Origin of the sequence: Streptomyces abyssomicinicus, from assembly GCF_008974245.1 — a bacterium.
GTDB classification, from domain to species: domain Bacteria; phylum Actinomycetota; class Actinomycetes; order Streptomycetales; family Streptomycetaceae; genus Streptomyces; species Streptomyces abyssomicinicus.
The window spans coordinates 847,172-904,842 of the sequence record NZ_BBZI01000005.1 but is presented as its reverse complement, the minus strand read 5'-3'; the positions used below and the strand labels follow the sequence as shown (position 1 = coordinate 904,842).

Sequence of the window (57,671 nt, the reverse complement as noted above, 5' to 3'; positions counted from 1 at the left end):
GAGGGTACCCGGCGGCACCGACGCCCTCACGGGAACCTCCGACCCCTCCGGCCCCTCTGGACCCTCCGGACGCGACGCCGTCGCGCGTGGCACACGGGCCGCTGCCGCACGGGAGTGCTGCCGACCGGGGTTCACTCAGGCTTCGGCGTCACGTCCTGAGGCGGTCGCCAGTCGGCGATGCCGTCGAAGGTGCGGAGGAAGAAGGCGGGGCCGGTGCGGGAGACGGCGGTGATCGCGGCGTTGCGCAGGGCGGCGGCCGGACGGTTGGTGAGCATGGCGAGCCGCGCCGTGCGGACCGCCTTGGTGACCAGTGCGGCGGTGCGGGGCAGCCGGGCGGCGGTGTAGGCGGGCAGGTCGCCGGCGTGGTGGGCGAGGACGACGGCGTCCTCGATCGCCTGGTTGCCGCCCTGTCCCAGGTTCGGCGGCATGGCGTGCGCCGCGTCGCCGACCAGGGCGACCCGGCCCCGGTGGTACGCGGGCAGCGCCGGGTGGACGTGGTGGACGTCGTGGCGCAGGACGTCCTCGGGGCGGACGGCGGCGAGGACGGACGGGACCGGTTCGTGCCAGTCGCCGAACAGGCGCAGCAGTTCGGCCCGTTCGTCGTCGGCCGCGCGCCCTCCGGCGGCGGTGACGGCCGCTCCGTACGCGTAGACCCGGCCGTCCGCGATCCGGTGCGTGCCCCACAGCCGCCCGGGTCCCCAGGTCTCGTGCGGGACGAACTCCGCGCCCGGCACCGGGACCATGACCCGCCAGGTGGTGAAGCCGGAGTACACGGCGCCGGGGTGGGCGGGGAAGAGGACGCCGCGGGCCCGGGAGTGGACGCCGTCCGCGGCCACCACCAGGCCGGCGGTGAGTTCCCCGTCCGGGGTGGTGACCCGGGCGGGGCGGGCGCCGTCCCCCGGGTCGGCGAGGACCGCGCGGCAGGACGTGCGCAGCGCGCCCGCGGGGAGGCGGGCGGCCAGGATGCCGGCCAGCGTGGCGCGGGGCAGCATCACCAGCGGGTCGCCGAAGCGCTCGGCGACGCCGGTCGCGTCGGTCCGGGCGAGCCACCGGCCGGAGGTGGTGCGCATGCCGCCCTCGGCCACCCGGGCGGCATGGGACCGGACCTCGTCGCCGACGCCGACGACGTCGAGGGCGCGCAGCGCGTTGGGCGCCAGCGAGATGGCGCTGCCCACCGGCTCCAGGGAGGGCGCGCGCTCCAGGACGACGACCTCCCGCCCGGCCCGGCTCAGCGCGACGGCCGCGGTCAGGCCGCCGATACCGCCGCCGACCACGACGACCCGCGAGGACTGGGGCATGGCTTCTCCTCCTCCGGAGACCGGCCACTACATCCGTAGTACCCGATGGCCAGGTTACTACAGGCGTAGTCGCGAGGGTAGGTTGGAGGCATGCCAGCACCGACGTCACGCGCCACCGTCGTCGCCGACGCCGCGCTCACCCTGCTCGCCGCGCGGGGCATGCGCGGGCTGACCCACCGGGCGGTCGACGACGTGGCCGGGCTGCCGCACGGCTCCACCTCCAACGTCGCCCGGACCCGCCTCGCGCTGCTGGAGCTGGCGGTGCTCCGGCTGGCCGAGCGGGAGGCCCGGGTGCTCGCCGTGGACGAGATGCCGGATCCGCACGGAGGTCCGGACCAGCTGGTCGACGCCCTCGCCCTCGCGGTCCACCGCTCGCTGACCGGCAACCGCGACCTGCTCGTCGCCCGGTACGAACTGGCCCTGGAGGCGACCCGCCGGCCCGAGCTGCGGGCGCACTTCGACGCGGCCGGCGCACGGTTCCGGGAGACGGTCACCGGGCTCGTCACGGGGCTGGGCTCACCCGACCCGGCCAGACACGCGCTGTCGCTGGTCGCATGGGCGGACGGCCTGATGTTCTCCTGCGCGGCGGGGTCGTACCACGCGGACCCCCCGGACCTGGACGCCCTGCGGCAGGGGCTGCGGGAGCTGTTCCGGGGCATGCTCGGCGACCGTCCGGCGGCCTGACCTCCGCGCCTCAGGCCTCACGGTGGCCCGGCACGCACCGCGTACCGAGTACCGCGTCATCGCGAAGCGGGCGCACGGGGTCGTACGAAGGGGCGTACGAGCAGGTCGGCATCCGTGCGGGTTCGTTCTCAGGACCGGGCGGCCACCGCGTCGTCGGGTACGGCACGGACACCGCGACGGAGTCAGCCGCCCGACGCGGCGTGGGCGGCGGCAAGGTGACGCCGGGTCAGCTCGGCCGCATGCCCTGGTACTCCTCGCCGCGCGGGCGTCGGGCTCCGGATCACGCAGCCGGACGGGGTGCCCGCCGCGGGCGGGGGCCTGTCCGCCGCGCGCCTTCGAGGCGTGCGGGTGCGGGAATCGCAGAGGCCCCGCCGACGCGGTGCCGACCGCCCCGGCGCGGTGGGCCGCGTCCACCGCGTACGTGGGCGGGCAGGTCCGCCGACGGCACCCCGCCGCCGCACGGCGGGGTGCCGTCGCGGCCGGGCGCCTACTCCGTGCGCAGGGCGACCGCCGTGCGGGTGCGCGCGGCCCAGCCCGCCGGCAGCAGCGCACCGGCGGCGGCGATGACCAGGCCGCCCAGCGCGAGCCCCAGCAGCTGCGGCGCGAGGTACACGTCCGTGACGGACTCCGGCAGGTTCAGGCCCGCGCTGTGCCCCATGGCGGGGACGACCAGGCCGTGCAGGGTGACGCCCAGCGGCACTCCGACGGCCCCGCCGACCAGTCCCGTCACACAGATCGAGGCGAGGACCATCGCGACGGTCTGCCGAGGGGTCATGCCGAGCGCCTTGTGGATGCCGAGTTCGCGGACGCGCTCGCGGGTGTCGAGCACGACGCCGTTGAGGACGCCCAGCGCCGCGACCGCCACGAGCATCAGGGTGAGCGTCGCCGACAGCGCGTTGAGGGTGAGGACCATGGAGCTCTGGCGGTCGTCACCGCCCGCCCGGGCGGTGACCCCCAGGGGCTCGAGCTTCTCGTTCAGCGCGGCGGCGTAGGCGGCCGCGTCGGTGCCGGGCTCGAGTGCGATGTGGTGCGTGGTGTCGCCGGCCACGGACGACGCGGATGCCTCCGGGGCCGCGTCCGGGAGGGTCGCGGCGTCGGTGAACACCTCCATGCCGTCGTTGCGGGTGTCGAGGACCTCGCCGACGATCCGCACCGTGACCGCGTCGCCGAGGCCGTGCAGCGTGACGGGGTCCCCGATCCGGGTCCCGGTGGCGCTCAGGAACCCGGTGGGCACCACGGCCTCACCCGGCCGCGCGATCCAGCGGCCGTCGGACATCGTGTAGCCGCCCCAGGAGGCGTCCCCGGTGAAGCTCACCACCTCGGTGACCCCGGCCACCCCCGCCACGGTCGCCCGTGCCGTCGCGCGGGCGTGGTGCCGTGCGGTGCCGGGCCGGGCGTCGATCACCGCGGCGATCTCCGCGGGGTCGGCGAGGGGCCCGGTACGGGGCAGGGGACCGTCCGGCCCCAGCTCGGGCGGCGGCGGCTCCACGGTGACGTCGGCGGCGTCGTGGGCCTTGGCCTCCATGACCTTGCCCAGGGTCGCCCCCAGCCCGACGGTGAAGGTGACCGCGGCGGCGCCGAACACGATGGCCGTGCCCGTGGCCAGCGCGCGGGCGGGCCGGGCGAACGGCCGGACCAGGCCCAGGCCGACCGGTCTCGGCAGCGGGAGCCGCCCGGCCAGACGTGCCGCCCGCCGTCCGCGGGCGGGCCGCGCGGCCCGCCCCACGGCGAGCGCGTCGACGGTGCGCAGCCGTCCGGCCCGCCACGCGCTCGCCCACGCCGTCGCCGCCACCAGGCCGAGCGCCCCGGCGACCACCACCGCGTCGATCCAGGGGGTGACCGCCAGGGCCGTCGACCCGTAGACCTCCTCCGTCTCGGCCAGCACGGGGACGGCGAGCAGGTGCCCGGTGAGGACCCCCAGCGCGGTGCCCGCCGCCGCGGGGACCAGCGCCTGGGCCACGTACGCCCGCACCACCTGGGCGGGCGTGAAGCCGACGGCCTTGAGGATGCCGATCCGCCGGGTCGCCGTGCCGACGGTGGCCGCGACCACGTTGCCGACGACGAGGACCGACATGACCAGGCCCAGCACCCCGAAGGCCAGGAGGAACGGCACGTACAGGGCGGTGTCGTGTTCGGCGGACTCCTTGACGGTGAGCCAGGACTGCTCACCGCTCACCGCGCCCGGCGGAACCGCCGCCGTCACCGCCTCCCGGCCCGCGGTGATCCGCGCCGCCGTGCCGGCCTCGGTGAAGCGGTAGTGCATCTGATACCCGCCGGCGCCGCCCGGCGCGGTGAGTGCCGCCATCTGGGCCGGGACGACCCAGGCGTCGGCGGTCCCGGTGACCGACCGGGCCACGCCGACCACCGTCAGCTCCGGCTCACCGGGCAGGCCGGGGAAGGTGAGCCGCTTGCCGAGGATGGGGAGCACCGCGGAACCGGCGGACAGCACGACCTCGCCGGGGCGGGCGGCCCACTTCCCGTCGGTCAGCGTGACGGCGTCGACCGCCCCGCCCGGCCGGGCGCGCCCCGCCACGGTCATCGGCCACGCGGGCACGCCCTCCCCCGCGTGCGGGGTGACCGTAGCCGTGCGGAACGGTCCCGATGCGGCGGCGACGCCCTCGGCGTGCACGGTCCCGGACAGCTGCCCGGGGCCGCCCGCGTCCGCGTCGAACTGCAGGGACAGGTGCGCGCCGCGCTGACGGGCGAAGGCGTCGTCGAAGGGCGCGCCGGAGGCCACGACCAGGGTGCCGCCGAGGAGGGACGCGGCCACCGCCATCAGGGTGGCCAGGCCGATCACGATGCCGGGCACTCTGCGGCGTCCCACGCCCGAGCGCACCACCCGGCCCGGAGCGCTCATCGGGCCCGCTCCGCGGCAGTGGCGCCCTCGGTGGCGCCGGAGCCGTCGGAGCCGTCGACGCCGCCCCCGGTGGCGCCCGAGCCGCCGGAGCCGTCGATGCCGTCGATGCCGTCGGAGGCCCGGTCGGCGGTGATCCGGCCGTCGACGAGGCGAATGGTGCGGGTGGTGCAGGACCGGGCCAGCGCCAGGTCGTGGGTGACCACGACGACGGTCTGGCCGTCGGCATTGAGCTCGGTGAGCAGCCGGGCGACGTCCCGTCCCGACGCCGTGTCCAGTGCCCCGGTCGGTTCGTCGGCCAGCAGCAGCGGGGGCCGGTTCATCAACGCCCGCGCCACCGCGACCCGCTGGCGTTCGCCGCCGGACAGCCGGGACGGGTGGGCCTCGGCGTGCCGGTCGACTCCGAGCACCTCCAGCAGCTCCTTCGCCCGCCGGGCGGCCTCCCGCCGTCCCATGCCCGCGAGCTGGGCGGGCAGGACGACGTTGTCGGTGACGTTCAGGTCGTCGAGCAGGTTGAAGAACTGGAAGACCATGCCGATCCTGGCCCGCCGGTGGCGGGCCGCCGCGGCCTCGCCGAGGCCGTCGACCCGCACGCCGTCGACGGTGACGCTTCCGCTGTCCGGCCGGTCCAGCCCCGCGACCAGGTTGAGCAGGGTGGACTTGCCGCTGCCGGACGGCCCGACGACCGCGACCGACTCCCCCGCGCGCACGGTGAGCGACACGTCGTCCAGGGCCGGTGGCCCGTCGTCGTACCTGCGGATCACATCGCGTAGTTCGATCACTGGCGCGGTCATGGCGGCTCCTTCGGTCCGAATCCGTGTCCCGCCGGACGCTAGGCGGGCCGGCGCGGCGGGCGCGTCGGCCCGCCGGGGCATGCGTGTGGCACGAGGGGACGACTTCCGGCCGCGTCGTCCCTGGGGTGTAGTCGTCAGGTGGACTCCGTGCGCCCGTGGTGGCCGGTGGGGAGGATGCCGCGGGGCCCGCGCGTGGGTGAGAATGCCCCGGTGACGAATGCCCCGGTGACGACTGCGTCGGCGGCAGACCGGCTGCGGGACGGGATCGGGTCGCTGTGGCGCCCGACCGGTCCGCTGCCCCGCCCTGCCCGGCGCGGTCTGCTCTTCGACGCGGCCCTGGTGCTGGTCTTCGGCACGGTGATGCTGAGCTGGGCGCTGACCACCGGGTCCCTCCTGGTGGCCGGGGCACCCGACGGCGTGGCGCCGCTGGTCCGGGCCACGGGGACGAGCGGGGCGACCGCCGCGGCGTCGCTGACCGTCGCCGCCTGGGCGCCGCTGGTGCTGCGCCGCCGGTATCCGCTGGCCACGCTGTGGGTGGTGACCGGTGTGGCCGTGCTGACGCCGCACGACGCGCGCCGGCTCGTCTTCTACGCCTGCGTCGTCGCCGCGTACAGCGCGGCGGCCTACAGCCCCTACCGGGTGCCCACGCTGGTGAGCCTGCCGGTGCTGGTGCTCGCCGTGGCCGGCGGCGCCGAGGGCGTGCGGGTGTCGCCGACCACCCCGGTCCCCGACCAGTACGTCCCGCTGCTGATCCTCGTCCCGCTCGTGATGGCGACCGTGGGGCTGCGCGGCTGGATGCTCAGGGCCGAGGAGAGCCGGGTGCGGATGTCCGTGCTGGAGCGGGACCGGGCCGAGGAACTGCGCCGCGCGGCGGAGCACGAACGCGCCCGCATCGCCCGCGAGCTGCACGACGTGGTCACCCACAACGTGAGCATGATGGTCATCCAGACGGGCGCGGCGCGTGCGGTGATGGACAAGGCACCCGGCCAGGCCCGTGAGGCGCTGCTCGCCGCCGAGGCCGGGGGCCGGGCTGCCATGACCGAACTGCGGCACGTCATGGGCCTGCTCACCATGGACACCGGCGACGGGGCCGCCACGGAGGCGGCCGGGGACCTGGCACCCCAGCCGGGTCTCGACCAGCTGGAGACGCTGGTCGCACGGGTCCGGCAGACCGGCGTCCCGGTGGCGCTGACCGTCACGGGCACTCCCCGCGAGGTTCCCGCCGGGGTCGGCCTGGCCGCCTACCGCGTCGTCCAGGAGGCGCTGACGAACACCGTCAAGCACGCCTCCGGCGCCGACGCGGCGGTGACCGTCGAACACGGCGCCGGGTTCCTCCGCGTGGAGGTCACCGACACCGGAGGTCCCCCGTCTCCGTCCGCCGCCACCGGCAACGGGCGGGGGCTGATCGGCCTGCGCGAGCGGCTCGCCCTGTACGGCGGTGGCCTGCGGGCCGGCCGCCGTCTCACCGGCGGCTACCGCGTGACCGCACTGATCCCCCTGGAGACAGCATGACCGCGCCACCACGGGTGGTGATCGCCGACGACCAGGCGCTGGTGCGCACCGGCTTCGGCATGATCCTCGCCGCCGACGGCGTCGACGTGGTCGCCGAGGCGGCGAACGGGGCCGAGGCCGTCGACGCGGTCCGGCGCACCCGGCCCGACGTGGTCCTGATGGACGTCCGGATGCCGGAGATGGACGGTCTCGAAGCCACCCGGCGGATCCTGGCCGGCGGCGCCTGCGACCCGCCCCGGGTGATCATCCTGACCACCTTCGACCTCGACGAGTTCGTGTACGCGGCCCTCTCGGCGGGAGCGAGCGGCTTCCTGCTGAAGGACGTCACCCCCGAGCACCTGGTCTCCGCGGTACGCCTGGTCCGCACCGGCGACGCGCTGCTGGCGCCTGCCATCACGCGTCGCCTCGTCGAGCGGTACGCGCGGCAGGCCGCGGGTCCCGGACCGGCCGCCGCGCGGGGCCAGGGCTCCGCGGCCGGTGAGCTCCACCGCGACCTCTCCGCGCTCACCCCCCGCGAGCTGGAGGTCCTGAGGCTGCTCGCGCGGGGCCTGAGCAACGCCGAGCTCGCCGCCCGCCTCCACCTGGCCGAGACCACCGTGAAGACCCATGTGGGCCGCGTCCTCGCCAAGCTCCAGCTCCGCGACAGGGTGCAGGCCGTCGTCGTCGCCTACGAGAGCGGGCTGGTCGGTCCCGCGCGCCGTACGGTGCCGCTCGGGGCCGACGGGGAACCGCTCACACCGTGAGACCCGGTGGGGAGCCACCGACTCCGGGCGCGGCGGCCCCACCTCCCGGTGGTGCCCCGTGGGGGTGCGCGGCGGGTCGGTGCGTGGAGGCGCCCGCGGCCGGGTAGGTCCCCACCGGCCTGTCGCCTCGCGGAACGAGGGGGATCCCCGTGCGTCTGCTCTTACCCGCATCCGTGTCCGAAGCCCGGGAGTGCCTGGCCCGGGGGGCCGTCCCGATAGGAGGCGCCACCCTGGTGTGGGCCGCCTGGCAGCAGGACGGCTTCCCGGAACTGGCCGTCTCCCTGCGCCACGTCCCGGAGGCCAACGTCGTCTCCCCCGAGTCGCTGGGCTCGGCGGTGATACTGGGGCAGATCGACGACCGGGTCCCCGGGGTCCTGCGCCGGGCGGCCGGCACGGTGGGGACCGGCGCGGTGCGCCGTACGGCCACGGTCGGCGGCAACATCGTCGGCAGCTCCCTGCGCTGCCTGCTCCCCGCCGCGCTGGCGCTCGACGCCCGTGCCACGGTGCTCGAGCCGGACGGTGTCTTCCGGACCGACCTGGCCGAGGTGGTCGCCAAACGCAAGGTGCTGCTGAGCCTGGAGTGGCGGAAGCCGGTCGCCGACGGGTACCGGAAGCTGCCCGCGGAGGCGGGGGGACCGCCGCCCTTCGTCGTCGCCGTCGCCGTGCACGCCGGGGAGGACGGCCACGGCCGTCGCCTCCGGGTCGCCGTCCGCGACGGCTACGAGGTGCACTGCGCGGACGTACCCTGCGGCACGGACGCGGAGCGGGTGCTCGCTGCCGTGGAGACCCAGGTGGCGGACGGGCTGGCCCCGGCGGCCCGGGAGGCCGTCCGCGAGCAGGTCACCGAGGTGCAGGCCCGCTCCGGCCGCTCCTGACCCGCCACCGTGCCCGGCGGGCTCCCCGGGCGTGACGCCGTCACGTCTCCGTCACGTCGCCGCCGGCGCGGCGGCGTCGCATCACCGCCGGCGCGCCCGCGTCGCGTCGTCGACGCGAAGCCGTCGGGCGATCAGCCCTGGGGGACCTGCTCGGCGAAGGCCGCGAACGCCTGCTCGTCGAACAGGACGAACCTGACCTCCTCGACCGCGGTCCCGGTCGCCCGCACCGTCTCCACCGCGATGCGCGCGGCGTCCTCCAGAGGCCACCCGTACGCGCCGGCCGAGACCGCGGGGAACGCCACCGTGCGGGCGCCCAGCTCGTCGGCGACCCGGAGCGACTCGCGGTAGCAGGAGGCGAGCAGCGACGGGTCGCCCGAGGAACCCTGGTACACCGGCCCCACCGTGTGGATGACCCACCGGGCGTCCAGACGCCCCGCGGTCGTCGCGACGGCCTGGCCGGTGGGCAGGCCGCGGCCGTAGTGGGAGGCGCGCAGGGCTCGGCACGCCTCGAGGATCTCCGGGCCGCCCCGGCGGTGGATGGCGCCGTCGACGCCTCCGCCGCCCAGCAGGGAGGAGTTGGCGGCGTTGACCACGGCGTCGACGGACTGCCGGGTGATGTCGCCCTGGACCAGGGTGATCCGGGTGGTGTCGCTCATCGGTGGTTCCCCCTCAGCTCGCGCCACACCGCCTTGGCCGCGTTGTGGCCGGACATGCCGTGGACGCCGGGCCCGGGCGGGGTCGCCGAGGAGCACAGGTAGACCGCCGAGTGCCGGGTCCGGTACGGGTGGAGTGTGATGCCGGGCCGCAGTATCAGGCTGAGACCCGAGGCGGCGCCGCAGGCGATGTCGCCGCCGACGTAGTTGGCGTTGCGGGCGGCGAGCTCGGCGGGGCCACTGATCGCGCGGGCGAGGACCCGGTCGCGGAACCCGGGGGCGAACCGCTCCAGCTGGCGTTCGATCGCGTCGGTGAGGTCGCCGGTCCAGCCGTTGGGGACGTGACCGTAGGCCCAGAAGACGTGCTTGCCCTCGGGCGCGCGGCTCGGGTCGGCGACGCTCGGCTGGGTGGTGATCAGGAAGGGGCGGTCCGGCGCCCGGCCCCCGCGGGAGGCCGCCTCCAGCGCGAGGCCGATCTCGGCCGCGCTGGCCCCCACCTGCACCGTGCCGGCCCGCCGGGCCTCGGGCGCGGTCCACGGCACGGGGCCGTCCAGCGCGTAGTCGATCTTGAAGGCGGCGGCGCCGTACCGGTAGCCCTGGTAGGCGTTGCCCAGTCCGGCGATGCGGGCCAGCGCGGTCGGCGAGGTGTCGAAGACGTAGGCGCGGGCGGGCGGCAGGTCGTCGAGGCGCTTGACCTCGTAGCCGGTGTGCACGATGCCGCCGAGGTCGGCGAGGTGGGCGGCGAGCGCGTCGGAGATCGCCTGCGAGCCGCCGCGGGCGAACGGCCAGCCGCGGGCGTGCGCGGCCAGCGCGAAGACCAGCCCCACCGCGCCGGTGGCGAACCCGCCCAGCGGGGCCATCACATGGGCCACCAGGCCGGCGAAGAGCGCCTTGAACCGCTCGTCGTGGAAGCGCCGCATCAGCCAGGTCGACGGCGGCAGCCCGGCGAGGCCGAACCGGGCCAGCGTGACCGGGTCCCGTGGCAGCGCGCTGAGCGGCAGTGACATGAAGTCGCGCACCAGCCCGTCCCAGTTGCGCAGCAGCGGCTCGGTCAGCCTCCGGTACGCGCCCGCGTCCCGGGGTCCGAACGAGGCCGCCGTCTCGGCGACGGACCGGGAGAGCACGGCGGCCGTGCCGTCCGGGAACGGGTGCGCCATCGGCAGCGGGGCGTGCACCCATTCAAGCCCGTACCGGTCCAGCGGCAGGGCGCGGAACGCGGGCGAGCTGATCCCCAGCGGATGGGCGGCGGCACAGGGGTCGTGCCGGAAACCGGGCAGCGTCAGCTCCTCGGTGCGCGCTCCCCCGCCCACTGTGTCCCGGGCCTCGAACACGGCGACCGAGAGCCCGCGCCGGGCCAGCTCGACGGCGGCCGTCAGCCCGTTCGGGCCCGCGCCCACCACGACCGCGTCGAGTATCGATGTCGACGGCACCTCGGACTCCTTCGTCGGCGGTGTCCTCCTGTGATCAGGATAGGCCGCCGCACCGACACGGGGTGGCGGCGGCCTCCGCTGACCGTCCGTCATCGCCGGCGGGGACCCTCGCCCTCCGGGGCGTCGGCGGTGCGTGCGCGGTGACCACCGCCGCCCCGCGGACCGGGCGCGCATTGTTGCTGTTATCTGATGATGGGCCGATCGTGCGCCCCGCGCCCCTGTCGGCTGCATCACCGCACGTGTCGGCGGCGTCACGGCGCCATGGGCGGCCACCGCACCGTATCCCGGTCACCGCGCCATGAGGCGGCGACCGCACCGTGCCCCGGTCACCGCCCCACCGCGTACCCCTGCATTCCGCGCGGGTTGGCGGCCGCGGACAGCACCCCGGTCCGCGGGTCGCGGGCGACGGCGCACATACGCCCCTCCGACCACGCGCCGCCCACCTCGACGTCGTGGCCGCGCCGCCTCAGCTCCTCCACCACGGCGGGGTCCGCGCGGGCCTCGACGACGACCCGGCCGGGGCGCATGCCGCGCGGGTAGAAGGAGCCGGGGAAGGACTCGTTGTGCCAGTTCGGGGCGTCGATGGCGCCCTGGAGGTCGAGGCCGCCGCGGACCTCGGCGCGTTCGGCGACGGCGAGGAAGAAGTGGAGCTGCCACTGGTCCTGCTGGTCCCCGCCCGGAGTACCGAAGGCCAGGACGGGGACGCCGTCGCGCAGGGCCAGCGACGGGGTGAGCGTGGTGCGGGGCCGGCGGCCGGGCGTGAGGGTGTTGGGCAGCCCTTCCTCCAGCCAGGTCATCTGGAGCCGGGTGCCGAGCGGGAAGCCCAGTTCGGGGACGACCGGATTGGACTGGAGCCAGCCGCCGCTGGGGGTGGCGGCGATCATGTTGCCCCAGCGGTCGACGATGTCGAGGTGGCAGGTGTCGCCACGGGTCGCGCCGTCCCGGGCGACGGTGGGTTCACCGACGCCCAGAGCGCTGAACTCCGGCGTGTCCTCGGATATCAGGTGAGCCTGGGCGGCCAGGCGCGGAGGCCGTCCCCCCGGGCTGCCGGGGCGCAGCTCGAGGGAGGCCCCGGCCGGGTCGATCAGCAGGCGGCGTTCGGCGTTGTAGCGGGCGGAGAGCAGGTCGGCGAGCGGCGCCGGAGCGGTGCCGGCGTCTCCGTACCAGGCCTCGCGGTCGGCCATCGCCAGCTTGCAGCCCTCGATCAGCAGGTGGACGTGGTCGGCCGATCCGTGGGGCGGCAACTCCTGGGGCAGCAGGGCGAGTTGCTGGAGAAAGGCAGGGCCCTGGCTCCAGGGGCCCGCCTTGCAGAGGGTCCAGCCACGCCAGTCGTAGGTCGCCGGCGCCTCGTAGCCGGCGGACCAGGAGGCCAGGTCCTCGGCGGTGAGGACGCCGGTGTGGTGCTCGCCGCTGGTGTCCAGGGTGGGCCGGGCGGACTGCCGGAGCAGGGCACGGGCGACGAACCCGGAACGCCACGTCTCACGGGCCCGTTCGATGCGGGCGATCCGGTCACCGCCGGGCGCGTCGGCCTCGGCGAGCAGTCGCCGCCAGGTGGCGGCGAGCGCCGGGTTGCGGAACAGGGTGCCGGGGCGCGGGAGTTCGCCGCCGGGGAGGTAGACCTCGGCGGAGGAGGTCCACTGCGTCTCGAACAGCTCCCGCACCGTCTCCACGGTCTGCGCCATCCGCTCCACGGGCGGGTGGCCGTCCTCGGCGTAGCCGACGGCGTACTGCAGGACGTCGGCGAGCTCCTTGGTGCCGTGGTCGCGCAAAAGCACCATCCAGGCGTCGAAGGCCCCGGGCACCGCCGCGGCCAACGGGCCTGTGCCGGGGACGAGTTCGAGGCCGAGGGCGCGGTAGTGGGCCGCCGTCGCCGCGGCGGGCGCGACGCCCTGGCCGCACAGCACCCGGACGTCTCCCCCGGCGGGCGCCAGGAGGATCGGCACCTCGCCGGCCGGGCCGTTGAGGTGCGGCTCGACGACGTGCAGCACGAACCCGGCCGCGACCGCCGCGTCGAAGGCGTTGCCGCCGTCCTCCAGCACCGCCATCGCCGACTGCGAGGCGAGCCAGTGGGTGGACGACACCATGCCGAAGGTGCCCTGCAGCGTGGGCCGGGTGGTGAACACCGCTGGCCCTCCCTCCTGTTCGGGACCGGGACCGGATCGAAGATCCTTGCGATGCCTACCCCGCCGGCTCGCCCGCCAGACGCCCTCCGGGGGCGGCGGGCCGGTCCTTGGGCCGTTCCATCTCCCGCCATTCCGGGCGGAGTCCGGCGAGGCTGGTGGTCAGGAAGTAGAGAACGCCGCCGATCAGCAGCGCCGGGGACAGACCGATCAGGCCCACCGCCGCTCCGGCCAGCAGTCCGCCGAACGGGATGCCCGCCCAGGCGAGCGAGTCGGCGAGCGCGTTGGCACGGCCGAGCATGGCGCGCGGGACCCGCTCCACGAAGACGGCGCCCAGCACGGGGTTGATGAAGCCCGCCCCGAGGCCGGCGATCACGAACACGGCCATGATCAGCGCAACGGGCAGGTCGCCCAGGAGGACCAGCCGCATCGGCGCGCCGACCAGGGTGAATCCGACGAGGACCACCAGCCGCCGGTTGAGCCGGTGGGCGAAGGCCGCGGCGAGCAGGCTGCCGACGACGGCGGCCGCGCTGAACACCGCCATCGCCGCGCCCAGCAGCGTGGCGTCGTGCCCGGACTCCTTCACCCAGACGGGCAGCAGCACGGAGAGCAGCGCGGCGTCCAGCAGGTTGGTGACGGCGATCATCAGCACGACGGTGAGGAGCAGGCCGTCGCGCCGGACCAGCGTGAAGCCGGCCCCGAAGCTGCGCCAGTAGCCCTCGCGTTCCTCCGTCCGGGCCTCGGGCCGCCCCACGGCGCGCGGCAGCGCCACCGCGACCAGCAGTGAACCCAGCGCGAAGCAGGCGGCGTTGACCAGCAGCACGGTGAGAGGGCCGAGCACCGCGACCAGCAGGCCGCCGACCGCCGGGCCGACGGTGGAGGCGAGCCGTTCGACGGTGCCGGAGAAGGCCATGGCCCGTTCCATCGGCACCCGGCTGCGGTCCGCCGCGTCCGGGACCATGACCTCCTTGGCCAGGTCGCCGGGCCCGCGGGCCGCGCCGATCAGCGCCACCAGCACCAGCAGGGCGGGCAGCGGGAGCCGGCCCACGGCGTGCAGGGCGGGCACCGCGAAGGCGGCCGCGCAGCTGACCAGGTCGGTGGTCCACGAGACGACGCGCGGGCCGGCCCGGTCCACCACCGGCCCGCTGAGCGCCTTCGCCGCCACGTAGGGCGCCATCTCGCAGAAGGCGACCAGGCCGGTCTGCGTGGCGCTGCCCGTGGTGACCAGGACGAACCACGGGACGGCCACCGCGGCCACCCGGGTTCCGGTCAGCGACACCGCCATCGCGGCCAGGACACCGGCCAGCGGCCTCATGTCCCGGCGTGCCGGCCGTGCTTCCCCCCTGCCGTCCTTCATGCGCCCTCTCCCCCGCGTATCCCGCTCGTGCCGCCGCTGTCGGCGTTGTCGGTGCTGTCGGCGTTGTCGCCACCGTCGCCGCGTTCGCCGTCCTGGCCGTCCTGTTCCTCCTGGCCGTCCGGGCCCTCGGGACCGCCACGGCCGTCCTGTCCGTGCTCGTCCCTCCCGTCGTCGTCCACGAGGTCGGGCAGCATGTGGAGGATCACGGAGACCGTCCGCGCCCCGGCCGGCGCGGACGCGGCGGCCTCGGTGGCCTCCTGCCGGTGCCGGTCGAGCACGGCGGTCAGCTCCTCCCGCAGGGCCACCGCCTCGCCGGGCGTGAGCCGCAGTCCCCAGTCGCTCATGTCGAAGGCCCCCCGCCACTCGGCCGGCATGGTCTCCACCTCGCCCAGCGCCTGCCGCGCCCGGAGGGCGTAGGTGTCGGCGACGGACTGAAGGTAGGCGCGGGTGGCGTCCGGCTCGCGGGCGGCCAGTTCCCGGTCGTCGAAACGGGTCATCCGGTGGGCCGACCGCCACCACCTCTCCCGCGCGTTGCCGCGGTCGGTGAGCTCCTCCACGAACCCGGCCTCGGCCAGCTGCCGCAGGTGGTAGCTGGCGCTGCCGGAGTTCACCCCGAGCCTCTGCGCCAGGCGGGTCGCCGTCGAGGGCCCGTGCCTGCGCAGCAGCCCGACGATCTGCACCCGCAGCGGATTGGCCATCGCGCGCAGACCTTTGGCGTCCAGGCGCACTTCGTCGCTCTTCCCCATGCGACGACCATAGACCGCCAAGAACTCTTTGCGAAGAGTTCTTGGCAAAGAGTTCTTGGCGGTTGTTCTCGCACGGGGAGGCGGAGGGGGTGTGTCACCCCGCGGCGGGAGGGGTCAGGCGCCCGGCGGGCCGCCGTTGCGCCGCCCCCGCCCGGTGCCGTCGTGCCAGTCCAGCACCAGCGCCGTGGCGTCGTCCCGCAGTTCTCCCCCGCACGCGTCGTACACGGCCAGGGTCATGGCCTGCACCGCCTCGCGGGGGTGCTCGCCGCCGGTGTCACGGACGACGGCGGGCAGGTCCACGGCCGCGGCGCCGCGCTCGATCATGCCGTCGGTGAGCAGCACCAGCCGGTCGCCCGGCTCCAGCTGGAGCCGCTGCACCTCGTAGGAGACCGGGGCCGGGACGCCGAACGGCAGGTCGACGTCGACGGACAGCTTCTCCACCCGCCCGCCGCGCAGGCGCAGCGGCCAGGGATGCCCGGCGTTGACCATCTCGCAGGCACCGTCGGCCAGGTCGACGCGCAGGAGCTGGCCGGTGGTCATGCCGCGGGCGTGGCGGGTGATCGCCTCGTGGGCGGCGCCGGCCTGTTCGAGGAGGCCGCGCCCCGCGCGGCGGGCTCCGCGCAGGGCGTTGACGGTCAGCGTGGCCAGCAGCGCGGAGGCGGTGTCGTGGCCCATGGCGTCGGTGATGGACAGGTGCAGGGTGTCCTGGTCGAGGGCGTAGTCGTAGGTGTCGCCGCCGATGTCGTCGGCCGGGACCAGGCCTCCGGCCAGGGTGAACTGGGGGGCCTCGCAGCAGGCGGCCGAGGGGAGCAACTGGTGCTGGATCTCCGCGGCCAGGGTCACCGGCGAGGTGCGCCACCCCCAGTGGTACAGGTCGGTGAAACGGCGGTCGGTGACGACGATGTACGCGAGCGCGTGCGCGGCCTGTGCCACCGCGTCGCGGATCGTGTCGTCCACCTCGGGCACGACGGCTTCCAGCACGCCGATGCGGTCGCCCCGGTTGGTGACGGGCGCGATCATCCGGGCGCCGCCCTCGCCGTCGCCCTTGACGTGCAGGCGCTGCGAGCGCAGGACCTCCTCGTAGGCGCTGCCCGCGAGCGCGCGCCTGTCCACGGCGCCGCGTGCCCGGCCGGCACCGCCGCCCCTGGGCAGCCGCACCGCTTCCCGCCCGAGCATGTCGACGAGGAGGAAGGACACCTCCCTGGCGGCGAACCTGCGCTCCAGGTTCCGTGCGACCACGTCCACCGACTCCACCGGCGCCGCCTGCTCGGCCGCCCTCAGCACCTCGTCCAGGCCCAGCCCCCGGTCATGGCCCTGTTCCCGGTCACGGCGCAGTCCCCGGTCACCGTCCACCTCGCACCTCCCGTACCCGTCCCTGCGGGTTCCCGGCCACGCGCCACGAATGCGCGGGCCGGGGAGCCGTGCCCCCTTTCCGGCCCGGCCGGGACTGCGCGTCCGGCCGCCGGGCAGGAGAATCGGAGCGCGACAAGAACATGTGCGCATCCGTTGCGTCCTCGAGCGCCGGGCTCCGGACACGCCGCGCACGGGAAGGGAGCGCAGCCGTGCACGGCGAGTACAAGGTGCCTGGCGGCAAGCTGGTCGTCGTCGATCTGGACGTCCACGAAGGGGTGCTGCGCGACGTGCGGGTCGCCGGGGACTTCTTCCTGGAGCCCGACGAGGCGATCCTCTCGATCAACCAGGCCCTGGAGGGCGCCCCCTCCTCGACGGACGCCACGGGGCTGGCGGCCCGGATCACGGCGGCCCTGCCGGAGTCGACGGTGATGCTGGGGCTGACCGCGGAGGGCGTCGGCATCGCCGTCCGGCGCGCGCTGGCCCGTGCGACCGAGTGGGCCGACTACGACTGGCAGCTGATCCACATGGGCCCTCAGGCCCCGGCCCTGCACATGGCGCTGGACGAGGTGATCACCGCCGAGGTGGCCGCCGGCCGGCGGCCGCCGACCCTGCGGGTGTGGGAGTGGGCCTCGCCCGCGGTGGTCATCGGCAGCTTCCAGTCGCTGCGCAACGAGGTGGATCCACAGGGCGCGGCCAGGCACGGCATCACGGTGGTGCGCCGGATCTCGGGCGGCGGCGCGATGTTCGTCGAGCCCATGAGCACGATCACCTACTCGCTGTCCGTCCCGGAGGCCCTGGTCTCCGGACTCTCCTTCGCCGACAGCTACGCCTACCTCGACGACTGGGTGCTGGGGGCCCTCGGCGACATGGGCATCAAGGCCTGGTACCAGCCGCTCAACGACATCGCCACCGAGGCCGGCAAGATCGCCGGCGCGGCGCAGAAGCGGGTGGTGGGCCCGGACGGCGGACCCGGCGCCGTGCTGCACCACGTGACGATGTCGTACGACATCGACGCCGACAAGATGCTCGAGGTGCTCCGCATCGGCAAGGAGAAGATGTCCGACAAGGGCACCAGGAGCGCCAGGAAGCGCGTGGATCCGCTGCGCCGGCAGACCGGGCTGGCGCGGGAGCAGGTCATCGAGAACATGATCACCTCCTTCCGTGACCGCCACGGACTGACGCCCGGCGAGGTCACGGCGGCCGAGATGGAGCGCGCCGAGGAGCTGGTGCGGACCAGGTTCGCCACCGAGGAGTGGACGGCGCGGGTGCCCTGACCCGGGGCGGACGGCGCGGCGGTGGCGCGGCGGGCCGGGGGGAGACACCGGGCGGGCGGGCCCTGTCGCGCCGCCTCACGCCAACGGTTGCCTGGCATGCACCTGCCCGTCGTCTCATCTTCTTGCTCACATCGCGAGACAGTTGCCCCCTACAGGCAATGCGCTCCGTATATTCGTCCGCATGTCCGCACCCGCCTCCTTGCTGTGCCTCGCGCTCTTCGCGACGTCGGCCTGGTGCGTCGACGACGCTCTCTGTCGCAGCTGACGCGCGCCTCGTCGTCCGCGCCCCACGCGCCGTCGACCGTTCCCGGCGCTCTCGGCTCCGTCCCCCCACGCGACCCCGGAGATCCTCCTTGACCACCGCGCCTCCCACCGAGGTGACGGCCGCGCCGCCGCGCGCCCGGACCGCCACCGCCCTGTTCTCCCCCGCCCACACCTCCCGTCCCGCTCCCCCGGCCCCGCCGCTGAAGCCGGTCCGCAAGGGGCCTCTGGCCGTCTCGGCGCTGCTCGCCGTCGCGCTCACCGCCTACGTCTGGGCGACGCACGGCGCCAAGCCGGGCGTCCTGCTCCTGCTCGGTCTCGGTCTGGGCGTCGGCCTGTTCCACTCGCGGTTCGGGTTCACCTCCGCCTGGCGGCAGCTGGTCGCTGTCGGCAACGGCACCGGCCTGCGCGCCCACGCCCTGCTGCTGGGCACGACGGCCACCCTGTTCGCCCTGGTCATCGGCACCGGCACGGGCCTGTTCGGCTCGGCTCCCGCGCCGTCCGCGGGCCCACTGGGGCTGGGCCTGCTGATCGGCTCGGTGCTGTTCGCCATCGGGATGCAGCTCGGCGGCGCCTGCGCCTCCGGCACCCTCTACGTGGTGGGCTCCGGCCAGTCCACGCTGGTGCTCACCCTGGGCGGGTTCATCGCCGGCGCGACGCTCGCCGCCTGGCAGTTCGACCTCTGGAAGGACCTGCCCGCGCTCGAGCCCGTGGTGCTGGCCGACCACATCGGCTGGTTCGGCTCCTGGGCCGTCACCGTCGCGGCGCTGGCGTTGATCGTGCTGGTCACCCGACGGGTCCAGGCACGGCGCAACCCGCCGCCGGTGGACGCCGTTCCCTCGGCGCGCGGCGCGCTGGCCCGCGCGGTGCGCGGCTCCTGGCCGCTGGCCGCCGGGGCCATGGTGCTGGCCGCGCTGGGCGCCGCCGTGCTGCTGGTGTCCGGCGGCGCCTGGGGCGTCACCAGCGCCTTCAGCCTGTGGGGTTCCGAACTGGTGGGCGCGCTGGGCGGGCATCCGGAGAACTGGACCTGGTGGCAGCGTCCCGGCAACGCGGAGATGCTCGCCGGCCCGGTGCTGGCCGACAAGACCAGCCTCACCGACATCGGCATCATGATCGGGGCCGCGGTCGCCGCCTCGCTCGGCGGCACCTGGGCCCTGCACCGGAACATCCCGTGGCGCACGGCGGTGGCGGCGGTCCTCGGCGGTGTGCTGATGGGCATCGGCGCGCGCCTGGCCGGAGGGTGCAACATCGGCGCCTACCTGGCGGGGATCGCCTCGGGCAGCCTGCACGGCTGGCTGTGGGGGGCGTTCGCGCTCGGCGGGACGTGGATCGGCCTGAAGCTGCGTCCGCTGTTCGGCCTGGGCAACCCCAAGCCGGGCGACGGCGTCTGCTGAGCCCCGCGGCCCGCTCGCTCCGTGGAGGCACCGGTTCCGCCCCGTCCGGGTTGTGATCGTCCGGCCACGGAGCGAGTTCAGGCTTCCGTACCGACAGAAACACATGTTTGACTGGCGTTCGCCTGCCTCGGCAGGCTCCGCCGTCGTCTCCCAGAGAAGTGCGCCGTGCCTTTTTCCCTGCCGCTCGCTCTCACTGTGCGCCTGATGCCGGTCGTCGTCCTCGCCACGGCCGGCTGGGCGATGTCCGCCGGTCCGCTCGCCGACCCGCCGGAGGCGGCCGCGAGCAGCGAGAAGTCCGGTTCCTCCGGCGACTCCCCGGAGTCCGGCGGCGAGGACGGCGGGGCCGGGAAGGACGCGGGGGACGGCAAGGGCTCCTCCGGCGGGTCCGACGAGCAGGAGAAGACGTACGAGAAGGCGCCGGACCCCTGCAAGGCGGTCTCCAAGAAGACCGTCACCTCCCTGGTGCCGGGGAAGCTGACCACCGGCGAACTCGCGTCCACCGACAAGGACGTGCGCAGGATGTGTCAGTGGCACGCGCTCAAGGGCTACTCCTACCGCTGGCTGGACGTCTCCTACGAGATACGCCGGTCCAACGAGGACGCGCAGAAGGCCTTCGACCGCGTCGTCGCCGACGGCAAGGGCGGGCCGTTCGAGGGACTCGGCGACGAGGCGTACTCGCTGAGCGCCAAGACCAGCGACAAGGGCAACAAGGTCCAGGAGACCGAGCTGACGGTCCGTTCGGGCAACGCCCTGGTCGTGGTCACCTACAACGGCGGCGACTTCGTCGAGAAGACGACGCCGAGCGCCGACAAGATCCGCGACGGTGCGGCGAAGGCGGCCGGCGAGGCGCTGGCCGCGCTGGAGAAGCCGGCCGGCTGACCCGGCCGCGCGTCCGTCCGGCGCCCCTCCGCCCGGCCGCGCGTCCGCCGGTCCCCCTGCCGCTCCGCCAGGGCCTCAGTGGCCGTCACCGCCCCCGCCACCACGGCGGTGCACCCCGAGCGGCAGCATCAGCAGGACGTAGAGGACCAGCGACGTCCCGAGCCCGACCGCCCAGCCGTAGTCGGCGAGGCCGGACAGGGCCGGGACGGGGCGGCCGTCCACCAGCGGCGCGAAGTCCGCGCCGCCGACCGCGAGGACTCCGCCGGTCAGGAACGCCACCACCGCCCGCCAGTTCCAGCCGCCGGCGTACCAGTAGGGCCCGTCCGCGCGGTAGAGCGCCGGCAGGTCGAGCCGGGTGCGGCGCAGGATCCAGTAGTCGGCGATCAGGATGCCGGCGACGGTGCCCAGCAGCCCGGCCACCAGTCCCAGCCAGGTGAAGATGTAGCCCTGCGGGTCCTGGTAGAGCTTCCACGGCATGATCAGCACCGCGATCACCGCCGTGGCCAGCGCCCCGGTGCGGAAGCTGATCCGCCGTGGCGCGATGTTGGAGAAGTCGAAGGACGGCGAGACCAGGTTGGCCGCGATGTTCACCGAGAGCGTCGCCACCAGCACCGTCACCAGGGCGAACACCAGCCCCACGGCGTTGTCCGTCTTCGCCGCGAGCTGCACCGGGTCCCAGATCGCCTCCCCGTACACGGCCTGGGAACCGGAGGTGACCATCACCGACAGGAAGGCGAACAGCGTCATGGTGGTGGGCAGTCCGAGCGCCTGACCCCAGGTCTGGGCCCGCTGGCTCTTCCCGTACCGGGTGAAGTCGGGGATGTTGAGGGAGAGCGTCGACCAGAAGCCGATCATGCCCATCAGGGCGGGCCCGAACAGCGTCCAGAAGTCGGCGTCCCAGCCCAGCCTCGACGGCTGGTCGAGCAGCGGCCCGAACCCGCCGGCCTTGTCGCTCATCCACCAGAGCATCACGAGGGCGCCGATCAGGACGAACGGCGCGGCCCAGTTCTCGAAGCGCCGGACGGTCTCCATCCCCCGGAAGATGATGGCCACTTGAAGCGCCCAGAAGAGCGCGAACGACAGCCACAGCGTCCACGGGTACCCGCCGACGACGGCGGCGCCGGTCCACCCCTCGCCGATCAGCTTCCCGGCCAGGAAGTAGATCGCCTCACCGCCGATCCAGGTCTGGATGCCGAACCAGCCGCAGGCCACCAACGCCCGCAACACGGCGGGGAGGTTGGCACCGCGGATGCCGAACGAGGACCGGGCGAAGACCGGGAAGGGGATGCCGTACCTGGGCCCTGCGTGACCGGTGAGCAGCATCGGGGCCAGGACGATCAGGTTGGCCAGCGCGATGGTGAACACCGCCTGCTTCCAGTCCATCCCGACCGCGATGAGTCCCGACGCGAGGGTCCAGGAGGCGGTGTTGTGGGCCATGCCGACCCAGAGGGCGGAGAAGTTGTAGGTGTTCCAGGTCCGCCCCGCGGCGGGCACCGGGAGGAGGTCAGCGTTGGCGTAACGCCCTTCGGGCGGCGGTGAGTTCGGGTCGAGCTCGACCCGCCCGCCGGGCAGTTCGAGCTGTCCGGCGGACGGCGGGCGCGGCGGTCGGGGCGGGGTGTCGTCGGTGGGCGCGGTGTCGGTCATGGGCAGGCCGATCCAGGAGACGTGGCGGTCGGGGTGGCCGTGCGGTGGAACCGGGGACGCGGGGAACCGGGGAGGACGGGGCGACGTCGGGTGCTGCCGGGGCGATGTCTCGGTGAGGTCGGGGCGAGGTGGCGTCATGGCGTGACGCGGCGCCGGGCGCGCCGTACGTCACGCATCCGGCGTACCCGCGTCACGCAGGGCCGTCAAGCGCCGTCGCGCGCGGCGGCCCCGTCGGGGGCGTCCTGGGCCGGGGCCCCGGAGCCGCCCGCGCGGCCGAGGACGGGGATGACCCGGGCGCCGTAGACGTCGACGACCTTCTCCTGCGCGTCGTGCATGTCGTACACGGCGAACTGGTCGACGCCGAGGTCGCGCAGGGCGGCCAGCTTCTCCAGGTGCCGTTCCACCGGCCCCAGGACGCAGAACCGGTCGACGATCTCGTCGGGGACGAAAGCCGTGTCCGGGTTCCCGCTGCGGCCGTGGTGGGAGTAGTCGTAGCCCTGGCGGGCCGCGATGTAGTCGGTCAGCTCGTGCGGCACGACTGCGGTGTCGGCGCCGTACCGGGCGACCAGGTCGGCCACGTGGTTGCCGACCATGCCCCCGAACCACCGGCACTGTTCACGGGCGTGGGCCAGCGCCTGCGGCGAGTCGTCGTCGGTGACGTAGGCGGGCGCGGCGACGCAGACGGTCACCTCGTCAGGGTCCCGGCCGGCCGCCGCGGCGGCGTCCCGGACGGCCTTCACCATGTACTCGGTGAGGTACAGGTCGGCGAGCTGGAGGATGAACCCGTCGGCCCGCTCGCCCGCCATGCGCAGCGCCTTCGGCCCGTAGGCGGCCATCCACACGGGGAGTCCGCTCCCCGGCCGCACCCAGGGGAACCGGATGACGGTGCCGTCACCGAGGTCGGTCTCCTCGCCCGAGGCCAGGGAGCGGATCACCCGCATCGCCTCGGCCACGGCGGCAAGGGTGTTGGGGCTGCGCCCGGCCACCCGCATCGCCGAGTCGCCGCGCCCGATGCCGCACACCGTGCGGTCGCCGAACATGTCGTTGAGGGTGGCGAAGGTGGAGGCGGTGACCTCCCAGGTGCGGGTGCCGGGGTTGGTGACCATCGGTCCGACGGTCAGCCTCTCGGTCGCCGCGAGGATCTGGCTGTGGATCACGAAGGGTTCCTGCCACAGCACGGCGGAGTCGAAGGTCCAGCCGTGGCTGAAGCCGTTTCGCTCGGCGCGCCGCATCAGCTCGATCACGCGGGAGGCGGGCGGGTCGGTCTGCAGGACGAGTCCGAAGTCCATGGGCGGGCTCCTGGGGAGTCGGGCGTGGCCGAAACAGGGGTGCAGCGGCGTGCTCCCGGCGACCAGGCGTGCGCGGACTCTGGTTACCGACCCGTAAGGCCATTACCTTACCCCCGGTAACACTGAAGCGGTCCGGAGAGAACCCGGTTTCTGGAGACAGGAGCACAGTGTGAGAGAGAAGGTCGGACGCGGACGGGTGTTCCGGGCCCTGGCGGCCGCGACGGTGCTGACCGTCGCGGGTGCCGGGCAGGCCGGCGCCGAGGAGGCCGAGCAGCAGCGCGAGGTGCTGTACGTCGCCAACAACTGGGAGGGCACCGCCAGTGTGCTGTCCTCCGACGCGGGACTGTCCCCGATCGGGAAGCTCAACCTGATCCCGGACAAGGAGCAGCGCCTGAGGGAGATCTATCTCAACCCGGTCCGGCTGGCCGGCTTCCTCGTCATCCGGGAGACGGCGGGCGAGGGCCACGACCAGTTCGCCGACGACATGTACTCCACGCCGGACGGCTCCTCGGTGGTCGTCTCCCGGCCGAGCTTCGCCGACGTGGTCTCCATCTCGCTGACCACCGGCCGCGTCAACTGGCGTTTCCAGGTGGACGGTTTCCGCGCGGACCACATGGCGGTCTCCCCCGACGGCGGCCGGGTGGCGGTCTCGGCGTCGACCGGGAACAAGGTGCACGTCCTCGACATCGGCACCGGCCGGGAGATCGGCAGCTTCCCCACCGGGGACAAGCCGCACGAGAACGTCTTCACCGGCGACGGCAAGATCTGGAACATGTCCATCGGCGAGGTGAACAACGACCTGGACGCCCCGTGGATGGACTTCCTGAAGGGCGACCGCAAGATCACCGTCGCCGACGCGCAGACGCTCCAGGTGGTCCGCACCATCGACATGCGCCGGCGCCTGGACGCGGCCGGCTACGGCGCCTACTCGGACGCGGTCCGCCCGGCGGCGTTCAGCCCGGACGAGTCGAAGCTCTACTTCCAGGTGTCCTTCTTCAACGGCTTCTTCGAGTACGACGTGGCCACCGACCGGATCACCCGGATGAAGACGCTGCCGAAGAACCCGGCCACCTCCGACGACCGGACCGGCTTCGTCAACGACTCCCGTCACCACGGCCTGACCATGGAGCCGAACGGCGGGCACCTGTGCGTGGCGGGGACCATGGACGACTACGCGACGATCGTGGACCGTGCGACGCTCCAGGAGGGGCCGCTGGTCCCGGTCTCCAAGCCGTACTGGTCGACCGTCACGGGCGACGGCAGCGCGTGCGTCGTCTCCGAGTCGGGCGCCGACCAGGTCACCTCCATATCCTTCGCCACCGGCCGGAAGATCACCTCCACCCCGGTGGGCGACCACCCGCAACGGGTGCGGCTCGGCACGGTTCCGCAGGGCTGGACCGGGGTCGGCTGACCGCGCCACCGGTCCCCCGTCCGGCGCCGCCCGCCGCCGCGCCCGCACCGGCGCGACGGCGGGGCCGGACGGGGCCGGGTGGACGTGCCGTGGCCCTCGCCGCGTCCGCATGACGCCTCCACCTCCCGTCGGTGCTCGCCGGGCCGTGCCGTGCGGCCCATGGTGACCCGGGCCCCTCGCGTTCGGAAGGCCGCCTCGCTTGCCGTGTCGCCCGTCGGAGGGAAAGATCGGGGCAGGTCCGCGTCCCGGTGGGGGAAGGTGAGGCGTGTCCATGGCAGAGCACGGAGCCGACGGGAAGTCAGTACCGGCGGCCGGTCACGGTGTTCGAGGAGCCGGTGGGGAGAAGACCGCCGGAGGCGCCGGCCCGGTGCCGTTCGACGCCGCGTACGACGCGCTCCTGAGCCGCTGGCCCGCGGACACCCGCGCCCTCGACCTCCCGTCCCGGTTCGGCACCACCCGGGTCCACGTCTGCGGCCCCGAGGACGCCCCGCCCCTGGTGCTGCTGCCGGGCGGCGGCGCCACCTCCATGGCCTGGTACTCCGCCGCCCCCGGCCTGGCCCGCACCCACCGCCTGTACGCCGTCGACCTGCTCGGCGACATCGGCCGCACCGTCCCCGACGGCGACCCGCTGCGCGACGCGGCCGGCCTGGAGTCCTGGCTGACCTCCGTGCTCGACGGCCTCGGCCTGGACCGCACCGCGCTCTGCGGCCACTCCTACGGCGCCTGGATCGCCCTGCGCCACACCCTGCGGGAGCCGGGGCGGATCACGCGCCTCGCCCTGCTGGACCCGACCGGCTGCTTCGCCGGCCTGCGCCCGCCCTACGTCCTGCGGGCCCTGCCGATGCTGCTGCGCCCGACCCCCGGCCGGGTGCGCTCCTTCCACCGCTGGGAGACCGGGGCCCCGCCCGTCGACCCGGCCTGGGAGGCGTTCCTGGGGGCCACCGTGGGGGCTCGGCGCACCAAGGTGCTTCCGGCCCGCCGGCCCGACGCGTCGGCGCTGCGCGGGTGCGCGGTGCCGACGCTGGTCCTCCTCGCGGGCGCCGGCCGTGCGCACGACGCCCGGCGGGTGGCCGAGCGGGCCCGGGACCTGCTGCCCCGGGTGACGGTGGTGACGGCGGAGGGGGCCGGGCACCACTCGCTGCCGACGGAGCGGGCGGAGGAAGTGGTCGCCGCGCTACGGGAGTTCCTGCTGCGGGAGTCCCTGGGGTGAGCGGCGCCGCGTCCGTCAGGGTTGCGGCTCCGCCTCCCCTTCGGGCGGCGGAGTCCCGGCGGTTTCGGTCTGTGTGATCTGCTCGTCGACGCGCGGCGAGGGGATGATCGGTTCGGCGGCGGTGTGCCAGCGGAAGGTGAAGCGGATCTGCGCCTCGGCCCCGGCCTTGGCGATGCCCACCGTGCCCTCCCCCTTGACCGTGATGCCGAACTGCATCTCGATCTCGTCGGGGCGCACGGCCCTGCCGAGGGCCCGGAACCGCGCGGCGGCCTGCTGCACGGCCTGCTCGGCGAGGTCGAGCGCCGGGCCGTAACTGTCCTGCACCGCCGCGCCGACGCGGCGGGCCCGGCGGGCCGTGCCGGCGCGGGTGCCGACGTCGGAGTAGAAGACGTCACCTCCGGGCGGGACGGGGCCCTGCGCCTCGTCCACGAAGATCGGGATGCCGATCTGCTCGTCGTCCTGCATGGATCCCCCGTTTTCCCGTGGGCCGGTCACGTGATCTGCGGTTCGAAGTCCCAGTACGGCCGGTTCTGGTTGCGGGCGGAGACGGTGTGGGGATGGCTCCGGCCGAGCGTCTCCGACAGGTCGGTGACGGCCGCCTCCTCCTCCTTGGCCGCCCGGGCCCACTTGCGCATGCCCCGCAGGTCGTCGGCGTAGGCGATGCGCGCGGACAGCGCCATCGGGTGGGTCCGTCCCAGGACCTCGGCGGCGCGGGTGGCGGTGACCTCGGACAGCTCCACGGCCGACTCGTACTCGCCGATGAAGTTGCGCAGGGCGCTGGCGTTGATGGCGCATCCCAGCGTCCAGGGGTGCAGCTCCCCGACCGCCGATGTCATGGCGACCAGCGCCTCCTCGGCCGTCTCGTACGCCTGCCGCCGCTCGCCCAGGTTGCGCAGCACGATCGCCAGATTGCTCCGCGTGCCGGCGCTGTAGGGATGACCGGGTCCCAGCCGCGTCTCGTAGGCGTTCACGACGCGCTCCGACAGCGTGCGGGCCTCGTCGATGTCCCCGTGCTCACGGGTGTAGACCGCCAGCGAGTTGAGGAAGCGGTTGGTGTCGGGGTTGCGTTCGCCCAGCTTGCGTTCGGCCCGCTCGACGACGGAGGCGATCTCCTGGCCGGCCTCACGGATGCGGCCGTTGCGGTAGTGGATGAGGGCGAGGTTGAGCTCCGCCGTCAGCCGCCAGGTGTGGTCCTCCTCCACCCGCGCCAGGGCGAACCGCTGAAGGTTGTCGTTCTGCAGCGACTCCGCCTCGCCGTAGCGCCCGAGGAACCGGAGCACCTCGGCCTCGACGGTCTGGGAGTGCAGGATGCTCAGATGGGTCTCGTCCAGGAGCCGCCGGTACGCCTCCGTGGTCGCCCGCTGGGTGGCCAGGGCGTCGTGGAAGCGGCCGAGGAGCCGCTGGCTGACGCCCACGTTGTGGAGCGCCGTGACGGTGAGCAGGTCGTCCTCGCCGAGGACCCGCCGGTAGGCGTCCCGTACCCACACGGACACCTCGAGCGCCTCCTGGTAGCGCCCCAGGCCCCGCAGGTCCGCGGCGAGCCCTCCGGCCGCCCGCAGGTGGTCCAGGTCGTCGCTGCCCCGCTGGTCCCGCAGACGCTCCACGATGCGCCGGTTGAGTTGCTCGGTGCGGGCGTAGTCACCCGCGCCGCGCAGCAGGTTCGTGTAGTGGTGGTTGAGGTCCCAGAGCCGCTCGTGCTCGGGGCCGAGCAGGTCGTGCCACGCCTCGAGGGTGCGCTCGGCGAGCTGGATCCCCTCCGTGTACTCACCCGACCGGTACAGGTAGCGCAGGCAGTTGAGGACGAGTTCCTGGACCTCGGGGGCCGGGCTCCGCAGGGCGTCGGACTGCACCAGGTGGGGCGTGATGGTGGCGTACTGCGACCAGGACGACGACTCGTCGGGTCGGCGGGGGTCGGCGGCGGCCAAGGCCTTCCGGGCGACCTCGCAGAAGGCCTCGTGATCTGCGTCGGACATGTTGAGGTGAACGATGCCATGCACCATCCGGTGCAGGTAGACCGACTCGCGGGCGCCGTCGTCCCGGTCCGGGGACTCCAGGCTGATGACGGAGTACTGGCGCAGCTGGGCGAGCGCCCGGTTCCAGAGCACCCGGTCGGTGAGCAGGCCGCGGATCTGCTCGGGGACGTCCTGGCGGCGGAGCCCCTGCAGCAGGCCGACGGGGATGTGCCCGGGCGCGAAGCAGGTGCACAGACGCAGCAGGGCGACCGATTCCGGCAGTTTCTCCCTGAGGTTGTTGATCAGCAGCGACCAGGCCGTCGGGAAGGCGAGGGGGAAGTCGTCGGACACCCGCAGGACGTCGTCGTCGATCCCCCTCCGCAGGAGATCCAGGTAGTCGGGGACGGACATCTCCGAGTCGCTGAGCCAGGCGGCCGTCTGGTCGAGGACCAGCGGCAGGTCTCCCAGCGCCTCGGCGAGCAGGTCGGCGTCCTCGTCGGTGATGCGGGGGGCCCGGCGGCGGATGAAGGAGACCGACTCGACCCGGTCGTAGACCGGCACCTCCATCAGCTCGCTGTTGTGGTGGGCCCACTGGTTGTTGCGGGAGGTGATCAGCAGGTGTCCGCTGCCGGAGGGCAGCAGGTTCTTGAGCCCTTCCGGCTCGTCCGCGCCGTCCAGGATCACCAGCCAGCGGTCGTAGGGCTGCCCCTTGCGCAGGGCCTCCATCACCGCCCGCAGCCGCTCCCCGTACCCCTGGCCGGTGGGCAGCCGCAACGCCCCGGCCAGGCGCGCGAGTTGCTGCCGGTAGGTGGGGACCGACCCGGCGTCCACCCACCAGACGACGTCGTACTCGGAGCCGAACCGGTAGACGTACTCGGCCGCCAGCTGCGTCTTGCCGACCCCCGGCATGCCGTGGAAGGTGAGCACCCCCGCGCCGGGAGCGGCCCGGCTGAAGAAGCCGTACGCGTCGTTGAGGAACCGCTCCCGGCCGGTGAAGCGGATGTTGCGGCGGCGGATGCCGCCCCACACGTCCGGCACGTTGCGGGGGAACCGGGGCGAGCGCGGGCCGGCCGGGCCCGCCGGGACACCCGCCAGGGACAGGCTCGCCAGGAGGCGCCGCTCGGCCTCCGGCTCGCCGAGACCGGGCAGCTCCAGCGGGGCCAGGGCGGCGGTGGCCGCGGGCAGCGGATTGGCGGCGACGGTCACCGCGTGGAAGCGCCCGGGGTGCTCCCGGAGGACGGCCCGCAGGGCCTGGTTCCATTCGGTGGGGGTCCGCGGCCCCATCTGGAAATACCAGTCGCTGCACACCAGGACCACCCGGCCCGGCGCCATCGCGAGGTCGGTCAGCAGCACCTCGAGGGGCTCCTCGGGGGCGGGGTCCCAGCGCTGGTAGACGACGCGCAGCCCGCGCCGTTCGAGGCGGTCGCCGATCCAGGCGGCCCACGGGCGGTTGAACCCGGCGAAGCTGATGGTGACGACGTCGTCCCGCGCCGCTACCGGCATCTGATCCCCCATCACTCGGCCTCGATCCTCCACCTTAGGGCGGACCGCACCCGGTCACCCGCGCAACATCTCACTTATACCGTTTTGGCACGACTCCACAGAGCCCGCGCGGTCTGGATGTACGACCGGGCCCGGGCGAGGTGTCCGGCCGGAGGGTCGAGATCCTGCAGACTCCGGTGCGCGGCCACCATACCGTCGGCCAATCTCCGTCCCTCAAGGGTGAGTTGCTCGGATCCCACGAGGGCGGGGAGGGCCGCACCGGTCTGTTCCCGGCATCGCGCGTACTCCGCCCAGGCGTGTTCCCTGGCAGGGCCGTCCGGCGTAACGAGGGCGCGGTGCCGCCACCAGAAGGCGAGCGCCAGGTGGCTGTAGAGGCCTTGCCAGAGACCGTCGAACGGGCGCGGGTCCGGCCGCCAGGGTGCGAAGTGGCGGCGCTCGGGCCCCGCGTGGTGCAGGGGCACGATGTCGGCGAGGGCGCTCAGTTTCGCGTGCTGGAGCTCGTGCACCAGCATCGAGGCCAGGCTCACCGCGGTGGGCGGCACACTGCTGTGCACCGCTCCGAACGCGCCCCGGCGGGTGCCGCTGCAGTAGCCGGCGGGACCGGCGTCCTGCGGCGGCAGCAGGGGGACGACCGAACGCAGCAGGCGCGCCGTCTCGGCGAGCCGCGAGGGGTGGCCGAGGTCCAGCAGTTCCGCCACGCCGCCGGTCCACACGTCGTACCAGCGCTTGCGCGCCGCGTCGTCGGGGGGCGCGGGCACGGTGGGACGCAAGGGTGAGCCCGGCTGTTCCGTGGCCCGGTACGGGCCCTGGTCGTCGAGCGGGACGGGTGGGTGTCCGGCGGCGAGCGGTGGCAGGACGACGGCCGAACGCCAGCCGGAGTGGGCGGCCCAGGCCCCGCGCACCGGCTGCGGGCAGACCGTCACCTCGCTGACCGCGCCGTCCGCCCGCAGCCTGAGCAGGGTGCCGTCGCAGTGGATCCGCACCGGACCGGGCCCGCACCTGAGCAGCCCCAGCGACGGCAGGTGCAGCCCGTCGTGGTCCGCGTCCAGGCGGGTGGTGAAGGAGAGCCGGGCCCGCAGTCCCGCGGCGACCGCCATCGCGCCCAGCCGGTCCAGGTCCGCCGGGCGGCCGGCGCGCAGGTCGGCGAGGGCCTGGTGGGTCCAGGGACCGGTGAGCGGGTGCTGCACGGTCTCGCGGACGGCCTCGCGGCCGGCCGGGCTCCGGTGTTCCGCGGCCTCCAGCAGGGACCAGTGGCCGAGGAACCTGGCCCGGGCCTCGGGCGGCGCGTCGGCGGTGGCGGTGTCGAGGAGGAGGCGCAGGAGGAGGAGCCTGCGGGTGTGCTGGCCGTGGACGAGCAGACCGAGGGACTCGTCGTCGCTGTCGGTGCGGGCGAGCCGGTCCATGACGTGGCCGGGGACGGCGGGCCGCGCGGCGGGGGCGGGTGTCATCGGGGTCCTCCTCCCGTGGTGCGGGGTGCGGCGGGGCCGGCGGCCGCGGCCTCGGCGGCGAGTGCGGCGGCGACGTGCCGGATGAGCCGCATCAGGTCGGCGCAGTAGACGGACGGGTTGACGAACCCGGTCTCCGCCCGGTACCGGTGGGCGTAGTTCCCTCCGCCGCACACCCTCACCACCGGGCAGGCCCGGCACTCGGCCGCCAGGGCGGCGGCGCCGGCCTGGCGCGCGGCGATGCCGGGGTGGTCGAGGGCCTCGTCGAAGGTGTGGCGGAAGACGTCGAGTCCGGTGGCGGCGGCGCCGTCGTAGGCGGACTTGAGGCTGTCGACCTGTTCCAGGGTGCCGTCGGTCTCGACGACCACGGCGGTGAACGGCGCGGTGCCGAGCGACTCACCGGCGGCGGGGCGGCCGAGCAGGAGGGCGAGGCACTGTTCGAAGAGGCGTATGCGGGTCCGGTGGCGGGGGGCCCGCCACCACAGGTCGAAGACGGCGCAGAGCCAGTCGCCGTAAGGGGTGGCGCCGGACCCGTCCGCCACCCGCGCCCCGGGCGGGGGCGTGGTCCAGTTGCCGTGGGGCAGCAGCAGGTCCAGGGCGGGCGGGTCGAGCTCCAGCAGCGACCGGTGGACCTCGGCCGGGTCGAGGGTGGGGTCGACGACCACCAGGAGGCCCGCGTAGGCGGTGCGGTGACGGTCGGCCAGCAGGCGGGCGGCGCGGACGACGGCGGCGTGGGAGGGGCGGCCCGCGTGGTCCACCCGCAGACGGTTGTGGTGCGGGAGGCCGCCGTCGATGCTGAGGCCCACCGTGATGCGGTGCTCCGAGAGGAGAGCGGCGCTCTCGTCGGTGAGCAGTGTTCCGTTGGTCTGCACGGTGGCGTGGACGGTGCTCCCGGCGGGCACCGCGCGCCGCACCGCCTCGGTGTACGCGACCAGCGGCCCGGCGCCGTGCAGCAACGGTTCTCCGCCGTGGAGGACCAGCGAGAGGCGCCGCAGCCGGTGCCGGGCGGCGTGCTCGCCGATCCGCCGGGCGGTCTGCTCCCGCACCGCGGCGGAGGCCGTGGGCGGGCGTGCCCGCCATCCCCGGTCGGGGCCGGAGTACAGGTAGCAGTACCGGCAGGCGAGGTTGCACCGGGCGTGCGTCTTGACGACGAACTGGCGGAACGGCACACGCGCGGGGACGCCGTCGGCGGCGTCGGCGCCGGTGCCGGACGCCTCGGCGCCCGCCCCCGCCCCCGCCTCGGCTCCGGGCCCCGCCCGGGTCACTGCGGAGCGGAGTTGTTGAAGCCCCAGAGCGTCTCGGTGCCGTCGTCCTGCCGGGCCTGGAGGCGCTCGAGGACGTCGCGCAGGACCGGGTGGTCGAGGCGGCGCAGGGACTCGAGGTCGAGCGCGGTGAGGTCCGGAAGGTCGCGGGCGTCGCGGTCGGTCATGGATCCCCCGTGGTCGTCGGCCGGCCTGGTGTACCGGTGAGCTCCTCGAGGCGTCGTGCGGTGTCCTCGGGCGTCGGCTCCCCTAGCACCTGCATGCCCGCGGGCAGCCGACTCCACTCCTCGGCCGCCTCCCGGTAGGCGGCCCGGGCCGCCCTGGGGCGCTGGGCGGCCTCCTGCGCGGCGGCGTGCAGGTGGAGGGCGCGGGCGGCGAGGGTGACGGTGTGCGCGGTGCGGCGCGGGGTGAGGACCTCGTCGCTGCCGTCGAGCACCTGACGGGCCGTCCGGGCGGCGGAGCGGAAGATGCGGGCCGCGTCGTCGTGCCGGGCCGGGCGGTCCAGGCCGGTGGCGGCGGTGAGGTGGGCGCGGCCGAGGTCGATGAGGCGGGCGGCGCGGGTGAGCGGGTCGCCCGTGGCCCGGGCGGCGAGGCCGAGGTGGTGCTCGGCCTCGCGGAGGTCGACCGGGTCACGGGCCAGGTCGTACCGGGCGAGCAGGGCGCGGCCGAGCAGCGCCCGGCGTTCGGGCATCGCGGGGTCGTCGGCGGCGGTGCCCGCCAGGCAGGCGCGGAGCGCGGAGACGGCTCGGCCGACGCGGTCCGGGGCGGGTGCGGCGTGCGGCGTGGCGAGGGTGAGGAGGGCGCCGCCGAGGAGGACCAGGGTGGCGGCGTGCTCCCCGTCGTGCCGGGACAGTTCCTCCAGCGCCTCGGTCAGGTCGGCCTCCGCGGCGGCGAGTTCGGCGGGGTCCTCGCTCTCGTGGTGGCGGGCGAGGCCGAGGCGGCCGGAGCGGACCAGGAGCCGGGCGCGGTGGCGTCCCTGGGCGCCCGGGAGGCGGGCGGCCAGCAGGGCGTGCAGGTCGGCGTGGGCGTCGGGTCCGGCGTCCAGGAGGGCGTCGGCGAGTTCCAGCACCAGGGCGCGGTCGGCGTCCTCGCCGTGCGCGGTGAGGGCGGTGGTCAGGGAGCGGGCGGCCCGGGCGGCGTGCGCGCGGGCCTCGGCCTGGTCGCCGGTGGTGGTGGCGAGACGGCGCAGCAGCCGGCCGTGGGCGAGGGCGACGCCGGGCGGGAGGTCGCCGGGGGTGCGGGCGTCGGCGAGGGCCTCGAGCATGCCGATGCCGCTCTGCAGCGGTGCCGAGCGGCCGCCGACGCTCCACTGCGTCTCCAGGGCGCGGGCGCGGTCGAGGGTGTGGCGCAGCAGGGTGTCGGCGTCGGGCGCGGTGCGGCAGGCGTCGGCGTAGGCCTCGTCGGCCTGGGCGAGGAGGGCGAGGGCGGCCGAGCGGTCCTCGGCCCGGACGGCCTCGTCGGCCTGGGCGCAGAGCACGGCGGCGACGGTGGCGTGGCCGGGGCCGGCCGGGTCGCGGTGGCTCGCGCTCTCGGCGTGGCGGAGGGCTTCGGCGAGGAGGTCGGCGCCGCCGTGGACGTTCCAGAGGCGGAGCAGCGTGGTGGCGCACTCGGCGGCGAGGGCGGGATCGGCGTCGTGGTTCTCGGCGGCCTGACGGAGCATGCGCACCGCCTGGAGGAGGGAGGGGACCATGCCGTTCTCCTCGAATTCGGCGACGAGCCGGCGGACGGTGGCCAGGGTGGTGTCGGGCGGGGCGGGGACCAAGGCGGGCAGGAAGCGGCGCAGCACCTCGGCGGCGACCTGGGCGAAGGGCCTGGTGGCGGGGTCGGAGCCGTGGGCGGCACCGTCCCACACGCCGGGCGGCACGGCGGTGCGGTCCTGGTCGGCGTTCTCCAGCTGGGCGTGGGCGATCGCGGGGAAGTTGGGGCCGCCGCGGCTGAGGTGGCGGGTGACGTAGGCGGAGCAGTGCTTGAGGACGAGGAGGGCCTCGTCGCGGCCGAGGGGGCCGAGGAGCGCCTGGCGGACCTCGGGGTCCATGGTGAAACGCGGGCCGTCCTCGGGGACGGGTCCGGGTTCACGGGTGAGCAGTCCGCCGAGGAGGACCTCGGCGAGTTCGGTGGGCCCGGAGGAGGGCAGCATGGCGCGCTGGACGAGCTGCATCACCGGCAGGTGGAGCGGGGCGGCGGCGAGGTGGGTGGCCAGGCGCGAGGCGGTGGGCGAGGCCGAGGCGCGGAAGCGGCTGACCCGCTCCAGCGGTCCGGGCCGGCGGGCGGCGGGCCGGGTGGGCAGGGGCGGCTGGTCGGGGCGGACCCGGCCGACGGCGCCCGCGACGGTGCCGGTGCCGACGCTGGTGAGCAGGCGTGCCCAGGCTTCGAGCGCCTCGGGCAGCGGGGGCAGGACGGGGACCGGGAGGGAGCCGTCGGCGGGCGGAGGGTGCTGCGTGGTGAGCCGGACGCGGCCGTCGGGGCCGCAGCGCAGCGGTCCGGGGGTGGCGGGCAGGGTGGTGCGCCGCCACATGCGCTGCGGCAGCGGCTGCACGACGACGACCGGTCCGGCCGAGGCCAGCCGGTGCAGCAGCCGGTGGGCCTGGCCGCTGCGCCAGAGGGGGCCGGCGCAGTCGCTGACCAGGCAGGTGACGCGCCGTCCGGTGGGGTCGATGAGGCGTTGCGGGAAGTAGGGGACGCCGGTGCCCGGGTTCGGGGAGCGGCTGAGGCGGGGACGGCCGCCGGGGCCTTCGTGGAGGTGGTGGGTGCGGACGTCGCGGAAGGCGCCGATGCGGGCGAAGATCTGCTCGAGTTCGGCGGCGAGCCGGTCCCAGACCCGCATGGACGGGGAGGCGTCGACGACGATCTGGAGGTCGGCGTCGCGGCGGGTGTCCTCGCGGAACGCGGGCAGCAGCAGGCCGCCGGCGCGTGCGCTGAGTTCAGCGGTGGCGGTCTCGTCGAGGACGGGCCGGGGGCGGCTGCCGGGGGTGCGGTAGCGCTGGAGCGGGCGCAGGGCGCGCTGGAGCCGGAGGGCGGACGGGAAGGCGGGTGCGGCGGGCACGGCGATCGCGGGAGCGCCGGCGGTGCCGGTGTCGGCGGTGGCGGTGGCGGGCGGGCGGAGTTCGAAGGAGGTGGGCGGGCGGGCGCCGGGGCCGGGCTCCGGGATTGTCCCGTCGGCGGGGCGGCCGGGGCCCGGGGCCGCGTCGGTGTCCGCGCCGCCGGGCCCGACGGGCCGGTCGCCGTCGCCGTCACCGTCGCCGTCCGGGGACCGGCCGGTACCGGCCGCGCGCCCCGTACCGGTCCCGGGACGGCCGTCGCCGTCGGGCCGCCGGCCGTCCGGGGAGGCGGCGGGGTCCGGGCCGAGGTGGTGGGCAAGCCAGAGGGCGTCGCCGAGGTGCGCGGCGTCGGGTTCCATCCCGCAGTCGCGCAGGGCCGCCACCAGTTCGGCTATCGCGTCCCGCGGTGCCTCCATCACGTCACCTCGGGCGGTCGAGTCGCTGGACGAGCAGGTCGGCGAGGCGTTCGCGGTCCAGGCCGGGGGCCTGGCCGGTGAGGTGGATGGCGTTGAGCAGCTGGTCGGCGGCGAGCATCTCGGTGCGGGAGCGTTCCATGAACCGCTGGACGAGGTCGGCGGCGGCCTCGGCCCGGTCCTCGCCGAGGTGGGCGCGGACGAAGGCGGCGAGGCGTTCCCGGTCGGGCCGGCCGAGTTCCAGGTGCAGGCAGCGGCGCATCAGTGCGGCGGGGAAGTCACGTTCCTGGTTGCTGGTGAGCACCACGAACGGGAACTCCGCGCAGCGCACCCGGCCGTCGCGGACGTCGACCCGGGTGCCGTCGGCGGCCCGCACCCGTGCCACCCCGTCGGGCAGCCGGTGGGCGACGCGTTCCAGCTCGGGGATGGCGAACTCGCCTTCCTCCAGCACGTTCAGGAGGTCGTTGGGCAGGTCGATGTCGCTCTTGTCGAGTTCGTCGATGAGCAGCACGCGGGGCTTGTCCGAGGGCAGCAGGGCGGTGCCGAGCGGGCCGAGGCGGATGTAGTCGCCGATGCTCTCCACCGATCCGGGGTCGCCGGCGCCGACGCCGCCGGGGGCGTGGGCTGCGATCTGCACGTCCTGGAGGCGGGCGATGGCGTCGTAGCGGTAGAGGCCGTCCTGGAGGGTGGTGCGGGAGACCACCGGCCAGCGCAGCACCGCGCCCAGGCCCAGTTCGTCGGCGACGGCGTGGGCGAGGGTGCTCTTGCCGACCCCGGGCGCTCCGGTGACCAGCAGGGGGCGGCGCAGGTAGAGGGCGGCGTTGACCACTTCCAGTTCCTCGGCGCCGGGGCGCCAGGCGGCGGCCCGGCTGCGGTGCACGCCGAGCCGGCGGGTCTCGGCGTCCCGGTCGCGGTCGCGGAAGTCACGCCAGGGCGGTGGGGCGGGTAGCCGGCCGATCCCGTCGTGGCGTTCCCCCGCACCGCGGAAGATGAGCCATTCCCCGGCCGGGCTGGGTTCGCTCATGTCGGTTCCTCGTCCTCGCTCGGCTTCGGATCGGGCGAAGGCCCCGGCCCACCGTAGTGGTCCGGCCCCCTCCCCGGCAGTACTCCTGGGGCCCCGGCTGCGCCCCGTCAGAGGGCTTCCAGGGGTTCTTCCTCGGGAAGCGGCGGATCGTGGAGCAGGGTGAGCCCTGCGCTCCAGAAGTGGCCGGTGTCGCCGTCGGCCACCGCGGCCCGCCAGGCGCGGACCCGTTCGGGGAGGGCGGCGGCGGTGCGCGCGCGGGCCAGCTCGTCCTCCACACGGCGGTGGAACTCGCCGCACACCTCGCCCACCGATTCGTCCAGCAGCGCGGCCCGGTCGCCGCGGCGCCGCCACAGCGAGACGGGGAACCCGGCGTCGACCACCGCCGCGGGGCCCTCCTGGCCGTCGCCGTGGCGGCAGAGCACCGGCACCGACTCCGCCGGGAGGGAGGCCAGCCGCTCGCTGTCCGGCGGCACGGGGTGCGGGTTCCCCCGGTCGCAGTCGACGACCCGGGCGCGCGGGCGCGCGCCGCCTCTCCCGGGGTGGAAGGCCTCCCACCAGGTGGCCTGGCGTTCCGGGTGCGCGCGGGTGGAGCAGCCGATCACCACCGGCCGCAACGCGCCGAGCGGGCGCCCGCCGGGGCCCAGCGGCCAGTCCTCGGGCCGCAGTCCGAGCAGGCCGTGCGGGACCAGCAGGCGGAACAGGGCGGGGGCGCCGTCGAGGTCGGCGTCGTGGAAGGCCGCGGTGAGTTCGGCGGCCGCGTGCTGCGGGAGCAGGCCGACCGGGGTGGCGGTGTGGTCGTCCGTGACGGTCTCGGGTCCGGCGTCGGGGCCGGAGTCGGTGATCTGTATCAGCCAGTCGCACACCTGCTGGTTCCAGCCGTCCTGCCACACCTGGAGGGTCACCGTCCGCGCCGCCGGGGGCGGCTCGCCGGGCGTCTCGGCGGGCGGGGCCGCCTGGAGCAGGCGCACCCGCCCGATCCGGTTGATCAGTTCCCCGCGGACGAGGATGTCCAGGTCCACGCCGAGTTCCTCCACCCAGTCGCAGAGTTCGTCCCGGCCCCTCTTCTCCAGCGAGTCGCGGGGCGGTCCGCAGGTCTCGAGCGCCCAGGTGACGTACTCCAGGTACAGCTCCAGCTGGCCGGCGCGGTCCGCGCGGGCGCCCCGCAGCAGCCCTATCCCGTCGCGCCACAGGTACGGGCGGGCCACCATGCCGGGGCCGCGCACCAGGCCGCGGATCGTGTGCCGCAGCGCCATCGGGTCCGCGGGCGGCGGCAGGGCCCCCAGCCAGGCGAGCAGGCGGGTCAGTTCGGAGGGGCGCAGGTCGCTGCCCCGGGCCGCCGCGGTGGCGGGCAGCAGGTTCTGGCCGTCGGTCCAGGTGCCGGCGGGCGGGGCGAGGGACATCGCGTCGCCGTGGTGCCGGTCGTGGGCGGTGAGCAGTTCGTGGTGCAGTCCGCGGGCCCTGGGCAGCAGGCTCAGCTTGGCCAGGTCGACGAAGTAACCGCCGCTCTCCGGAGGGGCGTTGCGGTAGTAGGGGTCGGGCGGGGCCATGTTCTTGCCCTTCACCAGGCCGACCACCTCGCCCCGTTCGAGATCCAGCACCGGGCCGCCGGAGACGCCCTCGCGCGGCGTCTCGCCGACGAACCGGATCAACTGCCTCTCGGCGCCGTGGTCGTGGGTCCCGCCGACGCGCGCACCGGCTCCGATGCGCACGGCGTCGTGGTCGCCGCGGGGCACCCAGCCGCAGTAGCGCACCTCGGCGTCGCTGTCGGTGCGGGCGGGCCGGTGCGACAGCAGCGCGCAGGGGTGCGGACCCGCCTCGCGCAGCCGGAGCACGGCGAGGTCGGGCGGGTGGTGGTTGCCGTGCTCGTCGGGACCGCCGAGCACCGCCTCGACGACGGCGCGCACGGCGAGGGACCGGCCGCCGCCTCCGGGTTCACCGGGCTCGTACACCACCGTCACCCCCTCGCCCTCCTCGGCCCCGTCCAGCACGTGCGCACAGGTCAGGACGCGTCCGGGGGCGGCGAACACGCCGCTTCCCAGGAACGCGCCCGGCCCTCGCCCCGCCTCGTCCCGGTCATACCCCTCGGCCTCCCGGTGGATGCGCACGGTGGCCGCCTCGGTGAGGGTCACCAGGAGGCGGCGTGCCTCCTCACGGCTCATCGCCGCGCCCCCGGACCGCCCCCGGGGTGCCGCGTTGCGCCCCGGTGTGCTCCTGCCGGCACGGATCTCGGCTCCCTCACGGCGCACCCCCGTCGTCCGTCACGGCGCCCCGGGAAGTCGCGGCGCCGATGAGAAGGGAGTCGAGGGTAGCCCGCCGTGACCGCCGCGGGGGAGGGTGGCGCACGCGGACCGCCCGGCGCCGTCCCGTGCGGCGGGCCGCGCCGCGGGTCCGTGGCGCAACGGCCGGTCCCTCGCCCCGGATCCGGGCGGGAACGGCGGAGGCCCCCGCCGCCGGTCCGGGCGGAACGGCGAAGCCCTCGCCCCGCGCCCGCTCCGGCGGCGCTCCGCTACCCCGCGGCGTCCGCGCCGTCCCGCCCCCGGCACCGGCAGCGCGCGGACGCGGCGGTCGGTCCGGCTCCGTCCACCGGGAGGCCCCCGTCCACCACCACGGCCGTGGTGACGAATCCGTCCGCCACGGACCACCGGCCGTCGAAGGCGGCCGGTCCGCCCTCCACCAGCGCGCCCGGCAGCACGCGGGCGCGGAACGTGCCGGAGGGGTCGAAGGCGAGGACCGCGTCCTCGAACCCCAGCCACGCCCCGGTGAGCGGGTACCAGGCCTTGTAGACCGACTCCTTGGCGGAGAACAGCACCCGGTCCCAGTGGGTCTCCGGCCTCAGCCGGGCGAGCCCGGCCAGGTGCTCCCGTTCCTCCGGCAGCGCCGCCCCGCCCAGCACCTCCGGCGGCAGCGGCTCGTGCGGTTCCGCGTCGATGCCGACGGAGGCCAGCAGGGCGGCGTCCGCCGCCGCGGCGGCGCGGTAGCCCTCGCAGTGGGTCATGGAGCCCACCACGCCCGACGGCCAGCGCGGCGCGCGGAGTTCGCCCGGGGGCAGGGCGGCGCCGCCGTGCCCGAGGCAGCCGAGCGCGCGCCGGGCCAGGTGGCGCACGGTGGTGTACTCGCGGCGCCTCTTCTCCACCGCGCGGGCGATGGCCGGTTCCTCCTCGGGCAGCAGCACCGCCTCGGGCAGGTCACCGAAGGACTCGGCGAGGTGCACGGCGGGCGGCAGCAGGTCCCGCATCATCGGCCGGCCCGCCCGCGACGCGCGTGGAGGCCGACGTAGTGCCGCCGCCGCCCGGCGTCGGCGGCGAGGTCGATGCCGGTGCGGGCCAGCAGGGTGGCCGCGTCGAGCAGGGCGGTGTCGGCGGCCGGGGTGGTCATCTCGTCGGCGAACTCCGCGTGGTGGGGCGTGGCGTCGCAGCCCAGGACCCCGATGTGCGGGTGGATCGAGGGCACCACGTGGCTGACGTTGCCCATGTCGGTGGAGGCGGTGACGCTCCCCGGCGGCAGCGGTTCGGCGGCGCGGCCGACCTCGGCGAGGTGCCCCTCGTATGTCTCCAGCAGCCACCGGTCCTGGCGGAGGTCGAGGTAGTCGGGCTGGGTCCGCCCGGTCTCGACGGTGGTCCCGGTGGCGAGCGCGGCGCCGCGGAAGCAGTCCAGCACCCGCTCGGCCAGCGGCGCGAGCTGTTCGGCGGTGGCCGCGCGGACCTCGTACTCCAGCACGGCACGGTCCGGGACCATGTTGGTCCGCCGTCCCGCCTCGCGGACGAAGCCGGAGATCCGGGAGTCCGGCGTGGTCTGCTGCCGCAGCAGTCCGACGGCGACCTGGGCGACGACCGCGGCGTCGCCGGCGTTGAGCGCGAGGTGCGGCGCCTTGGCGGAGTGGGCGGTGCGGCCCCGGAAGACGGCCCGGAACCTGGCCGCGGCGGTGGTGCCGTCGCCGCCGAGGGTGAGGTCGGCGGGGCCGGGGTGGACCATCATGGCCACGGTGACGTCGTCGAAGGCGCCGCGCTCCAGCATCAGCGCCTTCCCGCCGCCCTGTTCCTCGGCGGGCGTGCCGAGGAGCTTGACCCTGAACCCCAGCTCCCCGGCCACGGCGGCCAGCCCGATCGCGGCGCCCACGGCGGCGGAGGCGATCAGGTTGTGTCCGCAGGCGTGGCCGACCTCGGGCAGGGCGTCGTACTCGGCGCACAGCCCCACGGTCAGGTCGCCCTCACCGTAGGTCGCGCTCAGCGCGGTCGGCAGCTCGCACACCCCGCGCTCGACCGCGAATCCCGCCTCCGCGAGCAGGCCGGCCACCCGGGCCGAGGCGGCGTGCTCGGCGAAGGCCGTCTCCGGCTCGGCGTGGATCGCCCGGCTGAGCGCCAGCAGGCGGCCGGTCCACCGGCCTATCGCCTCGTCCGCGGGGGTGTAGCGGGTCTGCGTCATCGTCGCTTCCTGGGAGGGCACACGCGGCCGGGCGGTCGTCGGCCGGGCGGTCGTCGGCCCGGCGTCCCCTCGGACGGTACAGGCTCGCCCGGGCCCCGGAGGACACCCTCCCGGTCGCCCCCGCCGCCCGGGGCGCCTCCCCCACGCCTCCCGTGCGGGAGACGGGCCGGCACGGGACCGGCAGGCACGGTGCGCGGGACCGGCAGGCACGGTGCGCGGGACCGGCGGGCGCGGTGCGGCGGGGATCTTGACAGCGCTCCCGGCGGCGCAGCATCGTCGGCCCATGAGTGACGACACCGGCCTGGCCCTGGGCCAGAAGGTCCTTGCCGCGCAGCCCTTCAACGCACTGGTCGGCGCGCGTCTGACCCGCTTCGCGGACGGGCGGGCGACGCTGGAGGTCGACATCCGCGACGAACTGCGTCAGCAGAACGGTGTCCTGCACGGCGGTGTGCTGAGCTACGCGGCGGACAACGCCCTGACCTTCGCCGCGGGCGCCGCGGTGGGCACCGGGGTGATGACCGCCGGGTTCAGCATCGACTACCTGCGCCCCGGCGTCGGCGTCCTGCTGCGCGCCGACGCCGAGGTGGTGCGCGCGGGCCGCAGCCGGGTGGTGTGCCGGTGCGACCTGGTCACGGTGGCCGCCGACGGCACGGAGTCGCTGTGCGCCGTCGCCCAGGGCTCCGTCTCGGTGCTGGAGCCCCGCGCGCGGGACTGAGCGGTCCCCGCCCGGGGGGCGCGCCCGGCCCCGGCCCCGTTCAGCCGGCCAACTGGCAGAGGCCGCGCGGCAGGTACGAGCCGTGCCCGGCCCGTCCCACGTACGCGCCGGCCTCGACGACCGGGACGCCGCGGGAGAGGACCGTCTCCACCCGGCCGGTGATCCGCCGCCCCTCGTAGGCGGAGTAGTCGACGTTCATGTGGTGCGTCGCGGCGGAGATCACCTGCTCCGCGTGCGGGTCGTAGATCACCACGTCGGCGTCGGCGCCGGGCGCGATGGTGCCCTTCCTCGGGTAGAGGCCGAACATCCGCGCCGGGGTCGCGCAGGCGATGTCGATCCAGCGGCGGCGGGTGATGTGGCCGTCGAGGACCGCCTGGTGCAGCAGGTCCATGCGGTGTTCGACGCCCGGCATGCCGTTGGGGATCTTGGAGAAGTCCCCGCGGCCCATGTCCTTCTGCCCCGTGAAGCAGAACGGGCAGTGGTCGGTGGAGACCACCTGGAGGTCGCCGGTGCGCAGTCCGCGCCACAGCGCCGCCTGGTGCTCCCGGGGGCGCAGCGGGGTGGAGCAGACGTACTTGGCGCCTTCGAAGCCGGGTTCGGCCAGGTTGTCGGTGGAGAGGAACAGGTACTGCGGACAGGTCTCGCCGAAGACGGGGAGCCCTTCGTCCCGGGCCCGGGCCAGTTCGGCCACGGCCTTCGCCGCGGAGACGTGCACGACGTACAGCGGTGCTCCGGCCACCTCGGCGAGGCGGATCGCGCGGTGGGTCGCCTCGGCCTCCAGCAGTTCCTTGCGGACCTCGCCGTGGAACCTCGGGTCGGTCTCGCCGCGGGCCAGGGCCTGTTCGACCAGGACGTCGATGGCGATGCCGTTCTCGGCGTGCATCATGATCAGCCCGCCGTTGGCGGCGGCGCGCTGCATGGCGCGCAGGATCTGGCCGTCGTCGGAGTAGAAGACGCCGGGGTAGGCCATGAACTGCTTGAACGAGGTCACGCCCTCCTCGATCAGGCGGTCCATCTCCCGGAGCGTGTGCGCGCCGACGTCCGAGACGATCATGTGGAAGCCGTAGTCGACGGCGCAGTTCGACTCGGCCTTGGCGTGCCAGGCGTCCAGGCCCTCGCGGAGGCTGCGGCCGACGGTCTGGATCGCGAAGTCGACGATGGTGGTGGTGCCGCCCCAGGCCGCGGCGCGGGTGCCGGTCTCGAAGGTGTCGGAGGAGTGGGTGCCGCCGAACGGCATCTCCATGTGGGTGTGGGCGTCGACGCCGCCCGGGAGGACGTACCGGTCGGTGGCGTCCAGGGCGCGGTCGGCGGTCCACGCCTCGGCGGCGGTGGTGCCGGGGGCGGCGAGGGCGGCGACGCGGCCGTCCTCGATCAGGACGTCGGCGTGGACCTCGTCGGACGCGGTGACGACGAGGCCGCCGCGGATCACGGTGCGGGACATGGGCTGTGCCTCTCCTTCCTGGGCGGATCCGGCCGGTACCGGCCGGGGCGGGACGGAAGCGGCCCCGGGGTCACCCCGCGACCCGGCGCAGGGCCTGTTCGAGGATGGCCGCTCCCTCCTCGGCCTCGGCGGCGGTGAGCGACAGGGGCGGGGCGATGCGCAGCGCGCTGGTGTCGTGGCCGCCGCCCTTGCCGAGCAGGAGGCCGCCCTCGCGGGCCGCTTCCAGGACGGCGGCCGCGGCCTCGGGGGCGGCCAGGTGGGTGCCGGGCCGGACCAGTTCGACGCCGATCATCAGCCCGCGCCCCCGCACCTCCTTGACGCCCGGCAGCCCGGCGCAGGCGTCCCGCAGCCGCTTCAGCAGCAGACCGCCGACCCGGCGGGCGTTGCCCTGGAGGTCGTGCTCCAGCAGGTGGTCGAGGTTGGCGAGCGCCGCGGCCATGGTGACCTGGGTGCCGCCGAAGGTGGAGATGGAGTTGGCGTCGAGGCAGTTCATGATCTCGGCGCGGGCGATCACACCGCCCACCGACATGCCGTTGCCGATGCCCTTGGCGAAGGTGACGATGTCGGGCGGACCGCTGCCCGCGTGCGCCTGCCAGCCCCAGAAGTGGTCGCCGGTGCGGCCCCAGCCGGTCTGCACCTCGTCGGCGATCCACAGCACGCCCTGCTCGGCGAGGACCTCGCGGAACGCCGCGTACAGCCCGTCCGGCGGGGAGGTGAACCCGCCGACGCCCTGCACCGGTTCGGCGATCAGCGCGGCCGGGGAGCGGACATGGCCGAGGAGGTCGCGCAGGTCGGCGACGCAGGCGGCGGTGAACGCCGCGTCGTCCAGGTCGGCGTAGGGGCCTCGGTGGCGGACGCCGCCGTGGACGTAGAGGGTCTGCAGCGGGGAGAGCGAGGTCGGCGACCAGCCCCGGTTGCCGGTGACGGAGACGGTGGAGAAGGACCGTCCGTGGTAGCTGTTGCGCATGGCCAGGATCTGGTTGCTGCGCCGGTGGGTGGTGGCCAGCAGCAGCGCGGTGTCGTTGGCCTCGGTGCCGGAGGTGGTGAAGAAGACCCGGGCGTCGGGGATGCCGGAGAGCCGGGCGATCCGTTCGGCGAGTTCGACCATCGGCCGGTTGAGGTAGAGCGTGGAGGAGTGCAGCAGCCGGCCGGCCTGTCCGGTGACCGCCTCGGCGACCGCGGGGAGGGCGTGGGCGGTCATGGTGGTGAGGATGCCGCCGAAGAAGTCGAGGTACTTGCGGCCCGCGGCGTCCCAGACGTGGCGTCCCTCGCCGTGGGTGATCTCCAGCGGGTCGTCGTAGTAGAGGGCGAGCCAGTCGGGGAGCACGGCCCGGTGCCGGGCGAGCAGCCCCGGGGACCCGGCGGGCGTCCCGGGCACGGCGGTCGCCGTGGATCCCGCGGGGCGCGCGGTGTTCGCGTCCGCCGCCGTCACGGCTGCACCAGGCCCTGGTAGGCGTCCGGCCGCCGGTCGCGGTAGAAGGCCCACTGCTGCCGTACCTCCTCGATCAGGCCGAGGTCGAGGTCGCGGACGACGAGTTCCTCCTCCTTGTCGCTGGCGACGTCGCCGACGAACTGTCCGCGCGGGTCGACGAAGTAGCTGGTGCCGTAGAAGTCGTTGTCGCCGTAGGGTTCCTGGCCGACCCGGTTGATGGCGGCGACGAAGTACTCGTTGGCGACGGCGGCCGCGGGCTGCTCGAGCTGCCACAGGTAGGCGGACAGCCCGCGCGAGGTGGCGGACGGGTTGTAGACGAGCTGGGCGCCGTTCAGACCGAGCTGGCGCCAGCCCTCGGGGAAGTGCCGGTCGTAGCAGATGTAGACGCCGACCTTGCCGACGGCGGTGTCGAAGACCGGCCAGCCCAGATTGCCGGGCTTGAAGTAGTACTTCTCCCAGAATCCCTTGACCTGGGGGATGTGGTGCTTGCGGTACTTGCCCAGCACCTCACCGTCCGCGTCGACGACGACGGCGGTGTTGTAGTAGAAGCCGCTCTGCTCCACCTCGAAGACCGGCACCACGATCACCATGCCGGTCTCCCGGGCCAGGGCCCGCATCCGGGTGACGGTGGGGCCCTCCGGGACGGCCTCCGCCCACCGGTAGTGCTCGGGGTCCTGGACCTGGCAGAAGTAGGGGGCGTTGAAGACTTCCTGGAAGCCGATGATCCGGGCGCCCTGCCGGGCCGCCTCACGGGCGTGTTCCTCATGCTTGGCGATCATGGATTCGGTGTCGCCGGTCCAGGTCGCCTGGACCAGGGCTGCGCGTACGACGTTGGCCACGAGCTGCTCCTTCGACGGAACGTCAGAGGGCCTCTGCTGCGGGGACCCACCGCGGGGACCGCTGGTGGCGGCCGAAGCCGCCGGAAGCTCGAACTTAGGACGCCCCGGGGGCCTTGCCAAGACCGACCCGGCGAAGCCGCCGATTCACCGGCCCCCGAGCACCCTTGCGGGTCAGCCGCGCGCCACCGGGAGCACCGTCGTCCGGGCTCCGGCGGAACGGCCGGATCAGGTGCCTGGCCACCCTTCGTCACCCTTCCCGTCGAAACGTAGGTTAGCCTAACCTTACTTTCGTTGCGCTGCCCGCGGCGGTGGTGACCCCTGCGCACGCTCCGCCGGGGACGACCGCCGCCCGCGGGCGGCCGGTCCCCGGGAAGAAGGAAGCCACCCGTGTCCCACCCGCCCGTCACCGCCCATGTACCCGCTCTCCCGGACCCCGGGGCCGTCGGCGCGCGGGAGTTCGCCGGCCGGACGGCCCTGGTGACCGGAGCGGCGCGGGGCATCGGCCGGGCCGTGGTCCACGCGCTCGCCGCCCGGGGCGCCCAGGTGCTCGCCACCGACCTCGAGGCCCCGGACGTCGGGGAACTCGCCGCCGCCCACGACGGCCGGGTCGCCTCCCTCGCGCTGGACGTCCGCGACTCCGCCGCCGTGGACGCCGCCGTCGCGCACGCCGAGGACGCGCTGGGCCCGCTGGACGTCGCCGTCAACGTGGCCGGGGTGCTGTGGAGTTCCACCGTCGTCGACCTGACGGACGAGGAGTGGGCCGCCCACTTCGCCGTGAACACCACCGGCGTCTTCCACGTATCGCGGGCCGCGGCCCGGCGGATGACGGAGCGTGGACGCGGCAGCGTCGTCACCGTGGCCTCCAACGCGGCCGGCATACCGCGCGCCGGGCTCTCCGCCTACGCGGCCTCCAAGGCCGCCGCGGTGATGTTCACCAAGTGCCTCGGTCTCGAGGTGGCCGCGCGGGGTGTGCGCTGCAACACCGTCTCCCCCGGCTCGACCATGACGGACATGCAGCGCGGCCTGTGGGCCGAGGGGGAGGCCGAGGCCTCCGCCCGCCGGGTGGTCGAGGGCGACCTGGCCGCCCACCGCACCGGCATACCGCTGGGCCGCATCGCCGACCCGCAGGACGTCGCGGAGGCCGTCGTCTTCCTCGCGTCCGACCGGGCCCGGCACATCACCCTGCACGACCTGTACGTCGACGGCGGAGCCACCCTGCGTGCCTAGGTCCGACCACCTCCCCCTGGCCCCGCACCGCCGGGCCGACCGCCCCGTCCGACGAACTGGAGACGAGATGACCGCCCCCCTGCGCGAGTCCACGGTCCTTGCCGCTCCGCCGCCCGCCCTCGGCGCGGCGACCGCGCTGCTCGACGCCTACCGCCCCGGCGACCGCTTCCTCGCCACCCCCCACCGCACGCTGCTCGGCGAGGGCTGCGCGGCCGAGGTCCCGCACGACGCCCGTCCCCTGACGGAACGTGTCCGCGGGGCGCTCACGGCGGCGCGGGAGCTCACCGGGGACGACGCCGCGACCGTGGTGATGGGCTCGGTGCCGTTCCTGCCGGACGCGCCGCCCGCGCTCACCGTCCCGGCCGCCCTGCGCACGGCACCGGCCCTGCGCGACGACCCGCTGGTCGCGCTGCCCGTGCCCGACGGCCCGCGGCACGACTGGCAGGTGCGCGAGGTGCCCTCCGGCGCGGAGTACGGCCGTGCGGTCGCCGACGCCGCGGCCCGCATCCGCGCCGGCGAGTTCGACAAGGTGGTGCTGGCCCGCACCCTGGAGCTGACCAGCGGCCAGGAGCCGGACCTGGCGCCGATGCTGCGCAGGCTGGCACGCCGCGACCCCGGCGGCCACACCTTCGCGGTGCCCACGGGCCCCGGCCGCACCCTGATCGGCGCCAGCCCCGAGCTGCTGGTGTCCCGGCGCGGCGACACACTGACCGCCAACCCGCTGGCCGGTTCGCTGCCGCGCGGCCGCGACCTCGCCGAGGACGTGCGCCGCGCCAACGCGCTGCTGGAGTCGCCGAAGGACCTGCACGAGCACGCCGTGGTGGTGGAGGCGGTACGGGAGGCGCTGGCCCCCTTCTGCTCCCGCCTGGAGGTGCCCGAGCGCCCCACCCTGGTCAACACGGCGGCCATGTGGCACCTCTCCACCACGGTCACCGGAGAGCTGGCCGACCCGGACGCCACCGCCCTCGACCTGGCGTCGGCCCTCCACCCGACGCCCGCCGTCTGCGGCACCCCCACCGGCCACGCCCGTGACGTCATCGCCGGCTACGAGCCCTTCGACCGCGGCCCCTACACCGGCATGGTCGGCTGGCAGGACGCCTCGGGCGACGGCGAATGGGTCGTCACCATCCGGTGCGCGGAGGCCGAGGGGGCGCTGCTGCGCCTGTTCGCCGGAGCGGGCGTCGTGGGGGCGTCGACGGCCGAGGCGGAGACCGCCGAGACCGCGGCCAAGTTCCGTACCTTCCTGAACGCCGTGGGAGCCGCCCTGTGAGCACCGGGACCGAATCCCGCCGGCCCGCCACCACTCCCGGACTGGACGCGCCGACCTGGCCCGAGGAGTTCGCCGCCCGCTACCGGGCCGCCGGGTACTGGCGGGGCGAGACCATCGCAGGAGTGCTCCGCGAGCACGCCGGGCGCCGTCCCGACGCGGAGGCGCTGGTGGACCCGGCGCCGGAGCGGCGCTCCTGGACCTACCGGGAACTGGACGAACGGGTCGACGAACTGGCCGCCGGGTTCGCCGCCCGGGGCATCGCCAAGGGCGACCGGGTGGTCGTGCAGCTGCCGAACACCGCCGAGTTCGTCCAGGTGACCATGGCGCTGTTCCGCGTCGGCGCGCTGCCGGTGTTCGCGCTGCCCGCGCACCGCGAGAGCGAGATCCGCTACTTCTGCTCCTTCACCGAGGCCGTCGCCTACGTCACCGTCGACCGGCACGCCGGATTCGACCACGCGGCCCTCGCCACCCTGGTGAAGGACCAAGTGCCCACGCTGCGCGAGGTGTTCGTGACGGGCGAGGCCGGGGAGCACACCCCGCTCGCCGAGGTGAAGGGCGACCCGGCCGGCCTGCCCGAGGGGCCCGAGCCGCACGAACTGGCCTTCCTCCAGCTGTCCGGCGGCACCACCGGCGTGCCCAAGCTGATCCCCCGCACCCACGACGACTACCTGTACTCGGTGCGGGGATCCGACGAGATCTGCGCGGTGGACACCTCCACCCGGTTCCTGGTGGTGCTCCCCGCGGCCCACAACTTCCCGGTCAGCTCACCCGGCTGGCTCGGCGTGTTCCACGCCGGAGGCACCGTGGTGCTCTCCCCGAACACCGACCCGGCGACCGCGTTCCCGCTGATCGAGCGCGAGCGGATCACCATGACCGGCCTGGTGCCCCCGCTGGCGATCGTCTGGACGGACGCCGCCGCGGCCACCGGGCACGACCTCTCCAGCCTGAGGTCGGTCCTGGTGGGCGGCGCCAAGTACAGCGAGGCCGCCGCGCGCCGCTTCGAACCGGCCTTCGGCTGCCGCCTCCAGCAGGTCTTCGGCATGGCGGAGGGCCTGGTCAACTACACCCGGCTGGACGATCCGTACGAGACGGTCGTCGCCACCCAGGGCCTGCCCATCTCCCCCGACGACGAGATCCGCATCGTCGACGACCACGACCAGGACGTCGCCGAGGGCGAGTTCGGCCACCTGCTGACCCGCGGCCCCTACACCATCCGCGGCTACTGGCGGGCCCCGGAGCACAACAGGCGTTCCTTCACCGAGGACGGCTTCTACCGCACCGGTGACATCGTCCGCCGCACCCCGAGCGGCCACCTGGTCGTCGAGGGCCGGGCCAAGGACCAGATCAACCGGGGCGGCGAGAAGATCGCCCCGGAGGAGGTGGAGAACGTCATCCTCCGCCACCCGTCCGTCCACGACGTCTCCGTGGTCGCGGTGCCCGACGAGTACCTCGGCGAGCGCAGCCTCGCCTACGTCGTCCTGCGCGGGGACGCCGAGCCCCTGAAATCCGTGGCGGTCAAGCGGTTCGTCCGCGAGCAGGGCATCGCCGCGTTCAAGGTGCCCGACCTCGTGGAGTTCGTCGACGAGTTCCCGCAGACCGGCGTCGGCAAGGTCAGCAAGAAGGGGCTGCGGGCAGCCGCGGACTCCGCCCAGGATCAGTGAAAGGCCCTCGAACCTCCCATGGCACTTCCCGCCATCTCCCCCTACCCGCTGCCCCGGCCGGACGAGCTTCCCGTGAACCGGGTCTCCTGGACGGTGGACCCCCGGCGCGCCGTGCTGCTCGTGCACGACCTGCAGCACCACTTCCTCGGCGCCTTCCCCGCCGGTGAGCAGCCGCTGACCGGCATGCTCGCCAACACGGCGCGGATCGTCGCCGCGGCCCGCGCGGCCGGCGTACCGGTCGTGCACAGCGCCCAGAAGGGCGGCCAGACACCCGAGGAGCGCGGCCTCCAACAGGACTTCTGGGGCCCGGGCGCCCCCGACGACCCCGAGAAGCTGGCCGCCCCCGCGAGCGTGGCGCCCGCACCGGGCGACACCCTGCTCCGCAAGTGGAAGTACAGCGCGTTCGTCCGCACCGAGCTGGCCGACCTGATGTCCGGGTGGGGACGCGACGAGCTGATCGTCACCGGCGTCTACGCCCACATCGGCGTGCTGATGAGTGCGGCCGACGCCTGGCAGCGGGACCTGCGCGCCCATGTCGTCGCCGACGCCGTCGCCGACTTCAGCCGCGAGGACCACGACATGGCCCTGCGCTGGGCCGCCGGCCGCTGCGCGGCCGTCACCACCACCGACGCGCTGCTGGGCGCGCTGACCGAGAAGGACTGATCCACACGATGGCCCTCACCCTGCACCGGATCCACGCCGACGTCGCCGACTGCCTCGGCGAGGAGACCGCCGACATCCCGGTGGACGAGAACCTCGTGGATCACGGCCTCGACTCGGTCCGCATCATGACGCTCCTGGAGGGCTGGCGCCGCGACCACGGCGTCACCGCCGACTTCGCCGACCTCGCGGAGAAGCCCGCCGTGGAGGCCTGGGCGGAACTCCTGGGGGCGACCTCATGACCGTCACCACGTCCGCCCCCGCCGGGACGCGCACCGGCCCGGCGGCCGGACTCCCGCTCTCCGCCGCCCAGTCGGGCATGTGGTACGCGCAGGCGCTCGACCCGTCCAGCCCGGCGCTCAACACCGCCGAGTGCGCCGAGATCGACGGCCCGCTGGACCCGGAGCTCTTCGCCCGGGCCCTTCGGCTGGTCGTCGAGGAGGCCGACGCGCTGCGCACCCGGTTCGTGGAGACGCCCGAGGGGCCACGTCAACTGGTGCTGGACGAGATCGAGTTGCCCTTCCAGGTGCTCGACCTGCGGGACGCCGACGACCCGGCGGCCGCCGCCGGGCGGTGGATGCGCGAGGACCTCGCCGAGCCCTTCGACCCCACCGGCACCCGGCCGCTGTTCCGGCAGGCGCTGCTGCGGACCGGCGACGAGCGCTGGCTGTGGTACCAGCGGATCCACCACCTGGTGATGGACGGGTACGGCTACACCCTGCTGGGCCGCCGCACCGCCGAGGCGTACACCGCCTTCGCCCGCGGCGAGGAGCTTCCCGCGCGCACCTTCGGGCCGCTGGCCGAACTGGTCGGCGCGGACGTCGAGTACCGCTCCGGCGAGGCGTTCGAGGCCGACCGGGAGTACTGGCGGCGGCTGCTTGCCGACCGCCCCGAGGCGCCGCACCTCGCCGGGCGTTCCGCCCAGCCCTCGCGGAGCTTCCTGCGCCGCACCACGCACCTCTCCCCCGAGGCCACCGCACGCCTGCGGGAGACCGCCGCCGCGCTGAAGGCCACCTGGCCCGAGGTCCTGATCGCCGCCCAGGCGCTGTACACCGCCCGCGCCACCAACCGGCAGGACGTGGTGCTCGGTGTGCCGCTGATGGGCCGGATGGGCTCGGCGGCGCTGCGCGTCCCCGGCATGGTGATGAACGTGCTGCCGCTGCGGGTGTCCGTGGAGCCGCGGCAGACCTTCGCCGGCCTGGTCCGCCAGGTGGTTCTGGCGCTGCGCGCCGCCCGCCGCCACCAGCGCTACCGCTACGAGGACATCCGCCGGGACCTCGGCCTGCTGGGCGAACGGCGCTCCCTGGTCGGGCCCCTGGTCAACACCATGCCGTTCGACTACGCGGTGAGCTTCGCGGGCTCCCCCGCCCGCCTCCGCAGCCTGTCCGCCGGGCCGGTCGAGGACCTCACGGTCAACATCTACGACCGCGCCGACGGCCACGGCCTGGAGATCGACCACGACGCCAACCCCGCCCTCTACTCCGGGGAGGAACTCGCCCTCCACCAGCGGCGTTTCCTGGCCCTGCTCGACCGCCTGGTCGCCGGCGACCCAGCGCTGCCCCTGGCCGCGCACCCGGTCGCCCTGCCCGAGGAACTCTCCCTCGTGCTGCGCGAGTTCAACGACACCGGCCACGAGGTCCCGCCCACCACGCTGATCGGCCCGATCGAGGCGCAGGCCGCCCGCACGCCGGACGCCCCCGCCCTGGTCTTCGACGGCACCACCCTCACCTACGCCGAACTGAACGCCCGGGCCAACCGGCTGGCCCGCCACCTGGCCGAGCGGGGCGCCGGTCCCGGCAAGGTGGTCGGGGTGGCGCTGCCCCGCTCCCTGGAGCTGGTGATCAGCCTGCTGGCGGTCGTCAAGTCGGGCGCCGCCTACCTGCCGCTGGACCCGGACCATCCGGCGCGGCGGCTCACGGACATGCTCCAGGACACCGCGCCGGTGTGCGCGGTGACCGACCACGGCCGGCGGCTCCCGTCCGGTGTCGACACGCCGCTGGTGGTGCTCGACGGGCTGGACCTGTCGGCCTACCCGGCCTGCGACCCGGCGAGGGCGCTGACGCCCTCCCACCCGGCCTACGTCATCCACACCTCCGGCTCGACCGGCCGCCCCAAGGGCGTCGTGGTGTCCCACGGGGCGATCGACAACCGGCTGCGGTGGATGCAGCACGCGTACCCGCTGGCCCCCGGCGACAAGGTGCTGCAGAAGACGCCCGCCTCGTTCGACGTGTCGGTGTGGGAGTTCTTCTGGGCGCTGCGCGTGGGCGCCACGCTGGTGGTGGCCGAGCCCGGCGGGCACCGGGACCCGGCCTACCTGGCGTGGCTGATCAACGAGGAGGCGATCACCACCTGCCACTTCGTGCCCTCGATGCTCCAGCTCTTCCTGGCCGAGCCCTCGACCGCCTCGGTGGCCGGCACGCTCCGCCAGGTGTTCTGCAGCGGCGAGGCGCTGTCCCGGGACACCGCGCGCGCCTTCGCCCGCCGGCTGCCCGGGGTCCGGCTGCACAACCTGTACGGCCCGACCGAGGCCGCCGTGGACGTCAGCTTCCACGAGGTGCTGCCCGAGCACGACGGGCCGGTGCCGATCGGCGCGCCGGTGTGGAACACCCGGCTGTACGTGCTGGACGCCGCGCTCCAGCCCTGCCCGCCCGGTGTGCCGGGCGAGCTGTACCTGGCCGGCGCGCAGCTGGCCGACGGCTACCTGGGCCGTCCGGAGCTGACCTCCGCCCGTTTCGTCGCCGACCCGTTCGGCCCGCCCGGTGGGCGGATGTACCGCACCGGCGACCTGGCGAGGTGGCGGGCGGACGGCCAGGTGGAGTACCTGGGCCGCACCGACCACCAGGTGAAGCTGCGCGGCCAGCGGATCGAACTCGGCGAGATCGAGGCCGCGCTGGCCGCCCAGGACGGCGTGGACGGGGCGTGCGCGCTGGTCCGCGAGGACCGTCCCGGGGACCAGCGGCTCGTCGGCTACGTCACCGGCGCCGCCGACCCGGTGGCTCTCCGCGAGGCGGTGGCGCTGACGCTTCCCGAGCACATGGTGCCGTCGGCGGTCGTGGTGCTCGGGGAGTTCCCGCTGTCGCCCAACGGCAAGCTGGACCGCCGCGCGCTGCCCGCCCCGGTCCACCGGGCCGGCGGCGGACGGCGGCCCACCGTGGCCCGTGAGGAGGCGATGGCCCGGCTCTTCGCGGAGGTGCTGGGCCTGGGCGAGGTGGGCGCCGACGACGCCTTCTTCGACCTGGGCGGCTCCTCGCTGCTGGCGATCCGTCTGGTGGCCCGGATCCGCGAGGAGTTCGGCGCCGAGCTCACCCTGGGCTCGCTGTTCGCCGCGCCGACGCCCGCGGCGCTCGCCGCCCGGCTGGACAGCGCCCGCCCGTCCTCCTCGGACGCGCTGGACGTGGTGCTGCCGCTGCGCCCCGAGGGCGACCGGCCTCCGCTGTTCGTGCTCCACCCGGCGGGCGGCATCGCCTGGTGCTACGCGGGTCTGCCCGCGCGGCTCGGACCGGACCGGCCGGTGTACGGCATCCAGGCGCCCGGCCTGCTGGAGGGCGGCCCGCTGCCGAGGTCGCTGGAGGCGCTGGCCGCCGCGTACGTCGAGCAGGTCCGGGCGGTGCGTCCGCACGGCCCCTACCGGCTGATGGGCTGGTCGGTGGGCGGCGCGCTGGCGCAGACCATGGCGGTGCTGCTCCAGGAGGCGGGCGAGGAGGTCGACCTGCTGGCGCTGCTGGACGCGTTCCCCGCCGAGCAGTGGAGGGAGCGGCCCGCCCCGGAGGAGGGCGACGCGCTCACCGCGGTGCTGCGGATGGCCGGCCTGGAGCGGACCGAGGAGGCGACCAAGGAGGACGTGGTCGCGACCCTGGCCCGGCTGGGCAGCCCGCTGGGGGGGCTGTCCGACGTCACGCTGAACCGGATCGTCGACATCGTGCCGCACAACGCGCGGCTGATGCGCGAGCACGTCCACCGGCGGTACGAGGGCGACCTGCTCTTCTTCACGGCGTCCGCCCCGCGGGCGGAGGACTGGCTGAGCTGGGAGTCCTGGCGCCCGCACATCGGCGGGGAGATCCACAACCTGGACCTGGACTGCACCCACCCGCTGATCACCCAGGGCCGCCACCTGGACGCGGTGGCCGCGGTGGTCTCCGCACGGCTGAAGGAGCTCGACGCGTGAGCACGACCGACATCCCGTCCCCGTTCGACGCCGCGACGCCGTTCCTGGTGCTGGTCAACGCGCGGGGGGAGCGCTCGCTGTGGCCCGAGTGGCGCGGGACGCCGGCGGGCTGGACGGTGCTGTCCGGCCCCGCGCCGCGGGAGGAGTGCGAAAAGCGTCTCCGCCTCCCCTGACGCCGAGGGCCGCGTCCTGGCCCGACGCCGGAGGCCGCGTCCCCGCCCGGGGCGCGGCCTCCGGGCGCACGGGTGCGCCGCCCGGCCGCTGCACCCCTCGCACGCCGGCGACCCGCAGCGCGTGCACCACTCCCCAGTAGTGGTCCTCCGGCACCCCCCGCGCCGCCTCCAGCAGCAGCGGGACCATCCGGGCCGGGTCCGCCGCCACGCACCGCACCGCCTCCGCGGGCACCCGGACCCGCACGTAGGCGTCCAGGAGCAGCCGCACCTCCCGGTCGCGCCCCGCGTCGCACAGGTCCGGCACCCCTGGGACCTCCCTCGGTCGTCGCCCCTGGAACCGGCGCCGCCCGGTTCCGAAGTTCCGGCCGGGACGCGGCGTGGTCCGCCGCCTGCGGGCGGTGACGGCCGGCGCCCGCCGCCCCGCGGCCCAGGTGTAGCCCCCTGCCTCGGGGGCACCCGGCGGGCGCACGGACCGTCGACCTCGTGCGCCCGCGCGATGCAGGGGGCGCGCCGAAACGGATGGCTGATGACCAGCGGATTCCCGGGTCCGCAGGGCTACGGCTCGGACCCCTTCGCAGAGTTCTTCGCACGCCTTTTCAGCAGTGGCCTCTTCGGCCCCTCCCCCTCGGCCCGGGGCTCCGGCGCCGGCCCGCAGGCGGGCCAGGGCGGTGGCCAGGGGGGCGGTGACGGCGCGCCGCCCCGGCGGGTGGACATCGGCCGCCTGATGAGCCGTCCCGCCCAGGACCTGGTCCGCGCCGCGGCCGCCTACGCCGCCGAGCACGGCAGCCGTGACCTGGAGACGGAGCACCTGCTGCGCGCCGCCCTGGCCATCGAGCCCACCCGGGGCCTGATCGCCCGGGCGGGCGCCGACCCGGACGAGCTGGCCGCGGACATCGACAGCCGCTCCGCCGCCCCCGCCGGGAACGAGACGCCGCCGGCCTCGGTGGTGATGACGCCCGCGGTCAAACGCGCCCTGCTGGACGCGCACGAGCTGGCGCGCAGCCGCGGCGACGGCTACATCGGCCCCGAGCACGTGCTGAGCGCGCTGGCCGACAACCCCGACTCGGCGGCCGGGCACATCCTCAGCACGGCCCGTTTCGCCCCCACTCCCCCGCCGGAGGGCCAGGACCCGTCCTCCCCGGCGGGCCGGCGCGGGCCCTCCGGAAGCACCGCGGTGGGCCGCCACCCCGAGCAGCCGCAGCACGGCATGAACACGCCCTATCTGGACCAGTTCGGCCGTGACCTCACGGACCTGGCCCGTCAGGGCCGCATCGACCCGGTGATCGGCCGCGACGAGGAGATCGAGCAGACCGTCGAGGTGCTCTCCCGCCGCGGCAAGAACAACCCGGTGCTGATCGGCGACGCCGGCGTCGGCAAGACCGCGATCGTGGAGGGCCTGGCCCAGCGGATCGCGGACGACGACGTCCCCGACGTGCTCGCCGGACGCCGTGTGGTCGCCCTGGACGTGTCCGGGGTGCTGGCCGGCACCCGCTACCGCGGCGACTTCGAGGAGCGGCTCAACGGCATCATCGACGAGATCCGCGCACACCCCAACGAGCTGGTCGTCTTCATCGACGAGCTGCACACGGTGGTCGGCGCGGGCGGCGGGGGCGAGGGCGGCGGGATGGACGCCGGCAACATCCTCAAGCCGGCCCTGGCCCGCGGCGAACTGCACGTGGTGGGCGCCACGACGCTGGAGGAGTACCGGCGGATCGAGAAGGACGCCGCGCTGGCCCGCCGCTTCCAGCCGGTCATGGTGCCGGAGCCCTCGGTCGCCGACGCGATCGAGATCCTGCGCGGCCTCGCCGACCGCTACGAGGCCCACCACCAGGTGCGGTACACCGACGAGGCGCTGGTGGCGGCCGTGGAGCTCTCCGACCGCTACCTCACCGAGCGGTTCCTGCCGGACAAGGCGATCGACCTGATGGACCAGGCCGGTGCCCGGGTCCGGCTGCGCTCGCGCGGCCGCCGCACCGACGTGCGCGCGCTGCAGCGGGAGGCCGAGCAGCTGACCCGCGACAAGGACCAGGCGGTCGCCGCCGAGCAGTACGAGGAGGCGACGCGGCTGCGGGACCGGATCGAGGAGGTCCGCGCGCGCATCGAGACGGCGGGCCAGGACGAGCAGCCGGACGAGGGCCAGAACCTGGTGGTCACCGTGGAGTCGATCGCCGAGGTCGTCTCCCGGCAGACGGGCATCCCGGTGTCCAGCCTGACCGCCGAGGAGAAGGAGCGGCTGCTGCACCTGGAGCAGCACCTGCACGACCGGGTGGTGGGCCAGGACGAGGCCGTCAGGGCGGTGTCGGACGCCGTGCTGCGGGCCCGTGCCGGTCTGGCGGGCGCGGACCGGCCGATCGGCAGCTTCCTCTTCCTCGGTCCGACCGGCGTCGGCAAGACGGAGCTGGCCCGGGCCCTCGCCGAGGCGCTGTTCGGCAGCGAGGAGCGGATGGTCCGGCTCGACATGAGCGAGTACCAGGAACGCCACACGGTGAGCCGCCTGGTGGGCGCGCCGCCCGGATACGTGGGGCACGAGGAGGCCGGCCAGCTCACCGAGGTGGTCCGGCGTCACCCGTACTCGCTGCTGCTGCTCGACGAGGTGGAGAAGGCGCACCCCGACGTCTTCAACATCCTGCTCCAGGTGCTGGACGACGGGCGGCTGACCGACTCCCAGGGCCGCACCGTGGACTTCACCAACACGGTGATCGTGATGACCAGCAACCTGGGCTCGGAGGCGATCGTCCGGGGCGGCGGGACGCTGGGCTTCGCCGCCGCGGACGCGGCGGCGGACGAGGAGGCCCGCCGGGAGCAGGTGCTGCGCCCGCTGCGGCAGCACTTCCGGCCGGAGTTCCTCAACCGGATCGACGAGATCGTGGTGTTCCGCCAGCTGACCGACGTCCAGCTGCGGCAGATCACCGACCTGATGCTGGAGCGGACCCGGCGCCGGCTGCGCGCGCAGGACGTCACCGTGCGGTTCACCGACGAGGCGGTGGACTGGCTGGCGCGTCACGGCCACCAGCCGGAGTACGGCGCCCGCCCGCTGCGCCGCACCATCCAGCGTGAGGTGGACAACGAGCTGTCCCGGATGCTGCTGGACGGCCGCCTGTCCACGGGCGGCCGGGTGACGGTGGAGGTCGGCGCGGACGACCGTCCGGCCTTCCGCGTGGAGAGCGGCGGTTCGACCGCGTCCGCCGCGCAGGACGTCCCGCCGGAGGCGCCGTTCGGCGGCTCCGGCGGGACGGGTTCCTGACCCG

The 57,671-nt window shown here is 75.0% G+C and carries 40 protein-coding genes and 2 pseudogenes; 18 read left to right on the top strand and 24 right to left on the bottom strand.

What is annotated here, in order from left to right:
- Window positions 1-131: 131 nt before the first annotated feature.
- On the bottom strand, window positions 132-1,298 hold the full coding sequence (locus GBN72_RS03660; RefSeq protein ID WP_151770146.1) for an FAD-dependent monooxygenase: 1,167 nt from the start codon (window positions 1,296-1,298) through the stop codon (window positions 132-134).
- 90 nt (window positions 1,299-1,388) lie between these two features.
- Here GBN72_RS03660 and GBN72_RS03655 point away from each other — a divergent pair, with 90 nt between their 5' ends.
- Complete coding sequence (locus GBN72_RS03655) at window positions 1,389-1,982, top strand: TetR/AcrR family transcriptional regulator (RefSeq protein WP_151770145.1); 594 nt, start codon at window positions 1,389-1,391, stop codon at window positions 1,980-1,982.
- A gap of 487 nt (window positions 1,983-2,469) precedes the next feature.
- Here the strand turns inward: GBN72_RS03655 and GBN72_RS03650 are convergent, their stop codons facing one another.
- Both GBN72_RS03650 and GBN72_RS03645 read right to left on the bottom strand, forming a co-directional pair.
- Entirely contained in the window at window positions 2,470-4,839 is a 2,370-nt protein-coding gene (locus tag GBN72_RS03650; RefSeq protein WP_164540351.1) for an ABC transporter permease, read from the bottom strand.
- Window positions 4,836-5,630, bottom strand: a complete 795-nt coding sequence (locus GBN72_RS03645) for an ABC transporter ATP-binding protein (RefSeq protein WP_151770144.1) — start codon at window positions 5,628-5,630, stop codon at window positions 4,836-4,838. Before GBN72_RS03645 ends, GBN72_RS03650 begins: the two co-directional genes overlap by 4 nt.
- 174 nt (window positions 5,631-5,804) lie before the next feature.
- On the opposite strand from GBN72_RS03645, the gene GBN72_RS03640 reads away from it, so the two are divergent.
- From GBN72_RS03640 to GBN72_RS03630, 3 genes are all read left to right on the top strand, one after another.
- On the top strand, window positions 5,805-7,142 hold the full coding sequence (locus tag GBN72_RS03640) for a sensor histidine kinase (protein ID WP_151770923.1): 1,338 nt from the start codon (window positions 5,805-5,807) through the stop codon (window positions 7,140-7,142).
- Entirely contained in the window at window positions 7,139-7,885 is a 747-nt protein-coding gene (locus GBN72_RS03635; RefSeq protein WP_151770143.1) for a response regulator, read from the top strand. Before GBN72_RS03640 ends, GBN72_RS03635 begins: the two co-directional genes overlap by 4 nt.
- Window positions 7,886-8,034: 149 nt before the next feature.
- The gene (locus tag GBN72_RS03630; RefSeq protein WP_151770142.1) at window positions 8,035-8,760 is read left to right on the top strand and encodes an FAD binding domain-containing protein; all 726 of its coding nucleotides are present in this window, start codon (window positions 8,035-8,037) and stop codon (window positions 8,758-8,760) included.
- A 131-nt stretch (window positions 8,761-8,891) separates the two neighbouring features.
- Here GBN72_RS03630 and GBN72_RS03625 read toward each other — a convergent pair whose 3' ends face one another.
- From GBN72_RS03625 to GBN72_RS03600, 6 genes and pseudogenes are all read right to left on the bottom strand, one after another.
- On the bottom strand, window positions 8,892-9,416 hold the full coding sequence (locus tag GBN72_RS03625) for an O-acetyl-ADP-ribose deacetylase (RefSeq protein WP_151770141.1): 525 nt from the start codon (window positions 9,414-9,416) through the stop codon (window positions 8,892-8,894).
- Window positions 9,413-10,828, bottom strand: a complete 1,416-nt coding sequence (locus tag GBN72_RS03620; RefSeq protein ID WP_151770922.1) for a phytoene desaturase family protein — start codon at window positions 10,826-10,828, stop codon at window positions 9,413-9,415. The genes GBN72_RS03625 and GBN72_RS03620 overlap by 4 nt, the downstream gene beginning before the upstream one ends.
- Window positions 10,829-11,169: 341 nt before the next feature.
- Window positions 11,170-12,966, bottom strand: coding sequence for a gamma-glutamyltransferase family protein (locus GBN72_RS03615; RefSeq protein WP_151770140.1), 1,797 nt, complete (start codon window positions 12,964-12,966; stop codon window positions 11,170-11,172).
- A gap of 55 nt (window positions 12,967-13,021) precedes the next feature.
- Entirely contained in the window at window positions 13,022-14,320 is a 1,299-nt protein-coding gene (locus GBN72_RS03610; protein ID WP_151770139.1) for an MFS transporter, read from the bottom strand.
- 179 nt (window positions 14,321-14,499) lie between these two features.
- A pseudogene (locus GBN72_RS03605) lies at window positions 14,500-15,066 on the bottom strand (ArsR/SmtB family transcription factor); the annotation flags it as partial.
- A gap of 114 nt (window positions 15,067-15,180) precedes the next feature.
- Window positions 15,181-16,419: a PP2C family protein-serine/threonine phosphatase gene (locus GBN72_RS03600; RefSeq protein ID WP_246212234.1), complete on the bottom strand. Its 1,239-nt coding sequence runs from the start codon at window positions 16,417-16,419 to the stop codon at window positions 15,181-15,183.
- 209 nt (window positions 16,420-16,628) lie between these two features.
- Here GBN72_RS03600 and lplAB point away from each other — a divergent pair, with 209 nt between their 5' ends.
- From lplAB to GBN72_RS03585, 3 genes are all read left to right on the top strand, one after another.
- Entirely contained in the window at window positions 16,629-17,693 is a 1,065-nt protein-coding gene (gene lplAB, locus GBN72_RS03595; RefSeq protein ID WP_151770136.1) for a lipoate-protein ligase LplAB, read from the top strand.
- Between the two features lie 353 nt (window positions 17,694-18,046).
- Window positions 18,047-19,348, top strand: coding sequence for a YeeE/YedE family protein (locus tag GBN72_RS03590; protein WP_151770135.1), 1,302 nt, complete (start codon window positions 18,047-18,049; stop codon window positions 19,346-19,348).
- Between the two features lie 204 nt (window positions 19,349-19,552).
- Window positions 19,553-20,227 carry a hypothetical protein gene (locus GBN72_RS03585; RefSeq protein WP_151770134.1) on the top strand — a complete coding sequence of 225 codons (675 nt, stop codon included), beginning with the start codon at window positions 19,553-19,555 and terminating at the stop codon, window positions 20,225-20,227.
- Between the two features lie 75 nt (window positions 20,228-20,302).
- On the opposite strand, the gene GBN72_RS03580 is transcribed toward GBN72_RS03585, so the two are convergent.
- Window positions 20,303-21,871: an NCS1 family nucleobase:cation symporter-1 gene (locus GBN72_RS03580; RefSeq protein ID WP_151770133.1), complete on the bottom strand. Its 1,569-nt coding sequence runs from the start codon at window positions 21,869-21,871 to the stop codon at window positions 20,303-20,305.
- A gap of 275 nt (window positions 21,872-22,146) precedes the next feature.
- Window positions 22,147-23,160, bottom strand: a pseudogene (locus GBN72_RS03575) (TIGR03842 family LLM class F420-dependent oxidoreductase); the annotation flags it as partial.
- A 169-nt stretch (window positions 23,161-23,329) separates the two neighbouring features.
- Here GBN72_RS03575 and GBN72_RS03570 point away from each other — a divergent pair.
- Window positions 23,330-24,571, top strand: a complete 1,242-nt coding sequence (locus tag GBN72_RS03570) for a YncE family protein (protein ID WP_439959729.1) — start codon at window positions 23,330-23,332, stop codon at window positions 24,569-24,571.
- 271 nt (window positions 24,572-24,842) lie between these two features.
- Window positions 24,843-25,781, top strand: a complete 939-nt coding sequence (locus GBN72_RS03565) for an alpha/beta fold hydrolase (RefSeq protein ID WP_151770131.1) — start codon at window positions 24,843-24,845, stop codon at window positions 25,779-25,781.
- 15 nt (window positions 25,782-25,796) lie between these two features.
- Here the strand turns inward: GBN72_RS03565 and GBN72_RS03560 are convergent, their stop codons facing one another.
- The 10 genes from GBN72_RS03560 to GBN72_RS03510 all read right to left on the bottom strand — a co-directional run bounded on the left by GBN72_RS03560 (window position 25,797) and on the right by GBN72_RS03510 (window position 40,840).
- Complete coding sequence (locus tag GBN72_RS03560; protein ID WP_151770130.1) at window positions 25,797-26,246, bottom strand: CU044_2847 family protein; 450 nt, start codon at window positions 26,244-26,246, stop codon at window positions 25,797-25,799.
- Between the two features lie 26 nt (window positions 26,247-26,272).
- Window positions 26,273-29,248: an FxSxx-COOH system tetratricopeptide repeat protein gene (gene fxsT / locus GBN72_RS03555; RefSeq protein ID WP_151770129.1), complete on the bottom strand. Its 2,976-nt coding sequence runs from the start codon at window positions 29,246-29,248 to the stop codon at window positions 26,273-26,275.
- Window positions 29,249-29,310: 62 nt separating this feature from the next.
- Complete coding sequence (locus GBN72_RS03550) at window positions 29,311-30,684, bottom strand: aKG-HExxH-type peptide beta-hydroxylase (protein WP_246212233.1); 1,374 nt, start codon at window positions 30,682-30,684, stop codon at window positions 29,311-29,313.
- Window positions 30,681-31,850: an FxsB family cyclophane-forming radical SAM/SPASM peptide maturase gene (locus GBN72_RS03545; protein WP_151770128.1), complete on the bottom strand. Its 1,170-nt coding sequence runs from the start codon at window positions 31,848-31,850 to the stop codon at window positions 30,681-30,683. The genes GBN72_RS03550 and GBN72_RS03545 overlap by 4 nt, the downstream gene beginning before the upstream one ends.
- Window positions 31,851-31,942: 92 nt before the next feature.
- Entirely contained in the window at window positions 31,943-32,110 is a 168-nt protein-coding gene (gene fxsA / locus GBN72_RS03535) for an FxSxx-COOH cyclophane-containing RiPP peptide (RefSeq protein WP_151770127.1), read from the bottom strand.
- Window positions 32,107-35,397 carry an SAV_2336 N-terminal domain-related protein gene (locus GBN72_RS35805; RefSeq protein ID WP_164540349.1) on the bottom strand — a complete coding sequence of 1,097 codons (3,291 nt, stop codon included), beginning with the start codon at window positions 35,395-35,397 and terminating at the stop codon, window positions 32,107-32,109. Before GBN72_RS35805 ends, fxsA begins: the two co-directional genes overlap by 4 nt.
- Before the next feature lie 4 nt (window positions 35,398-35,401).
- Complete coding sequence (locus GBN72_RS03525; RefSeq protein WP_151770126.1) at window positions 35,402-36,418, bottom strand: AAA family ATPase; 1,017 nt, start codon at window positions 36,416-36,418, stop codon at window positions 35,402-35,404.
- A gap of 107 nt (window positions 36,419-36,525) precedes the next feature.
- Complete coding sequence (locus GBN72_RS03520; RefSeq protein ID WP_151770125.1) at window positions 36,526-38,577, bottom strand: VMAP-C domain-containing protein; 2,052 nt, start codon at window positions 38,575-38,577, stop codon at window positions 36,526-36,528.
- A 347-nt stretch (window positions 38,578-38,924) separates the two neighbouring features.
- Window positions 38,925-39,656 carry a 4'-phosphopantetheinyl transferase family protein gene (locus GBN72_RS03515; RefSeq protein WP_151770124.1) on the bottom strand — a complete coding sequence of 244 codons (732 nt, stop codon included), beginning with the start codon at window positions 39,654-39,656 and terminating at the stop codon, window positions 38,925-38,927.
- Window positions 39,653-40,840 carry an amidohydrolase gene (locus GBN72_RS03510; RefSeq protein ID WP_151770123.1) on the bottom strand — a complete coding sequence of 396 codons (1,188 nt, stop codon included), beginning with the start codon at window positions 40,838-40,840 and terminating at the stop codon, window positions 39,653-39,655. Before GBN72_RS03510 ends, GBN72_RS03515 begins: the two co-directional genes overlap by 4 nt.
- Window positions 40,841-41,123: 283 nt before the next feature.
- Here GBN72_RS03510 and GBN72_RS03505 point away from each other — a divergent pair, with 283 nt between their 5' ends.
- Window positions 41,124-41,555 (top strand): PaaI family thioesterase, encoded by a 432-nt coding sequence (locus GBN72_RS03505; protein ID WP_151770122.1) that lies wholly within the window; start codon window positions 41,124-41,126, stop codon window positions 41,553-41,555.
- A 40-nt stretch (window positions 41,556-41,595) separates the two neighbouring features.
- On the opposite strand, the gene hydA is transcribed toward GBN72_RS03505, so the two are convergent.
- The 3 genes from hydA to GBN72_RS03490 form a co-directional block, all read right to left on the bottom strand.
- On the bottom strand, window positions 41,596-42,996 hold the full coding sequence (gene hydA / locus GBN72_RS03500) for a dihydropyrimidinase (protein WP_151770121.1): 1,401 nt from the start codon (window positions 42,994-42,996) through the stop codon (window positions 41,596-41,598).
- Between the two features lie 70 nt (window positions 42,997-43,066).
- Window positions 43,067-44,344, bottom strand: coding sequence for an aspartate aminotransferase family protein (locus GBN72_RS03495; protein ID WP_151770919.1), 1,278 nt, complete (start codon window positions 44,342-44,344; stop codon window positions 43,067-43,069).
- A gap of 80 nt (window positions 44,345-44,424) precedes the next feature.
- A complete protein-coding gene (locus GBN72_RS03490) occupies window positions 44,425-45,267 on the bottom strand; it encodes a nitrilase-related carbon-nitrogen hydrolase (RefSeq protein ID WP_151770120.1) in 843 nt (280 codons plus the stop codon).
- A gap of 474 nt (window positions 45,268-45,741) precedes the next feature.
- Here GBN72_RS03490 and GBN72_RS03485 point away from each other — a divergent pair, with 474 nt between their 5' ends.
- The 8 genes from GBN72_RS03485 to GBN72_RS03445 all read left to right on the top strand — a co-directional run bounded on the left by GBN72_RS03485 (window position 45,742) and on the right by GBN72_RS03445 (window position 57,667).
- Window positions 45,742-46,494 (top strand): 2,3-dihydro-2,3-dihydroxybenzoate dehydrogenase, encoded by a 753-nt coding sequence (locus tag GBN72_RS03485; protein WP_246212339.1) that lies wholly within the window; start codon window positions 45,742-45,744, stop codon window positions 46,492-46,494.
- A gap of 67 nt (window positions 46,495-46,561) precedes the next feature.
- On the top strand, window positions 46,562-47,764 hold the full coding sequence (locus GBN72_RS03480) for an isochorismate synthase (protein ID WP_151770118.1): 1,203 nt from the start codon (window positions 46,562-46,564) through the stop codon (window positions 47,762-47,764).
- On the top strand, window positions 47,761-49,425 hold the full coding sequence (locus GBN72_RS03475; RefSeq protein ID WP_151770117.1) for a (2,3-dihydroxybenzoyl)adenylate synthase: 1,665 nt from the start codon (window positions 47,761-47,763) through the stop codon (window positions 49,423-49,425). Before GBN72_RS03480 ends, GBN72_RS03475 begins: the two co-directional genes overlap by 4 nt.
- 18 nt (window positions 49,426-49,443) lie before the next feature.
- Window positions 49,444-50,088, top strand: coding sequence for an isochorismatase family protein (locus GBN72_RS03470; RefSeq protein ID WP_151770116.1), 645 nt, complete (start codon window positions 49,444-49,446; stop codon window positions 50,086-50,088).
- 8 nt (window positions 50,089-50,096) lie between these two features.
- Window positions 50,097-50,327 (top strand): phosphopantetheine-binding protein, encoded by a 231-nt coding sequence (locus tag GBN72_RS03465; RefSeq protein ID WP_151770115.1) that lies wholly within the window; start codon window positions 50,097-50,099, stop codon window positions 50,325-50,327.
- Window positions 50,324-54,250, top strand: a complete 3,927-nt coding sequence (locus tag GBN72_RS03460; protein ID WP_151770114.1) for a non-ribosomal peptide synthetase — start codon at window positions 50,324-50,326, stop codon at window positions 54,248-54,250. The genes GBN72_RS03465 and GBN72_RS03460 overlap by 4 nt, the downstream gene beginning before the upstream one ends.
- The gene (locus GBN72_RS03455) at window positions 54,247-54,423 is read left to right on the top strand and encodes an MbtH family NRPS accessory protein (protein ID WP_164540347.1); all 177 of its coding nucleotides are present in this window, start codon (window positions 54,247-54,249) and stop codon (window positions 54,421-54,423) included. The genes GBN72_RS03460 and GBN72_RS03455 overlap by 4 nt, the downstream gene beginning before the upstream one ends.
- A 526-nt stretch (window positions 54,424-54,949) precedes the next feature.
- Window positions 54,950-57,667, top strand: a complete 2,718-nt coding sequence (locus tag GBN72_RS03445) for an ATP-dependent Clp protease ATP-binding subunit (protein WP_151770112.1) — start codon at window positions 54,950-54,952, stop codon at window positions 57,665-57,667.
- Window positions 57,668-57,671: the final 4 nt, after the last annotated feature.

What these genes read in the sequence shown, in the direction of transcription:
- GBN72_RS03660 (WP_151770146.1), bottom strand. Translation starts at nt 1,298, where the DNA reads ATGCCCCAGTCCTCGCGGGTCGTCGTGGTCGGCGGCGGTATCGGCGGC.
- GBN72_RS03655 (WP_151770145.1), top strand. Translation starts at nt 1,389, where the DNA reads ATGCCAGCACCGACGTCACGCGCCACCGTCGTCGCCGACGCCGCGCTC.
- GBN72_RS03650 (WP_164540351.1), bottom strand. Translation starts at nt 4,839, where the DNA reads ATGAGCGCTCCGGGCCGGGTGGTGCGCTCGGGCGTGGGACGCCGCAGA.
- GBN72_RS03645 (WP_151770144.1), bottom strand. Translation starts at nt 5,630, where the DNA reads ATGACCGCGCCAGTGATCGAACTACGCGATGTGATCCGCAGGTACGAC.
- GBN72_RS03640 (WP_151770923.1), top strand. Translation starts at nt 5,805, where the DNA reads ATGCCGCGGGGCCCGCGCGTGGGTGAGAATGCCCCGGTGACGAATGCC.
- GBN72_RS03635 (WP_151770143.1), top strand. Translation starts at nt 7,139, where the DNA reads ATGACCGCGCCACCACGGGTGGTGATCGCCGACGACCAGGCGCTGGTG.
- GBN72_RS03625 (WP_151770141.1), bottom strand. Translation starts at nt 9,416, where the DNA reads ATGAGCGACACCACCCGGATCACCCTGGTCCAGGGCGACATCACCCGG.
- GBN72_RS03610 (WP_151770139.1), bottom strand. Translation starts at nt 14,320, where the DNA reads ATGAAGGACGGCAGGGGGGAAGCACGGCCGGCACGCCGGGACATGAGG.
- GBN72_RS03585 (WP_151770134.1), top strand. Translation starts at nt 19,553, where the DNA reads ATGCCGGTCGTCGTCCTCGCCACGGCCGGCTGGGCGATGTCCGCCGGT.
- GBN72_RS03580 (WP_151770133.1), bottom strand. Translation starts at nt 21,871, where the DNA reads ATGACCGACACCGCGCCCACCGACGACACCCCGCCCCGACCGCCGCGC.
- GBN72_RS03565 (WP_151770131.1), top strand. Translation starts at nt 24,843, where the DNA reads ATGGCAGAGCACGGAGCCGACGGGAAGTCAGTACCGGCGGCCGGTCAC.
- GBN72_RS03560 (WP_151770130.1), bottom strand. Translation starts at nt 26,246, where the DNA reads ATGCAGGACGACGAGCAGATCGGCATCCCGATCTTCGTGGACGAGGCG.
- fxsT (WP_151770129.1), bottom strand. Translation starts at nt 29,248, where the DNA reads ATGGGGGATCAGATGCCGGTAGCGGCGCGGGACGACGTCGTCACCATC.
- GBN72_RS03550 (WP_246212233.1), bottom strand. Translation starts at nt 30,684, where the DNA reads ATGACACCCGCCCCCGCCGCGCGGCCCGCCGTCCCCGGCCACGTCATG.
- fxsA (WP_151770127.1), bottom strand. Translation starts at nt 32,110, where the DNA reads ATGACCGACCGCGACGCCCGCGACCTTCCGGACCTCACCGCGCTCGAC.
- GBN72_RS35805 (WP_164540349.1), bottom strand. Translation starts at nt 35,397, where the DNA reads ATGGAGGCACCGCGGGACGCGATAGCCGAACTGGTGGCGGCCCTGCGC.
- GBN72_RS03525 (WP_151770126.1), bottom strand. Translation starts at nt 36,418, where the DNA reads ATGAGCGAACCCAGCCCGGCCGGGGAATGGCTCATCTTCCGCGGTGCG.
- GBN72_RS03520 (WP_151770125.1), bottom strand. Translation starts at nt 38,577, where the DNA reads ATGAGCCGTGAGGAGGCACGCCGCCTCCTGGTGACCCTCACCGAGGCG.
- GBN72_RS03515 (WP_151770124.1), bottom strand. Translation starts at nt 39,656, where the DNA reads ATGATGCGGGACCTGCTGCCGCCCGCCGTGCACCTCGCCGAGTCCTTC.
- GBN72_RS03510 (WP_151770123.1), bottom strand. Translation starts at nt 40,840, where the DNA reads ATGACGCAGACCCGCTACACCCCCGCGGACGAGGCGATAGGCCGGTGG.
- GBN72_RS03505 (WP_151770122.1), top strand. Translation starts at nt 41,124, where the DNA reads ATGAGTGACGACACCGGCCTGGCCCTGGGCCAGAAGGTCCTTGCCGCG.
- hydA (WP_151770121.1), bottom strand. Translation starts at nt 42,996, where the DNA reads ATGTCCCGCACCGTGATCCGCGGCGGCCTCGTCGTCACCGCGTCCGAC.
- GBN72_RS03480 (WP_151770118.1), top strand. Translation starts at nt 46,562, where the DNA reads ATGACCGCCCCCCTGCGCGAGTCCACGGTCCTTGCCGCTCCGCCGCCC.
- GBN72_RS03470 (WP_151770116.1), top strand. Translation starts at nt 49,444, where the DNA reads ATGGCACTTCCCGCCATCTCCCCCTACCCGCTGCCCCGGCCGGACGAG.
- GBN72_RS03465 (WP_151770115.1), top strand. Translation starts at nt 50,097, where the DNA reads ATGGCCCTCACCCTGCACCGGATCCACGCCGACGTCGCCGACTGCCTC.
- GBN72_RS03460 (WP_151770114.1), top strand. Translation starts at nt 50,324, where the DNA reads ATGACCGTCACCACGTCCGCCCCCGCCGGGACGCGCACCGGCCCGGCG.
- GBN72_RS03445 (WP_151770112.1), top strand. Translation starts at nt 54,950, where the DNA reads ATGACCAGCGGATTCCCGGGTCCGCAGGGCTACGGCTCGGACCCCTTC.